The organism is Nocardiopsis flavescens (assembly GCF_900141985.1).
Lineage (GTDB): Bacteria > Actinomycetota > Actinomycetes > Streptosporangiales > Streptosporangiaceae > Nocardiopsis > Nocardiopsis flavescens.
Map to the genome: position 1 here is coordinate 114,614 of NZ_FQZK01000003.1, position 56,095 is coordinate 170,708.

The following is a 56,095-nucleotide window of genomic DNA, read 5'->3' on the forward strand; positions in this document are numbered from 1 at the left end:
CCGCCCGCAGCCTGAGCGGGGAAAGCGAGGGCCCCGCCCCGGTCGAGGCGGGGGCGCGGGTCAGCCGGGCGGTCCGTCGGCCGTGAGGTCGGAGAGGCGCAGGGCGAGTTCCTGGGCGCGTACGAGGGAGGCCAACTGCTCGTCGTGGAGGCCGTGGGCGGCGCCGGAGCCGACGACGCGGTCGGCGATCGCGTCGAACTCGCGGGCCGAGGCGGCGTCGTCGCGCTCGTCCTCGAAGGCGCGCACGCGTCGGGCGTACTCCTCCAGGAGCCCGATCCGCCGCTCCAGGTGGCCGCGCTCCCCGGCCAGGGCCGCGCGGGCCCGTTCGGCGGCCGCGCGGGAGCGCTCCCCGGCGACCGGGGTGCCGGCGGCGCGCGCCGCCTCGTCGGACAGGCGGGCCAGGCCGCGGGCGACGGTCCACTCGGTCTCGGCCAGGACCACCCGGTTGCGCACGGTGTCCAGCAGCAGCCCCTCGCGGTGCGGCTCCGAGCACAGGACGGCGTCCACCGCGCGCCGGGCGCGCTCCAGCAGCTCCCGGTACTCCCCCTCCACGTGCTCGGGCAGGACGTAGCGGCCGGACAGGGACTCCAGGGCCCGGCGGGGGTCGCGGCGCGCCCGCGCCCCCTCGGCCAGGCGCACGGAGAACGTATAGGCGGCGACCAGCGCAAGGGTGGAAAGGACGAGCACGGGCAGGGACGCGTCCGTCGAGGGCAGCCGGAAGGCCGCGAACAGGAACACCGCCGCGTAGGCGGCGTGCAGGGTGTTCCAGCGCCTCTCCCTCAGCCCCCGCCCCGTCGCCGGGCCGGCGAGGGCGACCAGCAGCGCCCGCCTCTGCGCGTCCGGCAGCTGCGGGTCCAGGGTGGCGCGCCCCTCCCCCGGGGCGAGCAGGCGGGCGCGCACGTCGTGGCCCAGCGGGGTGAGGCCGAGGAACCCCTGGGAGGTGCGCTCCGCCAGTCCGAGGCCGATGAGCGCCGCGTTGCCCGGCGCCCCCAGGTACACCGGCGACCACACGTGCGGGGCGTCCGGCAGCGGTGCCGCGCCCAGCAGGGCGTCGGCCTGTCCGGGGCCCAGGCGGATCGTACGGCCGTCGTCGAGTGTGACGTCCAAGCGGTTCCTCGGGGGGAAGGGGGTACCGCCACCTTTATATCGGACGCGCTCCGGGCGGCCGGTCCCCGTCGCCGGGCCGGGCGGTGGATAGACTCCCGCTCACGTCACCCCCAGACCCCCGGGAGCCCCCATGAAGGCGCGCGGCATCCGCAGGCTCCGCCCCCTGGAGGCCGGTGACCCGGAGGAGGTCGGCGGCCACCGCATCGTGGGCCGGGTCGGGGCGGGCGGTATGGGCACCGTCTACGCCGCGGCCTCCCCCGGTTCGGGCGGCTACCTGGCGGTCAAGGTGATCCACGCCGAGCAGGCCTCGGACCCGCGGTTCCGGGACCGCTTCGCCCTGGAGGCCCGGCTGCTGGCGCGGGTGAACAGCCCCGCGGTGGCCCGTTTCGTGCGGGCCGACGTGCAGGCCGAGCTGCCGTGGATGATCACCGAGTACGTGCCCGGCCCGACCCTGCGCCACCACGTGGAGCGGTTCGGCCGGCTGAAGAAGGGGATGCTGCTCGGGGTCGCGGCCGGTACGGCCGAGGCGCTGCGCGCCGTCCACGCCGCCGGGGTGGTGCACCGCGACCTCAAGCCGGGCAACGTGGTGCTGTCGGCCAAGGGGCCCAAGCTGGTGGACTTCGGGATCGCGCACCCCGTGGAGGACCCCGACCCCACCAAGTGGATCCGGCTGCGGCGGATGCGCCGCGCCTACCGCGATCTCAAGCTGCCCTCGCCGGAGTCGCTGCCCGACGAGCGGATCACCGCGTGGGTGGACAAGCTGGGCACGCCCGGATGGATCAGCCCCGAGCAGTACTCGCGCCGGCCGACCACCCAGCGCTCGGACGTGTTCCTGTGGGGGGCGACGGTGGCGTTCGCCGCCCTGGGCCACGACCCGTTCGGCCGGGCCGCCGCCAAGGAGATGGCCCGGCGGGTGCTGTTCGAGGAGCCCGACCTGGAGTACCTGCCTCCGGGGCTGAAGGCGCTGGTGGAGGCGGCCGTGGCCAAGGAGCCCGGGGAGCGGCCCGACGCGTCCGGGCTGCTGGCGCGGGTGCTGGAGCTGGACGGGGCGCCGGGACTGCGCGAGCTGATGGAGCGGTGCTGGACCGGGGTGGCGGTGCGCCCGCCGGAGCCGCCCCGGAGGAGGCCGCGCCTCCTCGGCGGGGAGAGGGGTCAGAGCAGGCCGTAGTGGGCGCGGGCCTGGCGGCCGAACATGACGGTGACCATGTACACCGCGAAGCCCAGCGGGACCGCGGCCTCCCAGACGCCCGAGACCAGGTTCCAGGCCAGCAGCGCGCCCGCGGCGCCGTGGAAGAGCACCACGCCCCAGAACACGCCGACGGTGCGGCGCCGGATGCGTGCGGCCAGCAGGGTGGACAGCACCCCGTAGACACCGGTGACCAGGGCCAGGACGAGGATCACTGACCGCATGGCCTCCACGCCCAGCTCCATCCGCACGCCCTGCTCGGCGAGCATCTCCGCCTGGACGGCCAGCGCCTCCTCCATCTGCGCCTGGGGGATGACCAGGCCCTGGACGAAGAGCAGCGCCATGGCGATGCCGCAGGCGCCGCCGATGAACATCAGGATGCGCACGACCGCCACCCTGCGGGGCAGGGGCGCGTCCGGGCGCAGCGCCGCGAAGCTCGCCTCGAAGTCGGGCAGGTCCCCGGGCGGCCGGACGCCGTCGGGCTCATAGGGGTCCTGGCCAGAGGGAGCCACGGCCGTCCTCCAAGGGGTTCAGGGGTCACCGACCCCCTCATGGTAGGGCCCGGAGGAAAGGACGAAGCCTGCGGCGGGTGATTCGGATGGGTCGAAAAATCATCATTGGTACGGCAGATTCCACAAATCGTAACCCTGGGGCCCCTGACCACCGGTGGGGATGACCTCTAGGGTTGCGTCTCTGGGCCGCCCTCCACCCCGAGCGGAGCACACGGCCGTCCCCCGATCCCCCTCGAAGGAGCACGGAACCCATGTCCAGATTCGTGCGCGCCTCGGCCGCGCTGGTGCTGACGGGCGCTCTCACGGTGCCCCTCGCCCCCGCGGCGGGTGCCGCCGGCGTCCCGCTGGAGCCCGTCTCCGGCGACACCGGGTTCACGCTGACGATCCTGCACTCCAACGACCCGGAGTCCCAGCTGCTGGCCGCCTCCGGGCAGGACGACTTCGGCGGAGCCGCCCGGTTCGCCGCCCTGATGGACCGGCTGCGCGACGCGGAGGAGTCCGGCGCGCCCTACGAGGGCGAGTCCGAGAACCGCGGGGTGGTGACCGTCAACTCCGGCGACATGTACCTGCCGGGCCCGGAGTTCGCCGCCTCCCGCGAGGACGGCGCGCCGTTCTACGACGCGGTCGCCGCCCGGTACGCGGGCTACGACGCGATCTCGATGGGCAACCACGAGTTCGACTTCGGCCCCGACGTGTACGCGGAGTTCATCGGGCAGCTGCCCGGCGTGCCGGTGGTCGCTGCCAACGTGGACGTCTCCGGCGAGCCGGCGCTGGCCGAGCTGGAGGAGGCCGGCCGGATCGCGCCCAGCACGGTCGTGGAGACGGGCGGGCAGCGCGTCGGCATCGTCGGCGCCCTCTACCCGCCGCTGGCCACCATCACCAGTCCGCGCGACGTGGTGGTCGAGGACCTGATCGCCCCGGTCCAGGCCGAGGTGGACCGCCTGGACGCCGACGGCGTCGACAAGGTCGTCCTGATCTCGCACCTCCAGAACATCACCTACGAGGAGCGGGTCGCCCGGGAGCTGACCGGGATCGACGCGATCGTCGCGGGCGGCGGCCACGAGGTCATGGCCGGAGCCGGCGACGCCCTGGTCCCCGGCGACGAGGTCACCGTCCACCCGGGCACCGGCGAGCCGCTCTCCTACCCTCTGACGGCGGTCAACCCCGACGGCGAGACCGTGCCGATCGTGACGGCGGGCTCCAACTACAAGTACGTGGGGCGCCTGGTCCTGAACTTCGACGCCGACGGCAACGTCACGTCGGTGTCGGAGCGCTCCGGCACCGTCCGGGTGTCGGGCACCGGGGACGACGCGGTGGCCCCGCACGCCGAGGTCGAGGCGCAGGTCACCAAGCCGGTCTCCGACTACGTGGCCGAGCTGGCCGAGACCGTGGTCGCCGAGAGCGAGGTGGACCTCAACGGCGTCCAGAACCCGGGCGTGCGCACCCAGGAGACCAACCTGGGCAACCTGGTGGCGGACGGGCTGCTGGACACCGGCGTGCGCAACGCCTCCCGGTACGGGGTGCCCGAGCCGCAGATCGGCATCCAGAACGGCGGCGGCATCCGCAACGCCTCGGTGATCCCGGCGGGCCCGCTGAGCGTGCTGGACACCTACTCGGTCGCCCCGTTCGCCAACCAGGTGGCCGTGGTGCCCGACCTCCCGCGCTCCCAGGTCAAGGAGCTGCTGGAGCAGGGCGTGGCCGCGGCCCCGGCCGCCAACGGCGGCTTCATGCAGGTGGCGGGCGTGAACTTCGCCTACGACCCGGAGCGCACCGCCCAGGTCGCCGCGGAGGACGGCACCGTCACCACCCCGGGCGAGCGCGTCCGCAACGCGATCCTGCACGACGGCACGGTCATCGTGCGGGACGGCGAGGTCGTGGACGGCGACCCGATCACGGTGGTGACCAACGACTTCTCGGCGCGGGGCGGCGACCTCTACCCCTTCCGCGGGGCCGACTTCACCGTGGTGGGCTCCACCTACCAGGCGGCCCTGGAGCTGCTGGTCTCCGACACCCTGGACGGCCGGATCACCGAGGCCGCCTACCCCGAGGGCGGCTCCGGCCGCATCGTCGTGGGCGAGGAGGCGACCGTACCCGAGCCGGGCACCGGACCGGGCCCGTCGCCGTCGCCGTCCCCGACGGGCGGGCCGACCGACGGTCCCACGGACGGGCCCACCGACGACCCCTCCGACCCCGGGACCCAGGGCCCGAAGCCGGGCGACGACGGCAAGGGCGGCTCGCTGCCCCGGACCGGTACCGCGCTCCTGGGCCTGGTCGCGGCCGCCGTGGTCGCGGTGGGCGCGGGCGGTACCGCGATGTACCTGAGCCGCAGGCGCAGGGCCGCGGCCGACGGCGCGCCGGACGCCTGACCGACACGTCGGGGCCCCGCCTCCGGGCGGGGCCCCTCGTGCTCCTGCCGGCGCGTCAGCAGCGGGGCAGGCCCTCGACGGGCTTCCAGGGCTCGGAGACGCGCAGGGCGGTGGCGCTGACGAAGACGTCGCGGTTGCCGGTGTCGTCGTCGGTGAGCACCCACCAGGTGGAGAGGCCGCCTTCGCCGTCGGAGTGGGCGGTGCCCTGGGTCTGGCAGAAGAAGTAGTGCCGTCCGGCCCACAGCCAGCCGGTGGTGGCGTAGCGGGTGTCCTGCGACCAGTAGGAGCGGGCGTCGCGCCAGGTCGTGTAGTAGTGGCGGACGGAGAGGGCGCGCACGTCGTGCCCGTCGGAGGTGTCCGCCGGGGCCGCGGCGGCCGCGCCCGGCGCCGCCAGTGCCAGGGGCAGGGCCAGGGCGGCCGCGGCGGCGGTCGCGCGCAGAGTGCCTGCTCGGGTCATCGGAACGCTCCTCGACTCCCCCCGGGCACCGGTGCGACCGCACCCCGGGACGGGATGAAACTGCTGGAATGGGATGGGGTCGGCGATCACCCTCGATCACCGCCCACCCGCACATTGTCACTCAGAGTGAACAATTCGTCCCGTTACGACACGGCCGCGGCGGCGGTCAGGCGCAGTCCGCGACCCCGCGGCTGAAGTCGGCGATCTCGTCGCGCTCGGCCTGGTCGGTGCCGGCCTCCTCGAACCAGACGAGCACGAAGTGGCAGGCCTCCTGGACGTCGACCGCGTCCGCCTCACCCTCCTCCAGGTCCTGCTGGAGCAGGACGGCGGCCAGCGCCGCCGCACCGGCGTTGGGGAAGGCGATGACCCGGACGAGCGGGGTGTCGGTCGCCGAGGTGCACTGGAAGGGCGCCGGCTCCTCCCCGTCCTCCGGGGTGCACATGTCCGGGGTCAGGTTGCTCCGGCTCTCGATGTCGTACTCGTCCCGCAGCTCGGCCACCAGGTCGTCGGCGGTGAGCAGGTCCTCGGGGGCGGCCGTGGGCTCCTCGGGCGGCCCGGACGTCGGCGCCGGCTCCGGCTCGGGGGCGGTATCCGTGGGCTCGGGCTCGGGCGGCTCCGCCGGGGGCGAGGGGGAGGGGCTCGGCTCCGGTGCCGCCCACGAGGACACCAGCCGGTCGCCCACCACCAGCCCGCCCCCCAGGAACGTGCCGCCGGCCAGGACGGTGATGACCACGAGGACGGCCAGCAGCCCCGCGCCGTAACCGCCGCCGGGCGGCGGTCCGGGCGGGGGCGGCGGCCCCGCGGGCGGTCCGGGCGGCGGCCCGCCCCGGTGCGGGGGCCCGGCGGGCGGCGGCTGGACGGGCCGCCCCTGCTCCGGCGGGAGGTTCCACTGCTGTCGTCCGGGCTCCGGGTGGGGGTTCACGTGCGCTCTCTCCTCGTCATCGGCGTCGAGCGGTCGACGGCGAAGCCCGGGGTCTCGTCACTCCGATACCCGAATCACCGTGATACTGCCACCTTTCCTCACGGATCATCCCATTGGCGGCACAGAAACGGCCATCCGGGTCCGGTGGTCGGCGACCCGCCGACGCCCGGCGCCCGACGGCCGTTCCCCACTTCACCAAGAACCGGGTTTTCACCAAGCGAAGGCAAAGAAAGTCCAAGAATTAAACAGCTGAACCATTTGTCCGGTATGTGGAATCCGTATTTTCGGCCAACCTTGGGCCATCCGGCGCGCATAATAGGGAAATGCACGACCCCCGACCTACGATCGACAGCATGACCTGCGTTTTGCTGGCCGAAGACGATGTCTCGATCTCCGAGCCTCTCGCGCGCGCACTCCGCCGCGAGGGCTACACGGTGGATGTGACCGTCAACGGCACTGAGACACTCGACCGTGCCCGTGCGGGGGACATCGACCTGATGGTCCTGGACCTGGGCCTGCCCGAAATGGACGGCCTGGAGGTGGCACGTCGGCTCCGGGCCGAGGGCCACGGAACGCCGATCCTCATCCTGACCGCCCGCGCCGACGAGGTCGACACCGTCGTCGGCCTCGACGCGGGGGCCGACGACTACGTCACCAAGCCCTTCCGGCTGGCCGAACTGCTCGCCCGGGTGCGGGCCCTGCTGCGGCGGGGCGGGGCGGAGGTGCCCGTCGTCCACGGCGTGCGCATCGACAACGACTCCCGCCGGGCCTGGCTGGGCGAGCGCGAGCTCCAGCTGACCACCAAGGAGTTCGACCTGCTGCGCGTGCTGGTGCGCGACGCGGGCAAGGTCGTCACCCGCGAGCAGATCATGCGCGAGGTGTGGGACACCAACTGGTGGGGCTCGACCAAGACCCTCGACATGCACATCTCCTGGCTGCGGCGCAAGCTCGGGGACGACGCCAACCAGCCGTCGTACATCACGACCGTCCGGGGAGTGGGCTTCCGCTTCGAGCGGGACTGACCGGACCGCGTGTCCGGTGCGCCCCGCCCGGGCCGGCCGTCTCCCGGTCGGACGAACATGAGGTGACATGCGCAGGCGGATGGTTTTCTCCACCCTGGTGGTGACCGTCATCGCCGTCATGCTGCTCGGACTGCCCCTGGGTGCGCTCACCTACAAGCTGGTGCACGACGAGAGCAATCGCGCCCTCCAGGGCGAGGCGGAGCTGATCGGCGCCGAGAGCGACACCATGCTGGAGATCCACGACGAGATCGACCCCGCCGAGTTCGACCGGGACCACCCGGAGCGGTTCATCCGGATCACGACGGCGGACGGGGCGAGCACGGTGACGGCCGGGCGACCGGGGCTGGAGCCGAACGCGCCCGGTGGCCCGCCCCTGCTGCGGGCCACGGCCACCACCGGGCGGGGCACCGTGGTCGAGGTGTGGATGAGCAGCGAGGAGGTGCAGCAGAGCGTCGTGCGCGCCTGGCTGGGCATCGCCTCGCTGTCCCTGCTGGCGATCGGCGTGGCGGTGGGGCTGTCGATGTTCCAGGCCCGCAGGCTGACCCTGCCGCTGGTCGACCTGGCGGCCACCGCCGAGCGCCTGGGCTCGGGGGTGACCACGCCGTGGGGACACCGCTACGGCATCCCGGAGGCCGACCGGGTCGCCGAGGTGCTGGACCGCAGCGCCGAGCGCATCGCGGGGCTGATCGCCACCGAGCGCCACTTCGCCACCGACGCCTCCCACCAGCTGCGCACCCCGCTGACGGCGCTGACGATGCGGCTGGAGGAGATCGTCGCCGAGGCCCACGACCCGGAGGTCGTCCGGGAGGAGGGCGCGGCGGCCCTGGCCCAGACCGAGCGGCTGGTGGAGACCGTGGAGAGCCTGCTGGGCAGGGCCCGCAAGAGCCAGAACCCGGAGGTGGAGGCCGTCCCGGTGGACCCGGTCCTCAACCACCTCCAGGCGGAGTGGGCCCCCGTGTTCCAGCAGGAGAGGCGCAAGCTCCTGGTCACCGGCTCACCGGGGCTGACCGCGATGACCGTGCCCACCGACCTCGCCCAGATCCTCGCGACCCTGGTGGAGAACGCCTACAAGCACGGGGCCGGCACCGTGACGATCCGGCGCATCGACACCGGCCAGTCCGTGCGCATCGAGGTCAGCGACGAGGGCGAGGGCGTCCCCGAGCACCTCAGCGGGCGGATCTTCGACCGCGAGGTCAGCGGGGACGGCGGCACCGGCCTGGGGCTGGCCCTGGCCCGGCACATCGCCGAGTCCGAGGGCGCCAGGATCGAGCTGGTGCAGGCCCGCCCGACCACCTTCGCGCTGTTCCTGCCCGCGGGGGCGGGCGGCCTGTCCAAGATGACCGGTCCGGTCTGACCGCCGCGGTCCGGCCCGGACGCCGGTGCGGGCCCGCCGCCCGGGCCCGCACCCGCTCTCAGGCCCCGGCCGGCACCGGCACCTTGCCCCGCACCACCAGGTCGGTCCACAGCGAGCGGACCCGGCCCAGGCTGTAGGCCCCGACCACCTCGGCGCGGGCGCGCCCGGCCTCCGAGGCGAAGCGCCCCTCGCTCACCGTCGCGTGGATCGCCTCGGCCATCGCCACCGCGTCGTCGTGGATCCAGTGCGGGTCGTAGATGGTGTCGGCCCCGGGCCAGGGCAGCAGCGCGGGCACGCCGCCCGAGGCGGCGCACTCGGCCGGCGCCAGGTGGAACGACTCGTCGTCGCTGGTGGAGAGCATGAACCCGACCCGCCGCAGCCAGGTGGCCACGTCCGGCCCGAACGGGTCGAACACCACCGCCCCGGCCAGGTCGCCGTCCCGCTGGATCCGCCGGTAGACGCGCTCGAAGTAGGCGCGCTCCTCCGGGCGGTTCCAGATCCACCAGTAGTCCCAGGGCTGCTTGGTCTTGACCGACATCGTGTAGCGCGGGTCCATGCGGCGCAGCTCCGCGAGCACGTCCAGGCCGCGGTCGAGCCGCTTGCGCGAGGGCGCGATGCCCACCATGCCCAGGGAGTACTCCGCCCCGGGGAGCTTGGGCCTGGCCAGCTGCTCGTCGTCCACCCAGTTGGGGACCACCACGACCTTGTCGGCGGGCCAGCCGGTGATCTCGCGGGTGAGGTCCGCGTAGTGCGGGCTGACGCACACGACCGCGTCGACCTTGTCGATGTCGAGCTTGCGCGGCCACTCCGCGTACAGCTCGAACCGGTGCAGCCGGACGATGAGCCGCTGGTCGGGCCGCTTCCACTTGGCGTAGAACAGGGCGTTGGGCCCGCACCACTCGCAGATGACCACGTCGGCCCACCCGGCCAGCTCCCGCGACCGGTACTGGTCGTGGGTGCCCAGGCCCTCCCACTCGTCCATACGCACGTCCAAGCCGGGCAGCGAGGACAGGTACTCGGCGAGCCGGGTGAAGAACTTCATGTCGTGACCGGCCACGACCACCTTGAGGGGGCGCTCGGCGTCCACCCCGGCGGGGGCGGGCGGCAGCGCCTCGGCGAGGTACCCGCGCAGGCGCCCGGCCGCGCGTTCGAGCGTGTGGTCCTCGGCCGCGGCCCGGCAGCGGGCGGCGGCCTCGGCGTACACGGAGCGGTCGTGGTAGGCGCGGGCGACCACCTCGGCCACCGAGTCCAGGTCGGCCCCGGCGAACAGCGGGTAGTCGGCGCCCAGCTTGGCCTCGTGCATGGGGGTGCGGTTGAGGACCACCGGCAGGCCCAGCGCGCCCAGCTCCAGGACCTTGGTGGACAGCTCCAGGCTGGCGTCCATCGACGGGTCCCGCCAGGACAGGCCGAAGTCGCACTCGGCGGAGGCGCGCAGGGCGTCCGCGCGCGCCATGCCGCCCCGCCAGTCCACACCCGGGGTGCCGTCCAGCGCCTTGCGCATGCGCTTGGACCAGTCGGCGGGGTCGGCGTGGACCTTGTCCCCGATCATCACCAGCTCGGCGTCCACGCCGCGGCGCTCCAGGGCGGCCGGGAGCCCGGTCATCTCCAGGGTGTTCCAGGCCGGGGCGAACTTGCCGGTGTAGGCCAGGCGGGCGCGGGCGTGCACCTGCCCGTCGGCGCGGGCGTCCCCGGGGACCACCACCACCGGCGGGAACAGCACGGAGCGGCCGCAGGCGGCGGGCACCGACGACTCCAGGAAGGCCCGCAGCTCCTCGGTCTGGCAGAGCAGGAACCGGGAGGCCAGGGCGATCTCGGTGAGCTCGGCGACGGCGGTGGCGGTGAACCCGTCCACCGCGTGCGGGAAGTCGGTGAGGTAGGTCCACAGCCGCCCGGCCAGGGTCTCCTCCTGGGCGGCCAGCCCGGCGAGCCGCCTGCCCCGCACGACCACGAGGTCGAACGGGGTCCGCTCGTGCCGGGAGACCAGCAGGGAGACGGCCTGCTCCGGTGTGAGGCCCCGCGGTCCGGCGTCCGGGACCAGCTTGTCCTCGTAGGGACGCAGCAGGCGGATGCCGGGGACGTCCGCGAGCGGCGCGACGAGCCGGTCGGTGCGCACCGGGGCCTTCAGCAGCAGGGTGACCTCGCATCCGGCGGCGGCCAGGGCCTGTGCCATCGACTGCGCCCAGATCGCTGAACCGTCGATGATGTTCAGGTCCACGTCCCCGTACAAGAGTGCGCGCGGAGGAGGTGTGCTCACGTTCTTCCCTTCGGATGCTTGCGGGTGGCCCGTACCGGGCGGTCATGGCGGCCGGGAGTCATCCGACGGCCCCGGTGGGGGCGTCCGCCGCGGTGTGGGCGGGCCCCTGGGCGTTGCCGTCGGTCCCGGTGCCGTGATCGGGCCCCAGGGCCAGGAGGCGGGTGCCTCGGCGGTTCCACTCCGCCGGGTTCCAGCCCCGCCGCACCAGGACGGTGCGGGCCAGCTCCGGAATCAGGGAGCTGACGAAAACGTACTGCTCGCCGGCCGGGCGGTCGAAGAGGCCGCGCCCGGCCGCCGCGGCGGCCGGGGCCGCGACGGTGCCGACGGCGTCGGCGTCGGAGCACTCCACGGCGCACACCAGGTCGGCCAGGCGGTCCGGCCCCATGCCGCCGGACCACAGGTGGGCCCAGGGCGCGGTGGCGCGGTCGGCCAGGACGGCCCAGCGGTCGGGGTTCAGCCCGCCGACGAGGCCGGCGCCGCCGTCGCCCCGGGTCAGCTCCTCGGGGGTGTCCGGGGTGCTGAACCGGGCGGCGCGGACGGTGACGCCCTCGGCGCGCAGGCGCTGGACGCCGGGCAGGCGGGCCGCGGTGTCGGGGACCACGACCTCGGCCGGGCGCAGGCGCGAGGCCAGCAGGGAGTCGGCCAGGTCCTCGGCGTCGGCCTCCCCCGCCGGGTCGGCCAGGACCGCGACGGCGCGGCCGCGCAGCGGCAGCTCGGGACCGGGCGTGCCGGGCGGGAAGTCCAGGCCGGAGAGGATCTCGGCGAGCCGGACCGGGGTGGCGTCGGCGAGGAAAACCTCGCGGAGCATGGTCCGCTGCTCGCCCGCGGTGGGCGCGGCGGCGCGCAGCCGGGGCACGGTGACGGCCAGGCCCTCGGTCTCCCCGGTCTCCTCGGCGACCCGGTCGTACGGGACGGCCCGGGTGCCGCAGGCCTGGGCGCGGCGGCTCAGCGCCTCGGTGCGCGGGCCGTGGGCGGGGACCACGGCGACGCGCGCGGCGCGCAGGGCCTCGGCCAGGCCGGGGGCGTCGGCGTCGACCGTTCCGGCGCCCAGGCCCGGGAGGAGCTCGGGGACCGGCCCGGCCGGGGTGTCGCGGACGAACACGGCCTCGGGGCCCTCGGCCAGGTCGGCGGCGACCGGGTTGAACAGGTGCAGGGGCACGCCCGCGTCACCGCGGTGGACACGGGTGAAGCCCAGGGCGCGCAGGCCGGGGGCGGTGGGAGCGTCGTCCAGGAGCACGGCGGGGATGCCCCGCGCGGCCGCGGACTCCAGCACCCAGTGCAGGGCCCGGGTGCGGTCGGCCGCGGCGGGGTCGCCGACGTGCGCCCACGGCGAGCCGGGGGCCGCGGCGGAGGCGGAGACCAGGACGAGGTCGACATCGACGCCGTCCATGACGATCTGGGCGTCGTGGGGCCGCAGCGGGACCGAGCGGATGTAGGGGTCCAGCGCGCACTGGACCTGCGGTCCCAGGACGGTGGCGGCGATGAGCAGGTCGGAGGCGCCGCCCGCGGCGCCGGCCAGCAGGCGGGCCTCCTGGCGATCGGCGTCGAAGGAGCGGACCGGCTCGGCGCCGGGGCGCCGCGGCTGCTGGGAGTGGCGGGTGGAACCGCTGCGCCGCCAGAGGCGGTAGAGGTCGCGCGGGAGACGGACCAGGGAACGGCCGGGCTTCTTGGCCGCGGCGGTGAGCGCGCGGCCCACCTGGAGCGACGTGGAGTCCTCCAGGGCCGCCAGGCGGGCGCGGGCCTCCTGGAGCTGGGCCTCGCGTTCGGCCAGGGCCTGCCTGAGCTGTTCGGTCTGGCTCTGTTCACGCCGTTTCACGGTCTGCCACCTTGCGTTCGGATCGGATCGGCGGAGCCGGGGTCCGCTTGCGGGCGCACCCCGTCGGATCGGGCCCCCCGCGGCGGGTGCCGGGGCGGGTCCGGATGCCCTTGCTGAGCCGTGTCGCGGGCTCGCGGGGCGCGGTCGGTGGTGTGTTCTGGTACGGCACGGCGTCTCACCTGCCCCTCTGTCGGGGAACGGTACCGCCGAAAGAGGGCGAAATGGTGTATTCGCCCATTTCATGCCGTGTCGCCCCTTGTGCGGGACGCCCGCCCGGGTTCCGCCGGGGAGCACCGCCGGAACCGGCCGCGTCGGCCGGCAGGCGGGGCCCGGGGGGTCTCCGGGGAGGGAGGGGAGGGGTCATGGGATCACCTGGTCCACTGGGTGAGGACCGCGGCGATCCGTTCGCCGGCGCGGCCGTCCCACAGGGGCGGGGTCGTGTCGAGGAGGGCCTCGGAGCCCTGGCCGTGCAGGACCTTGGTGACGGCCTGGAGCAGGTCGGCCTCGGTGACCAGGCGGTTGGTGCCGTGGGTGATGGTCACGGGCCGCTCGGTGTTGGGGCGCAGCGTCAGGCAGGGGATGCCCAGGACGGTGGTCTCCTCCTGCACGCCGCCCGAGTCGGTGACGACCGCCTCGGAGCCCCGCACCAGGGCCACGAAGTCGAGGTAGCCCAGGGGTTCGAGCAGGTGGACGCGGGGGTGGTCGCCCAGCCCGGCGCGCTCGAACGCGGCCTTGCCGCGCGGGTGGACCGGCATCACGACGTCGACGAGGTCGGCGATCTCGTGCAGGCGGGCGGCCAGCACGGCCGCCGTGTCGGGGTCGTCGACGTTGGCCGGGCGGTGCAGGGTGGCGGCGACGTACCGCTCGGGCAGGCCGAGCCGGGCGCGCAGGGCCTCGGCGTCGAACCGGTCGAGGTTGGCCAGCAGGGTGTCGATCATGGGGTTGCCGACCAGGTGGACCCGGTCCGGGGAGACGCCCTCGGCGGCCAGGTGGCCGATCGCCTCCGGGGAGGTGGCGAAGCACAGGTCGCTGAGCTGGTCGGTGACCCGGCGGTTGACCTCCTCCGGCATGGTGTTGTCGAAGGACCGCAGGCCCGCCTCCACGTGCACCACGGGGATGTGGAGCTTGGCGGCGACCAGGGCCGCGGCGACCGTGGAGTTCACGTCGCCGTACACGACGACCGCGCCGGGGCGCCGGGCGGTGAACTCCTGCTCCAGGCCGACCATGAGCGCCGCGGTCTGGGCCGCGTGCGAGCCCGACCCCACGCCCAGGTCGACGTCGGGGGTGGGCAGGCCCAGGTCGCGGAAGAACACCGCGGACATGCGGTCGTCGTAGTGCTGCCCGGTGTGCACCACCGCCTGGTGGGCGCCGCGCTCGCGCAGGGCGGAGACGACGGGGGCGGCCTTGACGAAGTTGGGCCGGGCACCGACGACGTGAACGATCGCGGTGTCCCGACTGCCCAGGGGGGCGCTCGCTGCCACGGCTCTCTGGTCTCCTTCTGTTCGTCGTCGGCCCCACCGGTTCCGGTGGGACCGTGGCGGCCCGGGGGGACGTTCCTCGCCGGGACGTCCCGTCCGTGTCGCCGTGGTGTCACCGCCCGGCCACATCCACATGGTTGGGTGACTGACCGTGCATGACATCCCTGTTTCCGAAGTGCCCCGTCCCCGGACCCGCAGGCTGCGGGCGGCGACGTTCACCGCCTCGACGGCCTGGCGCCACCTGCGCTCCGATCCCGCCCGCACGCCGCTGCTCGCGCTGCGGCTGATGCCGGGGCCGGTCCGGCGCGCCGCGCGCGGCGCGGCCGTCCGGGTGGGCGGGTCCGCCGGCGCCTACGCCCTGTGGGACGAGGGCCGCCGTGCCGAGGCCCGCGAGGCGGTCCTCGCCGCGGCGTCCGGCGCCGGACCCCGCACGCTGGGGCGCCTGGTGGCGGCCTGCCTGGCCGCCGGGGACGCCGGGACGGCGCGCGAACTGATCGAACGCCTTCCCCCGGGCCCGGTCCGCGACCGGGCCGTCCACCGGACGGACCTGGCCACGGGGCGGGCCGTCGCAGCGTCCCCGTCCCCGTCGCCCGTCCACCACGGGATCACGTTAACCCGCGATGCCCCAACGCGGCCCGAAGACACGGTGAACGCTCGGCGACCGGAAGCCGAGGCGGGTGAACGGCTCGCATCGCCCCCCGGTGGGGCGGTGGACGGATCGGGTGTGCGCGTCCTGCATCTGGTCACCAACGCGCTGCCGCACACCAACGCGGGATACACCCAGCGCACCCACCGGATCGCCGTCGCCCAGCGCGAGGCGGGCATGGACGTGCACGTGGTGAGCCGGGTCGGCCACCCCGTGGACAAGGGGAGCGGGGACGCGCGCACGCTGGTGCGCGTGGACGGGATCCCCTACCACCGGCTGCTGCCGTGGACGGCCCCGGCCAACCCCGAGGAGGAGCTGGCGGCGGGGCTGAGGCTCGCGTCCGAGCTGGTGGAACGGCTGCGCCCGAACGTGCTGCACGCGGCCAGCAACCACCGCAACGCCCGGCTGGCGCTCGCCCTGGGGCACCGGTTCGGCCTGCCCGTGGTGTACGAGGTGCGGGGGTTCCTGGAGGAGTCGTGGCTCTCGCGCGACCCGTCGCGGAGCGTGGACGACGCCTTCTACCGCTCGGAGCGGGCACGGGAGACGGAGTGCATGCTCGCCGCCGACCTGGTCGTGACCCTGGGCGAGGCCATGCGCGCCGACATCGAGGCGCGCGGCGTCCCGTCCGAGCGGCTGCTGGTGGTGCCCAACGCGGTGGACGAGTCGTTCCTGGAGCCGCTGCCCGCGGGGACCGCGGTGCGCGAGGAGTGGGGCATCGGCCCCGGGGAGTTCGTGGTCGGCACCACCACCAGCTGCTACGGCTACGAGGGGCTGGACACGCTGCTGGAGGCCGTGGCCCGCATGCGCGGGGCCGGCGAGGCCGCGCACGCCCTGGTCGTCGGCGACGGCCCCGAACTGGCGTCGCTGCGCGCCCGCGCCGCGGAGCTGGGGCTGGCGGGCGCGGCCCACTTCCCCGGCCGGGTCCCCGCGGGCCGGGTCCGCGAGCACCACGCCGCGATGGACGTGTTCGCCGTGCCACGGCGCGACGACCGCGTGTGCCGGGTGGTGACCCCGCTCAAACCCGTGGAGGCCATGGCCGGAAGGTTGCCGGTTGTGGCCAGTGATCTTCCGGCATTGCGAGAGATCGTGGAACCTGGAGTGACCGGAGAGTTAATTCCTCCGGGCGAATCGGCAGGTCTCGCAGATGTCCTGACAAAACTCGCCTACAGTCGTGAAAGGCGAGAGGCCTACGGTCTCGCAGGTCGCAGCCTTATCGGCGCGAACCGCACATGGACCGGGGCCGTTTACCGCTACGACCACGCGTACCGGGCCCTTATCCGGAAAATGTCCGAACCAGGCCAGATCCCGTGATCGCGGACAACAGCTATCTACACTCGAGCGTCCCGAACAGTGACGTTCCCGGCTGTCCTCGATGAAGTGCGCCCGTTCACGAAACGAATGCGAGTGTGACCACGAAGTGGATGCCGCAAACTCCAACCCAGCACCTGCACCCGAGCAGTCCCCCGCGGCGACCGGCGATCTCGTCATCATCGGTCTCGGCTACGTCGGCCTGCCCTTGGCCGCCGAGGCCAGCGCCGCAGGCCTGAAGGTCACCGGCCTCGACGTGAACGAGCGCGTCGTCCAGGGCCTCAACGGCGGGGCGTCGCACGTGGACGACCTGTCCGAAGCGGACGTGCGCGCCATGCTGGAGCGCGGGTTCACGGCGAGCACCGACCCGTCGGTCCTGGCCACCGCCCGCACCATCGTCATCTGCGTTCCCACGCCGCTGTCGCCCGAGGGCGGCCCCGACCTGGGCGCGGTCACCGCCGCCGCCGGGTCGATCGCCGCGCACCTGAGCCCCGGCACCCTGGTGATCCTGGAGTCGACCACCTACCCGGGCACCACCGACGAGGTCGTGCGGCCCCTCCTGGAGGAGTCCGGCCTGGTCGCCGGCGCCGACTTCCACCTGGCGTTCTCGCCCGAGCGGATCGACCCGGGCAACCCGACCTTCGGCGTGGCCAACACCCCCAAGGTCGTGGGCGGCCTGACGCCCGAGTGCGGCGAGGCGGCGGCCGAGTTCTACGGCCGGTTCGTGAACTCCGTCGTGCGGGCGCGGGGCACCCGCGAGGCCGAGATGGCCAAGCTGCTGGAGAACACCTACCGGCACGTCAACATCGCCCTGGTCAACGAGATGGCCATCTTCTGCCAGGAGCTGGGCGTCGACCTGTGGGACTCGATCGCGGCGGCGGCCACCAAGCCGTTCGGCTTCCAGGCGTTCTACCCCGGTCCGGGCGTGGGCGGCCACTGCATTCCGATCGACCCGAACTACCTGTCGTACAAGGTCAAGACCCTGGGGTACCCGTTCCGGTTCGTGGAGCTGGCCCAGGAGATCAACGGCCGGATGCCGTCCTACGTCATCCAGCGCGCGCAGGAGCTGCTCAACGAGTCCGGGCTGGCCCTGTCGCGGTCCAAGGTCCTGGTCCTGGGCGTGACCTACAAGGCCGACATCGCCGACCAGCGCGAGTCCCCGGCCCGCCCGGTGGCGCGCAAGCTGCTCGCCAAGGGCGCCACCCTCACCTACCACGACCCGCACGTCGAGTCCTGGCAGGTGGACGGCGAGGACATCGAGCGCTCCACCGACCTGGACCGGGCGCTGGCCGAGGCCGACCTGACGATCCTGCTCACCGACCACTCCGAGTACCGGCCCAAGCGGCTGGAGGAGTACGCGCGGCTGCTGCTGGACACCCGCGGCGTGCTGCGCCGCACCCCGCGGGGCGAGGACCCCGCGGTGGTGCCCGCCCAGGGCCGCCGGTACACCCAGCGCGAGGGGATCCAGGTCCTCTAGAGCAGCGGCAACGGGCTCCACGACCGGGGGCGCGCCGTCCCGGACACCTTGTGTCCGACGGCGCGCCCTCGTGTGTTCATCCGGAGTCGCACCAAGGTTCACCGGTTGAACCCCCGGCGTCCACCCCGCCGACCTTTGCGTGTTTCCGCAGGTGAATACCGTGTCGCACAGCCGGTACCGCTGCCCAAAAGCGGATCATCTTCTCAAGATGCGCCATACCGGCGACCCAGGTAGGTGATGTGATGCACGCGCTTGTGGCCACGGTGGTCCACCACCCGGAGGACGCCCGGATCCTGCACCGGCAGATCCGCGCCCTGCTGGACGCAGGGCACACGGTGACCTATGTCGCACCCTTCCGCGAGTGCGGCGTGACGCCCTGGAGCGAGCTGCGCTCGGTCGACGTACCGCGCGCCTCGGGCCGGGAGCGGCTGTCCGCCCTGCGCGCGGCGCGGGCCGTGCTCGCCGAGCAGGCGCCCCGGGCCGACCTGCTGCTCTTCCACGACCCCGAACTCCTGATGGCGCTGCCCTCCGAGCGCCCGGTGACCGTGTGGGACGTGCACGAGGACACCGCGGCCTCCATCCTCACCAAGCCGTGGGTGCCCCGGCCGGCCCGCCGCCCGCTGGGGATGCTGGTGCGGTCCCTGGAGCGCCGGGCCGAGCGGCGGATGAGGCTGCTGCTCGCCGAGGAGGGGTACCGCTCCCGCTTCCGGCGCGAGCACCCCGTGGTCCCCAACACCACCGAGGTCCCCGAGGCCCCGGCCCGCCCGCCGGGCGACGACCGGGTCGTGTACCTGGGGCACGTGTCGCTGGCCCGGGGCGCCCGGGAGATGGTCGAGCTGGGGCGGCTGCTGCGCCCGCACGGCGTCCGGCTGGAGATCATCGGCGGCGCCGACACGGGGGTGCGGCCGATGCTGCGCGAGGCCCAGCAGGAGGACGCGCTGACCTGGTACGGGTTCGTGCCCAACGACCGGGCGCTGCGGATGTGCGCGGGGGCGATGGCGGGCGTCAGCCTGCTGCACGACACCCCCAACTACCGGCACTCGATGCCGACCAAGGTCGTGGAGTACATGGCGCACGGGCTGCCGGTGGTCACGTCGCCGAGCCCGGTGGCGGCCCGGCTGGTGACCGAGCGGCCCGAGGGCCCCGCCGGCCTGGTGGTCCCGTTCCGGGACCCGTCGGCGACCGCGGAGGCGGTGCTGCGCCTGCGCGCGGACGAGGGCCTGCGGACCCGGCTGGCGCGGACCGGCCACCACATCGCGCAGACCTCCTACCACTGGCCCGTGCAGGCCCGCGCGTTCGTCAAGCAGCTGGAGCAGTGGGTGGACGAGGCGGGGGGTCCGGCGCCGCGGATACCCCGCCAGCGCAGTGACGAGCGCGCTCCGGCGAGTGAGGGCGACCACACTTACCTGGCCTAGGAAATATCTTCCCAGGCAGAGAGGTTGGGTGCGGGTGTACCCGATCCGCGGTGTTCCCGCTGATCACACCCGCGACCGACCGAGGACGGCCATGTCCCAGCTGCTACTCGACAAGAACGCCCAGGACCTCCTGTTCCGGGCCGCCCGTACCGCGAACGCGTTCACGGACGAGCCGGTGACGGAGGAGCAGCTCGCGGAGGTCTACGAGCTGGTGAAGTACGGGCCCACCGCGATGAACCTCCAGTCGCTGCGCGTCACCGCGGTCCGGTCGGCCGCGGCCCGCGAGCGCCTGGTCCCGCACATGTCGGGCTCCAACGGGCCCAAGACCGCGACGGCCCCGCTGACGCTCGTCCTGTCGGCGGACACCGAATTCCACCTGCACTTCCCGACGACCTTCCCGGTCCTGCCGGGTGCCCGCGAGAACTTCGCGGGGATGCCCGTGGAGGCCCGGGAGGACACGGCGGTCAAGAACGCCTTCCTACAGATCGCCTACCTCATCGTGGGCGTGCGCGCGGCGGGCCTGGCCGCCGGTCCGATGACCGGATTCGACGCCGAGGGCGTGCGCGCGGAGTTCTTCGGGGAGGACTCGCCGCTGCGCCCGCTCGTGGTGATGAACATCGGCCGTCCCGGCCCGGACGCCTGGTTCGACCGCCTGCCCCGCCTGGAGCGGGAGGCCGTCGTCACCGAGATCTGATCCCGCGGCCCCCGGCCGGTCCGCCACCCGGCCGGGGGCGGCGCGAGGGGCCCCCGCCCGCGCGGGGGCCCCTCGGCGTTCTCAGCGGTGCCCGGGGCCGTCCCCGGCCGGCCCCTCCGAGGCGACGAACACCAGCAGGCAGACGTCGTCGTCGCTGTCCTGCTGCGTGATCATCGCGTCGAGCAGCCCGTCGGCCGCCGCGTCCGGCCCGCCCTCCCCCGCCGGGAGGCCGGAGAAGCACTTCACCAGGCGGCCGATGCCGTCGTCGATGGACTCGCCCCGGCGCTCCACGAGGCCGTCGCTGTACAGCAGCAGCGCGGCACCCGGCGGCAGCGAGACGGTGGTGTCGGTGTGGGCGGGGTCGATCGGCAGCCCCAGCATTCCGCCGGGGAGCAGGTCGACGGTCCGCACCGTGCCGTCCGCGTCGCGCCACAGCGGCGGCGGGTGGCCCGCCCCCGCGAGCGTGACCTCCGGGTGCCCCGGCCGGAAGCGCACGATGACGGCCGTGGCGAAGAGGTCGGGCTCCAGGTGGCCGAGCAGGCGGTGCAGGCGCGCGAGCAGGGCCGCGGGGCGGTGCTCCTCCAGGGCGTAGGCGCGCAGGGCCGTACGGAGCTGCCCCATCATGACCGCGGCCTGGATTCCGTGCCCGGTCACGTCTCCGACGACCCCGATGAACTCGCCGTTCCCCAGGGGGAAGACGTCGTACCAGTCCCCGCCCACGTTCATGCCCCGGGCGGCGGGCAGGTAGCGGGCGGTCAGCTCCATGCCGGGGGTCCGCGGCAGCCGGGTGAGCATCGCCCGCTGGAGGGTGGCGGCCACGTCTCGCTCGTGCTCGAAGCGGCGGGCGTTGTCCACGGCCACGGCGATCCGCCGGGCCAGTTCGGTCAGGAGCAGCTCGTCGTCGCCGAGGGCCCGCGGGCGGTACAGCTCCAGGACGCCCAGCACCGAGGACCCCGAGACCAGGGGCAGGCACGACCGGCCGTCCCCGTGGACGGGCCCGCTCGCGGCGACGGCGGCCCGCACGGCGGACGGCGGGGTGTCGTCCCCGTCGGCGGCGCCGTCGGCCCGCCCCAGCCCGCCGCCTTCGAGGAGGGCCCACACCCGGACCCCGTCGGCGAAGTCCGGCACCATGAGCTCGCGAACGAGGGCGAAGAGCTCCCGCTGGTCGAGGGTGGCCATGAGGTGCGCGCTCGCCGCGGACAGGAAGGTGAGGCGGCTGCGCGCGGTCTCCGCCTCGTCCCGGGCGGCCCGCGCCGCGGCCAGGGCCCGCCGCTGCTCGTCGCCGGCCTGGGCGAGTTCGGCGTGCAGGGCGAGCACGCCCTGGTTGGTCTCCTCCAGCTCGGTCTGGTGCCATTTCAGCTCTCGGGCCCGCTCCGCCGCCAGCGAGGCCATGCGGCCGGCGCGCGAGGACACGCGCAGCAGCTCCTCCGCGAGCGTGCGGGTGTCCACGTCGGGCCTGTGGAGTGCGAGGGCGTCCGGGTCCACGGGGGCGGGAAGCTCCAGCTCGCCGATCCAGCGGTCGGCCCCGGAGCCGTCCCGGACCGTGGCCCGGACGACGGTCCCGGCCGCGTCGGGCTCCACGACCAGCTTGGCGGCGCCGGACCCGGCCTCGGCCAGGACCCGGTCGGTGACGGCGTCGAGGAAGCCGAGGCCGGCCTCGTCCGCGACGCCCGCGGCGTCGAGCAGGTGGGCCGCGGCGGTGCGTGCCAGCGCCGCGTCCACCGTCCCGCGCACGGGTATCTCGATGCGGCTGCGTCTCATCGGGGTGCTCCGTCCGGTCGGGCGGTGTGGGTGACCACGGCGACCGCGGTGTCGTCGCGCAGGGGGCGGGCGGCGCTGCCCGCGTCGCGGAACACGACGGAGGCGGTGACCGCCGCGTCGCGTGCGCCGAGCCGTTCGATCCCGTCCGGGGACCAGCGGCTCGGCAGTCCGTCGGTGTGCAGCACCAGCATGTCGCCCGGCTCCCACCCGTGGCGCTCGGGCAGGAGCGTGCGCAGGGCGAAGGCCCCGACGATCCCGGGTTGGGACGCCAGGGACCGCCAGCTCCCCCCGCGGTACAGCCGGGCGCCGATGTTCCCGACCCCGCAGAAGGTGAGCAGCCGGCGGGACTCGTCGATGTCCGCGACGGCCACGGCCGCCCCGCGGCTGCGGCGCAGGACCTCGTGCATGCCGCGCAGGAGCGCCTCGGGGGTGTCCCCGCCCCGGCCCAGCACGAAGCGGGACGCCAGCTCGGACGCCTGGGAGGCGGCGGCGCCGTGGCCGAGCCCGTCCGCCATCATCACGGTCCGCCTGCCCCGGTCGTTGCGGAAGGCGAGGGCGTCCCCGGACAGGCGGGCACCGTCCAGGGGCGCGTGCAGCCCGCCCACCGGGGCGGGACCGGCGAACAGCTCCCGGTGCTCCGGGCGGGCGAAGCGGGCCACCGCCACCGTGCCCCGGCCGGGGGTGCTCTGGAGGTCGAAGAAGTCGGCGGCGCGCCGGCAGGCGCCGAGCCCGGCGCCCAGGGAGTCGGCGGAGGAGGTGAAGCCGTCGCCCAGGGCGCGCGGCACGTCCGCGATCCCCGGTCCGTGGTCCAGCGCCACGATCTGGAGTGCCCGGGCGGAGCCCCAGGGCTCGCCCACCGCCTCCGCCACGAACCGGCCGCCCCCGGCGTAGCGGCACATGTTGGTGGCCAGCTCGGAGGCGGCGAGGACCGCGGCGTCGGTGCGGACCGGCCCCAGCCCGAGGCCGAGCGCGGCCTCCGAGACGACCCGGGCGGCGTCGCGGATCCGGGTCGTGTCGGTGACGAGGACCTCCCAGACCTGGGTCATCAGGCCCCGAAACCCGCGGGCCGGGACACGGCCCACGAGGCGATGGTGACCCTGGCCCCGCCGCCCGGCGCCTGCTCGATCCCGAACTCCTGCACCAGGCGCTTGGCCCCGCCGAGCCCCATACCGAGCCCGTTCGCCGTGGAGAAGCCGTCCTGGAGTGCGCGCTCGACGTCGGGGATGCCCGGGCCCGAGTCGGTGAAGCTCACCCTCAGCCCGGGGCCGCTCGGACCCTCCAGCCGCACGACCTCCACCTCTCCCCCGCCTCCGTGCAGCAGGGTGTTGCGGGCCAGCTCGCTGGCGGCCGTGACGATCTTGGTCTGCTGGACCAGGCCGAACCCCAGCTCGCGGGCGAGCGCGCGCACCTGGTGGCGCACCGCCGTCAGGTCGCCGTCCCCGCGGATCGGCAGGCGGACGGCCTCCGCGCGTTCCGGCACGGACGTCATGCTCCCCACTCCTCCCGCCCACCGGTGCGGGCGATGGAGACCCCGAATCCCGCGGCGGCCTCCGTGACCGTGCGGGCGGTGTCCAGCCCCGGCAGGGTGAGTCCGAGTTCGACCAGGGTGATGGCCACCGCCGGGCGCATGCCGACCAGGACGGTCCTGGCGGCCAGCAGCCGGGACGAGGCGGCCACCTCGGCCAGAACCCGGGCCAGGAAGGAGTCCACCATCTCCAGGGCGCTGATGTCGATGATGAGGCCGCGCGACCCGGTGCTCGCGACCGCGTTCGTCACGTCCTCCTGGAGGGCGACGGCGGCGTCGTCGGGCAGTTCTCCCTGGATGCTGACCAGGAGCAGGCCGCCGAGGTCCAGGACCGGGATGGAAGAGGGATTCGTCATGTCTCCTGTCACCCTTCTCACCCGAGGGGGCGGGGGTCCCGGTCCCGCCGTCCGCGCTGGTCCATCGCCCACTCCAGGGCGTCGGCGAGGGTGGCCCGGGTCGTCACGTGGCCCAGGTCCAGCCCCAGCTGGACGATGGTCTGGGCGATGGCGGGGCGGATGCCCGAGATCACGCACTCGGCGCCCATGAGGCGGGCGGAGGCCACGGTCTTCATCAGGTGCTGGGCCACCAGGGAGTCCACGGTGGGGACCCCGGTGATGTCCAGGATGGCGACGGTGGCGTTGTGCTCGACGATCGCCTCAAGCAGGTTCTCCATGACGACCTGGCTGCGCGCGCTGTCGAGCATCCCGATCAGGGGGACCGCGACGAGGCGGTCCCAGAGCTTGATCACCGGGGTCGTCATCTCCAGGAGCTGCTGGCGCTGGCGCAGCACGACCTCCTGGTTCTCCTGGAGCATCGTCTCCACGACGACCACGCGCAGCGTCCCGAAGAGCGTGGCGAGCGGGAGCCGCAGGTCGTCCCCGCCCCGCTCGTCCTGCCCGGCCTGGTCGAGCGGGAGCATGTCCAGGACCGCGTCGCGCAGGGCCCCGAACTCGCGGTCGACCTGGGCGAGGGAGAGCCCCGAGCGCGACCGGGACCCCGACATGGCGATCAGCTGCCGGCGGACCGGGAGGAAGCCCGCGGCCTCCAGGTCGTCCAGGCGCCCGCCGGCCGCCACGTCGGCGAGGCTGGCGACCACGGCGTGGGAGGCCTCCACCGCCTCGTCCCGGGTGACGGTGAACACAGCCTGGAACAGCGGCAGGTCGGCCCACCGCTGGGCGATCTGCTCCGAGCGCCGGCGCAGGAACGCCGACAGCGCGTCGGGCGACGACAGGCCGGAGTCGGGCGGTCCGTCGGTCATGGGTCTCCTCTTGCTCAGGGGCTCTGCGCCCCCTCGTGGAATCCGTTCGATTGTCGCCCGACAAGTATCCCCCGGTTCGGGGGCCGCGGGCACGGGGAGGGGGGAACCGTGGCCGAGGGGAGATACGGCGCGCGGTCAGGACCCCTCACGGGCGCCCCCTCCAGTCCAGGCAGACGACCAGGGCGTCGTCCTCCGCCTGCCGCCCTCCCTGGTACTCGACGAGGTGGCGCAGCACCTCCTCCGGGACCGAGGCCCCCGGGAGCAGCCGGGTGCCGAGGATGGCGCGGGCCAGGGCGCGGTCGCCGAAGGCCTCCCGGCCGTTCGTGTTGAGCGTGTCGAAGACCCCGTCGCTGGCGAACACGAGGCGGTCCCCCGGCTCGACCTGGAAGTGCTGGGCGACGTACACGGTGTCCTCGGCCATGCCGAGCGGCAACTGGGCCTCGAAGGGCATGTGGGTCACCCGGTCGTCGCGCAGGAGGTAGAGCCGCGGCGACCCGGCGTCCACCACGTCGACCCTCCCGGTGCCGGGGTCGAACCCCAGCAGGAGGGAGTCCACGTGGCGCTCGCCGCGGTGGCGGTCGTAGACCGCCTTGTCCGCGAGGGCCGCCTGGTCGGCCAGGGAGACGCCGCCGCGCCGCGCGTTGCGCAGGGCGTTGACGGCCAGATTCGTGAGCAGCGAGGCCTCGATGCCCTCGCCCATGCCGTTGGTGATGCCGAGTTCCAGGCGGTCGGGCATCACCGCCCAGTCGAAGTTGTCGCCGCGGACGTCGTAGGCGGGTTCGAGCTGGGCGCCGATGGTGTACTCGGGGCACTCGTAGCCGCGCCCCGGGAGCAGGTCCCACTGCATCTCCGCCGCCAGGGTGAGCCGCTCGCGGCGGCGGACCGAGCGGTAGAGGTCGGTGTCGCGCGCGGCGACGAGCAGTTCGTGCCCCAGGGCCTCGGCGGCGTCGACGAGGTCGGCCAGGATGCCGCGCACGCGCGTCCCGGGGCCGGTCGTGACCGTGAGCACCCCCAGGCGGTCGCCGCGCGCGGAGACGGGCAGGTGCACGGCGCAGCTCCCGTCCTGCGCGGTCTCCTCCACGAACGCCTCCTGGGATCCGAAGACGCGGCCCGGGACGGTGTTGAAGGCGGAGTGGCCGTGCCCCTCCCACCCGGGCCGGTCTCCGACCGGGCACAGGGTCTTGAGCCCGTAGTCCGCGAGGTAGAGCTCGGCGGACACGACGTCGTGCTCCTGCGCGAGCACGGTGCGCACGGCCTCCATGAGCCGGTGCGGTTCGGCCCTCCGGAGCGCGCGCGCCATGTCCTGCGTTCTGTTCACTGTGGTCGACCTGCGTTTTCTGTACTGCGCCCGGAGGTCGGTGCGGTGCCGCCGACGGGCGCGGTGGGGGACGTTCCGTTATGGTCGTAGAGATACCCGATGCCCGTTCACAAGTGGGCAGGGCTCACCGAGGCGATTGTTGCGAGAGTGGAAAGTGAGTTCTGAAGCGCAGGGGGAAGACGCGGTGGAGACCGCCGCTGCGGCCTCGGCCGCCGCCGAACTGATGGAAGTCCTCTGGGGACGGGGCCGCGAAGTGGACTCCTCGCCCGTGTCCGCGTCACAGCTCAAGGTCCTCTTCGTTCTGGACGGCGAGGACGGTGTCAACCTGCGTACCTTGACCGAGCGCCTGGGTTCCACCCCTCCGTCCGTGAGCAGACTGTGCGACCGCCTGGAGGCGGTGGGCTTCGTGAAGAGGACGGCGAGCCCGAGCAGCCGCCGGGAACTGCGCCTGTGGCTGAGCGAGAGCGGGCGTGCCTTCCTCCGGGATCTGCGGTCCCGCAGGGAGGCGGAGTTCCAGGCGGTGATCGCCCGCATGCCCCCGCGAAAGCGGGCGATGCTCATGGAAGGGCTCATGTCCTTCCGCGAGGCGGCGCACCGTTCCGACCGGGAGTCCGAGGACTCCGGGCGACCCGACGTCCGGACCGCCTGACACGGGGCCGGCCGGCGGGACCGAAGGGAAGGACTCCGCTCCCCCGCGCCACCGGGGAGCACCGCGGCCGGGGCCGCGTCCCGATCCATACAATGCCCACAAGCTCAACTATTGTCAAGCGACAACAATTGTCTTTGTGTCGGTTTTGCGCCCGAAGGGCCCCGGTCCGCTTGGTTCGTGGCTCTTCGACGGGTTCGACGGGGCGCGGAGCCGCCCGGCGGGGCGGGCCCGGACAGGCCGGCCCCCGCGGGTGCACCGGGCCTGCGGGCCCGGGGCGGGGCGCGGCGGACACGGGGGGCGACGGCACCCGGGCAGGGAAACGGACCGGACCCGCGGCCGGAACAGGGCGGCGGACCGGCGAACCCGGGGGCGACGACGCCCGGGACCGGGGGCCGGACGAGAAGGCGGACCGGACCCGCGGCCGGAACAGGGGGCGGCCCGGCGGACACGGGGGCGGACGGCGCCCGGGACCGGGACGCCCGAACGAGGACACGGGCCGGGCACGCAGCGGGAACAGGGCGGACCGGGGTGCCCCGAGCAAGGCTCCGGAAGGCGTGGAGGGGCGCTGCGTCCGCGGACGCAGCGCCCCTCCACGGGTGGTGTACGGGTCAGATGACGGGGGGCCGGCCGGCGCGGGTCATGCGCCAGGCGGTGGACCACCGGATCGGGGTGCGCGGCCCGGGGTCCTCGCGCCAGCCCTCGCGGAACCCGGCGAACCAGGACTTCAGGGAGGCGCGGTCGCGCTCGCGGAGCAGGGTCATGGCCACCCACGTGCCGAGGTAGGCGAAGGCCAGCACCCAGGGCAGGTTGCGGCGGGCGAGCCAGACCCGGTTGCGGGCGTTGAGCCGGTAGAAGTTCTCGTGCCGGGTCGGGGCGACCGCCGGGTGGTACATGACCGCGTCGGCGTCGTACTCGATGGTGTACCCGGCGTCCATGATCCGCCAGGCGAGGTCGGTCTCCTCGTGGGCGTAGAAGAAGTCGCCCGGCAGGCCGCCGCCCGCCTCGAACGCGGTGCGGCGGATCGCGCACGCGCCGCCCAGGAAGGTGGTGACCACACTGGAGCGGCGGGAGTCCCCCACCCGCAGCCGCGGCACGTGCCGCCGCTGGTCCGGGCCGCCGTCCGGGTCGGCGATGCGGAAGGACAGCGCGCCCAGGGACGGCTCCTCGGCGAAGCGCTCGCGCACGTGGCGCGCCAGGTCGGTGGAGCGGTACCACCCGTCGTCGTCCAGGAAGAGGACCACGTCCCCGCTGGTGGCGCGCACCCCGTGGTTGCGGCCCTCGGGGATGCCCACGTTCTCCGGCAGGCGGACGGTGGCCACGCCCTCGGGCAGCTCGGGCAGGTCGGCGCCGTTGCCCACGACGACGATCTCGACGTCGGCGCCCTCCTGCTCGAACACGCTGGTGATGGCGCGGCGCAGCTCGGCGGGGCGGTTGCCCATGGTGAGCAGAACGCAGGAGAGGGTGGGCTTGCTGGCACCGGACACCTGGGGACGGCTCCGTTCGGCTCTTGGCCCTGGGGAGACCTCCGCCGCGGTGCCCTCGGGCCGGGGCGGGATCACGGGTGTGGTCATGTTGGGGACCGTATCAGTGGACGAGAGGCTTCTTGCAGGTTGACGAAGACCGACATTCGCAGGAACAGGCTAACGAAAGCATAAAAGCCCGGTGTCAGGGGCCGCGAACGGGGTAAAGTCCGCGGCCCCCGATGTGACGCGAACGTCATCTCCGTGTCATTCGAGGCGGCGCGAGGCCACGACGCTCACGAAGTGCGCGGCGCTCATGAGGACCGCGACCGCGGCGCAGGCCGCGACGAGGACCCGTGTGGCGAGCAGGTCGCCCAGGAAGAGGTCGGCCACGGCGGCGACCACGATGATCAGGGACAGCTCGACGGCCTGGATCAGCCGGTGCACCTTGAGGGCGGACGCCAGCCTCCGGGCCAGGCTCAGCCCGGACGAGCGGGGGCGCATCGCCTCGTCGGTCACCTTCTCGGGCAGCCCCGCCTTGGCGCGGGCGACCACGACGTTGTCGGTCTCGGCCTTGATGAGGGCCACGCCGATCGCGCCGACCATGCCCAGGATCACCCAGCCGCCCGGCTCCCACGCGCCCTGGGCGCGCACGCCCAGGCCGATGAGGAGGGCGATCTCGGACACGTAGTGCCCGATCCGGTCCAGGTAGATCCCGGTGACGCTGGTGCGTCCGGTGTACCGGGCGACCTCGCCGTCGGAGCAGTCCAGCAGCAGGTACACCTGGATCATCAGCGCCGCCGCGACCGCGGGCAGCGGTCCGCCGAACGCGACGACCACGCCGGAGAGCACGCCGAACGCCATCATCAGGTAGGTGATGGGGTTCGGCGGCACGCCGAGCCGGACGAAGAGCGTGCTGACGTAGGGCGAGACGTCCCTCATGTAGAGGCGGCCCGCCCAGTGCTCCTCGTTGGTGCGCTCCTTGATCCCCGCGGGCTGGCCGCCCGCGCGGACCTCAGCGACCGACGGTCTTGACATAGTCGGCGACGCTCCGTCCGATCTCGTTCTCGGACAGGCCGAGGTGCTCCAGGATGGTGAACCGGCCCGGCCGGGTCTCCGGGGCGTGCACCACGGCACGCGCGAACGCCTCGTCGTCGAGGCCGGCGTCGGAGGGGACCACGGGGAGGCCGTGGCGCAGCAGGCAGTCCCGGATCTCGCCCATGCGCGACTCGGACCAGCCCAGGTGGCGGACCCGCAGGAAGGACGCGTACAGCGCGCCCAGCCCGGCGAGCTCGCCGTGGTTGCCACTGCCGGGTTCGAGCTGGGTGACGGCGTGCAGGATCTCGTGGCAGGCGCCGCTGGCGGGCCGGCTGGACCCGGCCACCGACATGGCCATCCCGGACAGGACGAGGCCCTCGGCCAGGACCGTCAGGAACGCCTCGGAGTCGATCGAGTCGGGCCGGTGCAGGACCGCCTCGGCCGCGACCCGGGCGAAGGTGACGGCCATGCCGTCGACCGGTTCGCCGTTGACCCGGCCGGCCAGTTCCCAGTCCTCGATGGCGGAGATGTTGCTGACCACGTCGCCGATGCCCGAGCGGACCAGGCGGGAGGGGGCGGCGCGGACGTAGTCCACGTCGATGACCACCGCGATGGGCATGGTGACCCCGATGGAGGGCTTGCCGCCCTCGTGCTCCAGGGAGCTGACCGGGGAGGCGATGCCGTCGTGGGCCAGGTTGGTGGCGACGGCGACCATGGGGATGCCCGCCATGGTGGCGGCGAACTTGGTGACGTCGATGGTCTTGCCGCCGCCGATGCCGGCGACCGCCTCGTAGGCCCCCGAGCGGAGCTTGCGGCCCAGCTCGTTGGCGGCGTCGACGGTGCCCTCCTCGACCCGGAACACCTCGCAGTGCGGGAGGTCGAGGTCGGCGGCGATCTGCTCGCCCTGGCCGGGGCCGACCGCGACGGCGATGCGGCCCTCCGTGGCGATGCGCCGGTCGGCGAGCACCGAGCCGAGCGAGGCGATGGCCCCGCGCCGGACGTCGATCGCCACCGGGGAGGGGAGCATGCGGGCTAGTAGAGGCACGCGATCTCCCGAGCCTTGGCCAGGTCGTCGTGGTTGTCGACCTCGACCCAGTCGACCGTGCCGATGGGGGCGACGGAGACCTTCTCGCCGCGGCGGACGAGCTCCTGGTAGCCGTCCTCGTAGTAGAGCTGCGGGTCGCGCTCCCAGGTGGCCTTGAGGGCGTCGGCGAGGCGGGCGTCCAGGGAGCCCTCGATCAGCGTCGCGCCGATGTACTCGCCCGCGGCGGTGGCGGGGTCCATGAGCTTGGTGATGGTGGCGAGGTGGCCGTCCTCGTCGAGGGTCACCTTCATCTCCTCGTCGGCGAGGCTTTTCACGCTGTCCACCGCGAGGAGGAGCTCCGGCCCCCTGGCGGCGAGTAGCGTTTCCTCGACACTCACCGGGTGGACGGTGTCGCCGTTCACGAGGAGGACGCCCTCGGAGAAGAATTCGCGCGCGGTCCAGAGGGAGTAGGCGTTGTTCCACTCCTCGGCCTTGTCGTTGTGGCTGAGGGTGAGCTTCACGCCGTGGCGCTCCTCCAGCGCCTCCTTGCGGGTCTCGACGGCCTCCGCGCGGTAGCCCACGACGACGACCACGTCGGTGAGCCCGGCCGCGGCCAGGTTGCGCAGCGAGATGTCCATGATGGTCGTCTCACCGTCGACGGGCACCAGGGCCTTGGGCAGGGTGTCGGTGTAGGGGCGCAGACGCCGCCCCGCGCCTGCGGCGAGAACCATTCCGAGCATGCGGGCGTGTTCCTCCTTAGTGGGGAGGTTCAGGCCTCCCCGTTCGTTCCGGCGACCGGTGCAGGGTCGCCTTCCTGGCCGTACCCGCCCCGGGGGTGTCCGGGCCCGCCCTCCCCCGAGGGGGTGCGGGCCGCGATTACGTCGGCCACCGGCGTGGCACTCCACGTGCGCACCGCCTCGGCGACGAGCAGCACCGCCAGGTATCCGGCGAGTATGCCGTAGACCGGGGTGAGCACGTGCAGCGCACTCCCCGCCGCGACGACGAGCATGCGGCCGTCCCAGCCGAGGGCGGACGCCCGCGCCCGCCGCGACCTCGTCACTCCGACCGGGGGGCGGACGGCGTCGTCGCGGTGGTGGCAGGCGACCGTCATCAAGAGTACGAACACCAGGGGACCGGGTACACCGGTCGCGAGCCCCACGACCGTCAGGTACGTGTACTCCGTGGCGCGCAGGACGGGCGGCACGAATCGGTCGTACCGTCCGCCGTGGGGGTGGCGCGAGGCCGTTCCGGACAGTAGTAGGGCAGCGACCGGTGCGAACAGGGTAATACCTGCCGGCTGTCCTCGGTCCGCGGCCAGGAGGACGAGGACGACCAGGGCCGCCGCGGCGGCCGTCGGGAGCGGCGGGGCCGCCCCGGGGGCGAGGCGCCCCAGGATGCGGCACAGGGGGCCGTCGTCACGGAGGCCGCGCAGGTCCGGGGCGGGTCCGGGGGCGCCCTGCGCCCGGTTCACCGCCGGCCCCCGTGGGCCGTGGCCGGGTCGACGAGCGCGGTGGTGATGGCGACCGCGCATCCGACGATCAGCGTGACGAAGGAGATCCTGGGGTCCCAGAGGGTGGCCGTGACGGCGATCGCCAGGAAGCGCACCGGCTGGGGGAAGACGAGCAGCCGCCGGGCCAGGTCCGCCGCGGGCGCCCGGCGGAGCGCCGGGGGAGCCTGGACACGGGGCCGCCCGGACCCGCCGGCCCGCGGTCCGGGGCACGGCTCCTCCCCCGGCGCGGTGCGGGCCCCCGCCCGCGCGGACCGCAGCCGGGACGGCGCCGCCGCGGTGTCGCGGTCGTGCCCGCCGGTGGCCGGGGGCGGGACGGGCCCGGCCGCGGCGGGCGCCGGCGGACCGCCGCGCGGCGCGGGGACCGGGCCCCGGCGCCGTGCCGGCCGCGGGGGCGCGGGCGACGCCTCGCGGGCGACCAGGAGGGCGTCGCGCAGCGCCAGGGCCACCAGGGCACCGGCCGCCCAGCCCCAGGCGCCGGCGATCCCGGCCAGCACGGCGCCCACGGCCAGGCCCAGGTAGACGATGTACTCGCGCAGCTGGGAGAGCATCGCGACCAGCCACAGGGTGAGGGCGTCGCGGCGTCCGGCGCGCATGCGGTCCCGGACGGAGTCGCAGAACAGCACCGCGACGAGGAGTGCGGAGCCGGCGAGCCCGCCGACCGTGTCGGGCCGGGTGAACCAGACGGCGGCGCCGACGGAGACCATCACGGCGATCCGGCTCATCCCCGCCCGGGTGACGTGCCTGTGTTCGAGGAAGCGCGCGGTCGACCGCGCCACGGTGCCGTTGGCCATGGACGTGCCCTCTCGGATTCTCGGTGAGAGCAACCGTCGCCCACGCTCTGTGGTCAATCAATCACTGACACGCCAATGGTGTCCGTTTGGCCTGTTCAGGGCAGCGTGTCGGCATTTCGGTCGGGTCAGATACCAAAGTGCGCACCGCCGGAATCATCCGGCGATGCGCACGGCGCTTCGAGCGCGCGCAAGGCCCTCCCCCGCGGGCGGGGGTGCGGGTGCGGGGCGGCCTCAGGCGGCCTGGCCGCCGTCCTTGCCCTCCCCGGGCTTCTCCCCGGCCTCCTCGGCGCGCTTGCGCTCGGCCTCCTCGGCCCGCTTCTTCTTGGCCTCCTCGGCCTTCTTGCGCTTGGCGATCTCGGCCTTGGTGTCCTCGTTGTAGGCCGCCAGCGCGGCCTCGATGTCGGTGTCCATCGCCAGGGACCCGCCCTTGATGTACAGGCCGCGGTTGCAGAACCGGCGCAGGTCGCTCTCGTTGTGCGAGACCAGCACCATGGTCCGGTGGTTGGCCAGCATGCGCTCGATGGCCTCGTAGCACTTGCGCTTGAAGGCCTTGTCGCCGACCGCCAGCACCTCGTCGACCAGCATGATCGGGTGCTCCAGCTGGGAGATCAGGGCGAAGCCCAGCCGCACCTTCATACCGCTGGAGTAGTGGCGCACCGGGGTGTCCACGAACTTCGGCTTGATCTCGGCGAAGTCGATGATCTCCTCGAAGCGCTCGTCGATCTGCTTCTCGGACATCCCGTGCAGGGAGCCCACCAGGTACACGTTCTCGCGGCCGGTGAGGTTGTCGTTGAAGCCGGCCCGCAGCTCCAGCAGCGGCGCGACCTTGCCGCGGACCTGCACGTCGCCCTCGTCGGGGATGAGCACCCCCGCGATCATCTTGAGCAGGGTCGACTTGCCCGTGCCGTTCTTGCCGACGATGCCCACGCAGTCGCCGCGGGCGACCTCGAAGGACACGTCGCGCAGCGGCCAGAACTCGTCGCCCTCGGCGTTGGGGTCGCGCTTGGTGCCGTGGATGAACATCTCGCGCAGGCTGCGCTTGCGACGGCGGTTGACCGCGAACCTGACCCCGAGGCCCTTCGCCTCGATGACCGGGCCGTTCGCCAGGTCGGCGCCGTAGTCGGTCTGCGCCATCACAACTCCTTCAGGACGGACATCTCCAGGCGGCGGAACGTCCAGTATCCGATGACCAGCATCAGCACGGAACCGACCACCGCCGAGATGATCGCGATCGGTCCCGGGGTCAGCTCCTCGAACCCGGAGAACCACACCGCGCGGTGCATCTCGAAGATACCCAGCAGCGGGTTCAACTGGTAGGCGGTCTTGAGCCACTCGGGCACCCGGTCCGAGCCCATCACCATGGCCGCCGGGTACAGGATCGCCGATCCGTAGAACAGGATGCGGGAGGCGATGCGCACGAGTCGCTCGACGTCGCGCACCAGCACGTTGATCGAGGACAGCAGCAGCGTCAGCCCCAGGCCGATCGTGAACTGGAGCAGGATGGCGAGCGGCAGCCAGACCAGCACGCCCTCCCAGGAGGGGCGCCCGCCCAGGAAGATCACGAAGAGGATCAGGATCGGCCAGGTCAGCAGGTACTCGATGAGCTTGGTCCCCACCGTGGCCGTGGGGAAGATCTCCCGGGGCACCTTCATCGTGGTGATCAGCTTGGAGTGCGTGATCATCGCGCGCGGGGCCTCGCTGAGGATCGCCCCGAAGGTGTTCCACGGCAGGATGCCGGCCACCAGGAAGAGGAGGAAGCCGCCCTGTTCCATCGCACCCGCGGGCATCCCGCGGTCGGCTCCCAGGATCAGGCCGAACACGACGAAGTAGACCAGGGTCAGAGCCAGCGGCTCCAACATCGTCCAGGCATACCCGAGAATCGACTGCTGGTACTTGACCTTCAGGTCGCGTCGGACCAGGAGGCCGACGACCTTCCGGTGCTCCCAGACGGCCAGCGCCCTTGACGCCACCGCCACCTCCAAGGATCGAAAGAATTGCCGTCCGGTCCGCGCTCGCGCCACCGGACGGTGTGGGGTCTCGTGCCTGCGCGCACCGGCCGACGCGCGCGGCCCGCGACCCCGGTCGGACGACGACCGGGAAGACGGGGGAACGTGTCCGGGCGACCGGGGGATTGTCACGGACCGCGCCCGACTCGACGGCCGCGGTGGGTCGCGGTCGGACCGGGCACAGAGAACAGGCGTGCATAGATTACCGCTGCGGCGGACGGGGCGCGCCCACCAAGCTGCCGCGCATCCGTGTCCGGACCGTGACCACGCGCCGGGCGGGCCGGTCGGCTAGCCTCGGCTCGTGGGAGGCGGGGAGACGTGTGCGACACCCCGGCCGCCCTGGCCACGGGTGTCGCCACCGGGGATCGGAACCGTAGCGTCGGCGCGGTTTCACCCCCCGTTCCGTGTGCGTGCTCCCGCGGTTTCCCTTCGATCGGGAAGCCGACCACGAGGAAAGGGGAACGGTGGACGAGGTGGACGGCGCCGGGCGCCCGCGGGTGATCGCGGCGGTCCTGGCCGGAGGGGTCGGGGCGCGCATGGGGGCGGGCGCCCCCAAGCAGTTCCTGCCGCTGGCCGGGCGGACGATCCTGGAGCACGCGGTCTCCGCGTTCGAGGAGTGCCCCGACGTGGACGAGATCGTCGTGCTCGTGGTGGACGGGTACGTGCCGCGCGCGGCGGAGCTGCTGGCCGGCGCCGGGTTCGCCAAGGTGACCCGGGTCCTGGCGGGCGGCGCGACCCGCACCGCCACCTCCGTGGCGGCCCTGGCCGCGGTGTCCGCCGCCTCCGACGACGACATCGTGCTGCTGCACGACGCGGCCCGGCCACTGGTCTCCCCCGCGACGGTCTCCGCCTGCGTGTCCGCGCTGGCCGGCGCGAACGCCGCGGGCGTGGCGGTGCCCAGCGCCGACACGGTGGTGCGCGTGGCCGCGGGTCCCGCGGGCGAGGCGATCGCCGAGGTCCCCGCACGCTCCTCGCTGCGCCGCATGCAGACGCCGCAGGGCTTCCGGCTGGGCACGGTGCGCCGCGCCTACGCCCTGGCGACCGCGGACCCGGGCCTGGTCGCCACCGACGACTGCGGGGTGGTGCTGCGCTACCTGCCCGGAGAAGAGGTCCGGATCGTGCCCGGCGAGGAGACGAACATCAAGGTGACCAACCCCGGCGACGTGGAGGTGGCCGAGGCGCTGCTGCGCCGGTCCCGGGACCGCGCCGCGGCGGGCGGGGCGGCGCTGTGAGCGGGGTCTTCGGCGGGACCACCGAGGTCATCGGCCACCGCGGCGCGGGCCGCGGCGTGGTGGGCCGGGCGCGCGAGAACACGCCGGAGTCGTTCGCGGCGGCGGTGGAGGCCGGGGCCGACTGGGTCGAGATCGACGTGCGCCGCACCGCCGACGACGCGCTGGTGCTCTACCACAACGCCGCCCTGGACGACGGGCGCGCGGTGGTGGACCTGACCGCGGCCGAGTGCGCGCGGGCCGGGCTGGCGGGCCTGGAGGAGGGGCTGGCCGCCGTCCCCGACGGTGTCGGCCTGGACGTGGACGTCAAGACGGTGATGGAGGACGCGGTGGACGCCCCCGCGCGGCGGACGGCGTCCCTGCTGATGCCGTACCTGCGGCGTGAGGCCGCACGCCGCCGGGTGTTCGTGTGCTCGTTCGACCCCGGTGTGCTGCTGTCCGTGCACGAGGGGGCCCCGGGGGTGCCCACCGCGTGGATGCCGTTCGTGCGCAACCCGCTGGACCAGGCGGTCGCGGGCGCGGTCGGGCTGGGCTGCCCGATCGTGGCGGTCGACGTGCGCTCGTTCGGGCTGACCGCGGACGGCCCCCTGCCCGGGCGCAGGCCGGTGGAGTACACCGTGGACCTGGCCCACCGCGCCGGCCTGGAGGTGGCCTCCTGGTGCCCGGACCCGCGGGAGGCAGCGGTGTTCGCGGCCGCGGGCATGGACGCGGTCGTGGTGGACGACGTGCCGGGCGCGGTGGCCGCGCTGCGGGGCCCGGGCCCCGGCGGCACCGGCTGAGACCGCGCCGGGCGCTCCGCGCGCCCCCGGTCCGGGGCGCGGGGGCCGACCGGCGCCCGCCTCAGGAGGCCTCGGCGCCCCGGGAGGCCCGCGCGGTGCGCGAGTCCGCCCCCAGGCCGGGCGGGCTGGTGAGGAAGCCCGCGCCCCACGACATGTGCATGGCGGCCAGGGCGACCGGGATGAGCGGCAGGGAGGCGGCGGGCAGGCCGCGGCCCAGGGGCAGCGAGGCCGCCGCGACCAGGGCGAGGTAGGCGCCGGGCACCAGCCACAGCGGCCACCACAGGAGGCCGCCGAGCAGGCCCAGCACCACGCCGGCCAGGGCGACCGGCGGGGCGAGGTAGCGCAGGTTGATGGTGCCCCTGTGCTGGCGGGCGACCACGCGCCGCCAGCGGCCGTAGTGGAAGTACTGCTTGGCCAGGAGCTTCACGTTGCGCCGGGGGCGGTAGGAGACGCGCATGCGCGGCTGGAACCACACGGTGCCGCCGCTCTCGCGGATGCGGTGGTTCATCTCCCAGTCCTGGGCGCGCAGGAAGGCCTCGTCGTAGCCGCCCACGCGCTCCAGCGCCGAGCGCCGGAAGACGCCCAGGTAGACGGTGTCGGCCGGGCCGCCCTCGCCCCCGGTGTGGAAGCGGGCGTTGCCCACGCCGACCTTGGAGGTCATGGCGGCGGCGACCGCCTTCTCCCAGGGGGTGGTGCCCTCTGCGGCCATGATGCCGCCGACGTTGTCGGCCCCGGTCTCCTCCAGGGTCTCCACGGCGACGCGCAGGTAGTCGGAGGGCATCATCGCGTGTCCGTCGATGCGGGCGACGATGTCGTGGGAGGAGGCGCCGATGGCGGCGTTCAGGCCCGAGGGGGTCCGGCCGGTGGGGTTGTCCACCACCTTGACCCGGGGGTCCGCCGCGGCGAGGCCGTCGGCGACCTCGCGGGTGCGGTCCGCGGACGGTCCCACGCCCAGCACGACCTCCAGTTCGCCCGGGTACTCCTGGGCGAGGACGTGCTCCACCGCGGCGGCGAGGTGGCGCTCTTCGTTGAGGACGGGCATGACGACGGAGACCGGCGGCCAGGACACGGGCACTTCCCCAGTTCGAGAGGTGTCGGACGGCGAAGCGGATGTACGGGGCATCAACGCTCGCGCGCGTCCACGGTACTGCAACGGATACGGGGGCCGCGCCCGTCGGCCCGCTCGGTCTGCGGGCACGGCCGGAGGGGTCAGCCCTGGTTCTTGACCGGGAGGCCGTCGGAGTCCTTGAAGGCGCCGACGAGGACCATGATGAAGTCGATGAGGGCCCACACGCCCACGCCGCCGCAGGTGAGGAGCATCAGGATGCCCGTGCCGACCTTGCCGACGTAGAAGCGGTGGACGCCGAACCCTCCCAGGAAGAAGGAGAGCAGGACGGTGACGAGCCAGTTCTTGGGGGAGACGGCGGAGGGGTACGACATCGGATTCTCCGGAACATGAGGGCAGGCGGACATGAAGGCGTCCATGCCTGGGAAGGGAACCGGTGGCGGGATCCGGGCGCCGTTGCCACGGCTGCCGGGTACCGGTGAGATGCGCGACAAATTACCACAGGGCAGGGCTTCGGGCCCGCCGTGGAGCACTCGCCCCTTTCCTCTCTCGGCTCTCAGGTGAGAGCAAGCCGAGAACAACACGCCGAGGATCGACATCTCACACGATGCGGGGGATCGGGTGACAACCTAAGAGTTGAGGACACCGTTGACCGGGGTGGGACGGGGACACCGATGAACGACGACAACGGGGGACGGGATCGACCGGGCGGCGGCGAGTTCCGGCGCGAGCGGTCCAAGCCGGTCCCGCCCGAGGGTCGGCGCTCCCCCCGGTCCGGCCGCATCACCGTGCCCTCCGGCACCGTCCGCCGCCGCCGTGCGGGCCTGGTCGTGATGGGCGTCCTGTCCGTCCTGGTCCTGCTGGCCTCGGGCACCTCCTGGGCGATCACCGGGTGGATGTCAGGCGCCCTCAACCGCTTCGACGTCTTCGGCGACCTCGCCGAGGGCGACCGCCCGGAGGAGACCGGCGGGCTGACGTTCCTGGTCATCGGCTCCGACAGCCGCGAGGCACTGGCCGAGGAGGACCGTAGCGCACTGAGCGTGGGCTCCACTCCCGGCCAGCGCTCCGACTCGATGATGCTGGTGCGCCTCAACCACGAGCGCGACCGGGTCACCGTGGTGGGCCTGCCCCGCGACCTGTGGGTGGACATCCCCGGCGAGGGCGAGGACAAGATCAACGCGGCGTACGCCTACGGCGGCCCGCAGATGGCGGTGCGCACCGTGGAATCGGTCACCGACGTGCGCATCGACCACTACGTGGAGGTCGACTTCTCCGGCTTCGTCGGCGTGGTCGACGCGCTCGGCGGCATCGAGGTGTGCCTGCCCGAGGCGATCACCGACCCCAAGGCCCACCTGGACATGGAGGCGGGCACCCACCGGGTGGACGGCACCGAGGCGCTGGCCTTCGCCCGCACCCGGGCCACCCCGCGCGGCGACCTGGACCGCATCGACCGCCAGCAGCAGGTACTGTCGGCCATGCTGGACCAGGCGCTCAGCAGCGAGACCCTGTCCGACCCCGGCAAGCTCACCGCCTTCCTGGACAGCGCCCTGTCGTCGGTGACCGTCGACGAGGGGCTGGACACCTCCACCATCAACCAGCTCGCCTACCAGATGCGCGACCTGGACATGGGCTCGGTGGCCTTCACCCAGGTGCCCATAGCCGACATGGACTTCTGGACCCCGCGCGGCGACGTCGCCCTGCTGTGGGACGAGCCCGCCGCGCGCGACCTGTTCGCCGACATCAACGCCGACCGGCCGATCACCGAGCCCTCCGCCGCCCCCTCGCCCGAGGAGGAGAAGGAGCCCGCCCCCGCCGACATCCGGGTGCGGGTGTTCAACGGGACCGGCACCCCGGGGCTGGGCGCGACCCTGGACGGCGCCCTGTCCGGAGCCGGGTTCCAGGTGTCCGGCGCGGCCACCGACTGGAGCAGCCGGGACGTGGCCGTCACCCAGGTCAGGCACGGCGCCGCCGACGCCGCGGCGGCCGAGTACACGGCCGGTCTCGTGCCGGGTGCCGAGACGGTGGAGGACACCACCCTGGACGGCGAGATCCAGATCGTGATCGGCTTCAACTACACGACGTTCGACGCCCCGGAGGTCGAGGCCCCCGCGCCGGAGGAGTCTCCCTCGGCCGGGGACTCCCCGCTGTCCACCTCGACCGCCCGGGACAACATCTGCGGGTGACCCCCGCGAAGGAAGGTGTTCCCGTGCTGCGCCACCTGCTCGGCCTGCTGGTCGGCATCGCCCTCGCCCCCGTGCTGTGGATCGCCGTGTCCTGGTCGGCGGGCGAGCTCCCCGGGCTCCTGGAGGGCGGTGCGGAGGTGGCCCCGGTCTCCGCCGCGGTGCTGCTGGTCCTCGTCGGGTTCGCCTGCGCGTACCTGGCGGCGGCCCGGATCTCCCCGCTGACCGCGGGGGCGGCGGGGCTGCCGCTGGCCGCGCTGGCGCTGTGGCCCGCGGTCCACCCGGCGTCGCTGTCCACGGCGCTGTCCTGGCTGAACCCGGAGAGCTTCGTGTTCCCGGGCGGCCCGGGGGTGTCCGTGGCGCTGCCCCTGGGCGCGCTGCTGGTGTTCTCCGCGGCCGTGCCGGGCCGCTGGCGCTCCCCCGCGCCGACCGGGCCCGCCATGGTGGCCGCGCCCTGGGAGCGGGTCGACCGGTCGGACGGGGGGCCGGACGGGCCCGTCGGCGACACGGTGCCCGAGGCCCCCGGCCGCGGTCCCGCCACCGAGGTCTGGGACCCGCGGCAGGACGATCCGGACAAGACCACCACCCCGTTCTCCCGGGGCGAGGACGGGTGGACACCGCTGGGCCGGGAGGCCCGGCGCCGGGATTGAGGGGCTTCGGGGGGCCGTGTCCCCTACGGGGCGCACACCGGTAACCTGAGCGCCTGATGTGTTCACGCCCTGTTCGGGTGTGCGCCACGTCTCGAAGCGTAAGGTGATGCTCCGCGTGCGGGTCTCCCCCGGCGCCGATTCATGTCCGCCTTTCCGCCCTCCCCCCGGGTGCTCACCGCCCTGAGCGGGAACAACCATGGGATACGGGCGCGGACGAAAGCGAGGAAGGACTCAACCAGTGGTCGAAGCGGACCGTATGCGCGTCTCCGTCATCGGTACCGGTTACCTGGGCGCCACCACTGCGGCCTGTCTGGCCGAACTGGGGTTCGAGGTGCTGGGCCTGGACGTCGACGAGGCCAAGATCGAGATGCTCCGCTCCGGTCGGGTGCCCTTCTTCGAGCCCGGGCTGGCCCCGCTGGTGGCCTCGGGCCTGGAGTCGGGGAGGCTGCGTTTCACGACCTCGTTCGCCGAGGCCGCCGAATTCGCGGACCTGCACCTGATCTGCGTGGGCACTCCGCAGAAGGACGAGTCGGGTGCCGCCGACCTGAGCTACGTGAACTCCGCGGTGGACCGGCTGGCCCCGCACCTGACGCGCCCCTCCGTGGTGGTGGGCCGCTCGACCGTGCCGGTGGGCACGGCGGCGACCCTGGCCGCCCGGCTGGCGGCGCTGGCGCCCGCCGGCGCGGAGGCGGAGCTGGGCTGGAGCCCGGAGTTCCTGCGCGAGGGCTTCGGGGTGGAGGACACCCTGCGCCCCAACCGGATCGTGCTGGGCACCGACTCCCCCCGGGTCGAGAAGGCCGTGCGCGCCCTGTGGCACCGGCAGGTCGACGAGGGCATCCCGTTCCTGGTGACGGACCTGCAGACCGCCGAGCTGGTCAAGGTGGCGGCCAACGCCTTCCTGGCCACGAAGATCTCCTTCATCAACGCGATGGCGGAGGTGTCGGAGGTGGCCGGCGCGGACGTCATCCAGCTGGCCGAGGCGCTGTCCTTCGACGACCGCATCGGCGGCAAGTTCCTGGGGCCGGGCCTGGGCTTCGGCGGCGGCTGCCTGCCCAAGGACATCCGGGCGTTCATGGCCCGCGCCGACGAGCTGGGCGTGGAGCCCGCGCTGTCGTTCCTGCGCGAGGTGGACGCCATCAACCAGCGGCGCCGGGCGCGCACCATCGACATCGCCCGCCAGCTGATCGGCGGCGGGTTCGCGGGCAGCCGGGTGGCGGTGCTGGGCGCGGCGTTCAAGCCCAACTCCGACGACATCCGCGACTCCCCGGCGCTGGACGTGGCCGCCACGATCGCCTCGCTGGGCGCGCAGGTGACGGTGTACGACCCGGCGGCGCTGGAGCGGGCCCGCGAGGCGCACCCGGAGCTGAACTACGCCGACTCCATGCGCGGCGCCGTCGCCGACGCCGACGTGGTGCTGCTGCTCACCGAGTGGGCGGAGTTCCGCGAGGCCGACCCGGAGGAGCTGGGCGGCCTGGTGGCGCGCAGGCGGATCGTGGACGGGCGCAACGCCCTGGACCCTACCTTCTGGCGGGCCTCCGGCTGGACCTACCGGGCGCTGGGCCGCCAGTAGGGCCCCGCCCGTACCGGTGGCCGGGACCCCTCAGGGTCCCGGCCACCGGTCTTTCCGGGTGTCGGCGTTCCCCGGCCGCCCCGGGCACCGCCCGGCCGTGCTTGACTACTTTCCGTATCTATTCGGCGACACGCGGCAGCGGTGCCGTGTGTCGGTGACGAACGGAGTCCGACCGGTGAAGTTCCGTACGGCCGCGGGGGCCGCGGCCCTGGCCCTGCTGGCGGTGGCCGCCCCCGCCCACGCCGACCCCCTGCCCGCCCCCGCCGCGGCCCCGGCCGACTGCCCGGCGCTCACCCCGCCGCCCACCGCCGAGGACCTGGAGCGGTACCTGTGCGGCGACCCGCGGCTGGGCCCGGCGGAGCTTCCCGGACAGGGGCCGGTGGCGGGGCTGCTGGAGGGCTACGACCGGCTGGGCGGGCTGACCCCGGCCGGTTTCCTCGACCGCTGGTGGGGGCCGCAGGGCTGGGAGTACCCCGACCACATGGGCTTCGAAGTCGTGGACGGAGAGCCGGTCACCGAGACCACCGTCCTCCCCGAGGGGTGGATGCTGGACCGCTTCGGATCCCCCTGGGGCACGTTCCTGGCCCCCGCCGGCGCCCCGTACACGCAGCGGGCCCTGCCGCCGGACTCGCTGAACACGTGGCCGGACGGGCCGGAGAACAACTACACCTGTTTCGAGGTGACGGAGGAGCTGCCCGCGCTGACCGGACCGATCGCCCCGCACTTCGAGCAGCCGGGCGGCGGCGAGCAGGTGCTGGTCCCGGCCGGGGGCCTGCCCGAGCCGGTCGCGGACGAGTACGCCCGTGTGAACGAGCTCCTCGACCTGGGCTACCTGGAGGCGCGCCCGGTCGGGGAGTGCGCGGCGTTCCCCGGTTACACGCTCTCCTGAGCCCGTTCCCCGAGGGCCGGCTCCCCGGTCCCCGGGGGCAGGCGGCGCAGGGAGACGGCGACCGCCACCGCCATCGCGGCCATGACGGCGGCCCCGGCGAGGGCCGCCGTGGTGAACCCGGCGGTCTGGGCGGCGAAGGCTGCGTCCAGCAGGGCCGCGGGGTCGGCCGCCCCGGGAGCTTCGGCCAGGGCCCCGGCGACGGTCTCGGCGGCCGGTCCGGCCACCCCCTCCCGCTCCATGGCCTCCCGGTACACGGTGGCGGCAGCGGTGCCCAGGAGCGCGATGCCCAGGGCGGCTCCGAACTCGGTGCTGGTCTCGGAGATCCCCGCTGCGGCCCCCGCGCGCTCGGGCGGGGCCGTGGCCAGCACCAGGGTGTTGGCCGCCGTGGCGACCACACCGATGCCGAAGGTGAGCAGGGTGTAGGCGCCGATGAGCACGGCGAGGCGGGTGTCGGGCTCCAGGGTCGCCACGATCCCGAACCCGGCCGCGCCCACGGCCAGCCCGCCCGCCATCAGCAGGCCGGGGCGCGCCCGGTGGGCGGTCATCCCGGCCAGGGTCGCCCCGGCCAGGGTGCCGGCGAAGGCGGGCAGGGAGTACAGGGCGGCCTCCAGCGGGCTCAGGCCGTGCACCGCCTGGAGGAACGTGAAGGTGAGCAGGCCCAGCCCGGCCGCGGCGAACGAAACCGCCGTGTTGCCGCCCACGGCCGCGGCGAAGGCCGGCCGCGCGAACAGGCCCACGTCGATCAGCGGGTGGGCGGTGCGGCGCTGGCGGACCACGAACACCGTCAGGAAGAGCGCCCCGGCGAGCAGGCAGATCCCGGCCCAGGGGTCGGCGCCGTACTCGGCGAACCGCTTGACCGCGTTCACCAGGCCCAGCACGGCGACCAGCGAGAGGGCCGCGCCGAGGAGGTCGAACCCGCCGGGACGGGGATCACGGGACTCGGGGACCAGGAACGGTGCGCCGACCAGCAGCAGCGCCATGAACGGCAGGTTGATCAGGAACACGGAGTTCCAGGGGAGGAACTCCAGCAGCGCCCCGCCCAGGATGGGGCCCAGGACACTGCCCCCGGTGAAGGCGACCGTCCAGGCGCCGACCGCGGCGGCCCGCCGGCGGGGGTCGTCGAACATCGCCCGGATGAGGGAGAGCGTGGAGGGGGCGAGGGTCGCCCCGGCGACGCCGAGCAGGACGCGGCCCGCGATGAACCAGGCGGCGTCGGGCGCCAGGGCGAGCAGGGCGGAGGCGGCGCCGAAGAGCGCGGCCCCGGTCAGCAGGAGCCTGCGGCGGCCGATCCGGTCGCCGAGTCCGCCCATGGTGACCAGGAGCCCGGCGAGGACGAAGCCGTAGACGTCCATCATCCACAGCCACTGGGTGGCGGTGGGGGCGAGGTCCTCGGTGATGGCGGGCGCGGCCACGAACAGGATCGACAGGTCCATGGACACGAGCAGGGCCGGGATGAGCAGGAAGACCAGTCCGGCCCAGGCGCGCGCGGCTCCGGGAGGGTGGTGTGTCGTCGTCATGCCATGATCGTACGTACGTCAAAATCCGGCGTCAATATGTACGTACGTACAAAACTGATAGGGTGCGCCCATGAGCCAACGTGAGGACCTGCTCGCCGGAGCACGGCGCTGCCTGGTCGAGAAGGGTTACGCCAAGACCACCGCGCGCGACATCGCCGCCGCCTCCGGGGCCCATCTGGCCTCCATCGGGTACCACTTCGGGTCCAAGGACGCGCTGATGAGCGCCGCGGTCCTGGAGGCGAGCGGCGAGTGGGGGGACGTGTTCGAGCGGGCGGTCCGCGCCTCCCGCGCCGAGGCCCCCCAGGACCGGATCCGCGTCCTGCTCACCTCGCTGCTGGAGACCCTGCCCGAGCAGCGGGAGCTGCTGGTCGCCAGCGTCCAGGCCTTCGGGCAGGCGCAGTTCGACGAGCCCATGCGCACCGCCCTGGCCGCCGGCATCGACGAGGGCCGCCGGGAGCTGGCGGCCCTCATCCTGGACGTCCCCTCGGACGGGCTGGACCCGGCCACGGTCGCCGGGGTGGGCTCCATGGTCTACAACCTCGTGACCGGCTACGTGCTCCAGTACCTCATGGAGCCCGACTCCCTGCCCACGGCCGAACAGGCGCTGGAGGGCCTGCGGGCCCTCACCCGGGGCCGCTGACCCCCGGCGCCCGCGCGGGCGCCGGGGGTCAGCGCGGCTACAGGCCGAACCCGGTCGGGCGGGAGCCCTCGGCGGCCTCGCGGCGCAGCCGCTCGCCCTTGGCGTGCGCCTGCTCGCGCAGCTCCACCTGGAACTCCGCCATCCTCCCGGCCAGGCCGGGGTCGTGCATCGCCAGCATCCGCACCGCCAGCAGGCCCGCGTTGCGGGCCGCGCCCACGGCCACCGTCGCCACCGGCACCCCGGCGGGCATCTGGACGATGGAGAGCAGCGAGTCCATCCCGTCCAGGTACTTCAGGGGCACCGGGACGCCGATGACCGGCAGCGTCGTCACCGAGGCCAGCATGCCCGGCAGGTGGGCGGCGCCGCCCGCCCCGGCGATGATCGCCTTGAGCCCCCGGCCCGCCGCGTCGGCGCCGTAGGACACCATCTCGTGCGGCATCCGGTGCGCCGACACCACGTCGGCCTCGAAGGGGACGCCGAACTCGCGCAGGGCCTCGGCGGCCTCGCGCATCACCGGCCAGTCGGAGTCCGAGCCCATCACGATGCCCACCACGGGGTCCTTGCTCACTGGTCGTCTCCTCGCAGGTAGTCGGCGGCGGCCCGGGCCCGCTCCAGCAGGTCCCGGTGGTCGTCGCCCGTCACGGTCACATGCCCTATCTTGCGGCCCGGACGCACGTCCTTGCCGTAGAAGTGGATCTTGACCTCGGGGTCGACGGCCATCACGTGCAGGTAGCGGCGGTAGACCTCGGGGTCCTCGCCGCCCAGCAGGTTGGCCATCACCGTGAAGGGCGCGTCGGTGCGCGGCGAGCCCAGCGGCAGGTCCAGCACGGCGCGCAGGTGCTGCTCGAACTGCGAGGTGCGGGCGCCCTCGATGGTCCAGTGCCCGGAGTTGTGCGGGCGCATCGCCAGCTCGTTGACCAGCACCCCGTCGGCGGTCTCGAAGAGCTCGACGGCGAGCATCCCCGTGACGCCCAGGGCGTGGGCGATCTCGATGGCCAGCTGCTGGGCGCGGGTGGCCTTGTCCTCGGACAGGCCCGGGGCGGGGGCGATCACCTCGTGGCAGATCCCGTCGCGCTGCACGGTCTCCACGACCGGGTAGACGGCGACCTGGCCGTGCGGGGAGCGGGCCACCTGGACCGCGAGCTCGCGCTCGAAGGCGACCTTCTCCTCCACCAGCAGCGGGACGTCCTCGGCGGCGGCGCGCGCCACCACCGCGGCGGCGGCGTCTGCGTCGTCCACCACCCACACGCCCTTGCCGTCGTAGCCGCCGCGAGCGGCCTTGAGGACCACCGGCCACCCGGTGCCGGCGGCGAACGCGGTGACGTGCTCGGGGGAGGCGACGGCGCGCCAGCGCGGAGCCGGGGCGCCCAGCTCGGTGAGGCGGGTGCGCATGCGCAGCTTGTCCTGGGCGAAGCGCAGCGGGTCCCGGCCCGGGCGCAGCAGCCCGCCGGCCTCCTCGACCGCGCGCAGCACCGGCTCGGGGACGTGCTCGTGGTCGAAGGTCACGACGTCGTTGGCCTTGGCGAAGGCCAGCACGTCCTGGAGCCCGCGGTCGTCGCCGAGGGTGACGTTCCCGCAGACCAGGGCCGCGCTGTCGGCGGGCCCCGCGGCCAGGACCCCGAAGTCCACCCCGAGGGCGATCGCGGCCTGGTGGGTCATGCGGGAGAGTTGCCCCCCTCCCACCATTCCCACTCGGGGGACGGTGCGGTTACGCTCGCTCACAGTTCCTCAACTCATCTGCTCGAACCGCGGTGACGGGACGGCTCCGCGCACGACGGAGCCTGGCCGGAACGGCTCGGAACCCGCGGCCGGGGTCGCTCCTGATCCCCGGTCAGAAGTCTAGGGCGTGCCGACGGCCCCGCCCGAGCCGCCCCGTCACCGCCGGTCGTCCCCCTCCGGAGGCCCCGTGCGCGCGTTCCTCACCCGGCATCCGCGGCTCGCCGCGCTCATCGCACAGCTGGGCAAGTTCGGCTCCGTCGGCGCCGTCGCCTACGTGGTGCAGCTGGCCGCCACCAACCTGCTGTGGGAGGCCGCGGGGATGGACGCGCTGCCCGGCCAGGTCCTGGGGACGCTGGTGTCGATCGCGGTGGCGTTCGTGGGGAACCGGTTCTGGACCTTCGCCGACCGGGCCCGGACGGGCTACGGGCGCGAGACGCTGCTGTTCCTGGCGATGAACGGGGTGGGGCTGCTCATCCAGCTCGGCTGCCAGGCGTTCTCGGTGTACGTGCTGGGGTTCGACGACCCGGTGTCGCGCAACATCGCGGGCAACGTGGTGGGGGTGGCGCTGGGCACGCTGTTCCGGTTCTTCTCCTACCGGACGTGGGTGTTCCCCGAGCGGCCCGCCGCGGAGCCGGGACGGCCCACCGCGGAGGAGGAGCCGCCGGCGCGCCGCCCCTGAGGGCCCGCCGCGGGGCCGAGGCGGGCGCCGGGGGCGGTCAGGCCGCGGAGACGCGGTGCACGCCCGCGCGGCGCGCGGCGCGGCGGACCAGCAGCGCGTACAGCCCGGTCTGGGCGACGGTGAGCGCCAGTACCAGGGGGGTACCGGCGCCCGGGGCCAGCCCCGCCCCCACGACGACCCCGGTGCCGATGGCGGTGATGCCCCCGGCCAGGACGGTGAGGGTGAACTGCACCAGGGCGGAGACCACGTGCAGGCCGATCGCGGCCTCCAGCCCCCCGGTGCGCCAGGTCAGCCAGGACAGCGCCAGCCCCAGCACCGCGAGGGCGGCGGTGGTCCACGGCATGCCCGGGTGGGTGGAGGCGTAGATCGCCGGGAACAGGGTGCCCCCGGCCAGGACGGCGGGCCAGGGCGAGCGCAGCACCCGGGCGACCGCGCCGGAGCCGCCCGCCTCGTCCGGGCGGGCTCCGAGCGCGCCCACCAGCTGCATGACCAGGCCGCGCAGGGTGAGCTCCTCGGCCAGCGACTGGAACGGCACCAGCAGGGCGATGACGAACAGGGCGGCGAGCAGGACCCGGCCGCCCCCGGCCGCCTCGGCGGAGACCGGTTCCAGGCCGAACCGGCCGGCCAGGGGGACGTAGGCGGCCGTCGCCAGCGCCACCGGGACCACCGCCAGGGCCGCGCAGCGCAGCAGCCAGCGCGAGCGGGCGCGTCCCTCCACGGATATCAGGGAGCCCACACGGCGCCACTGCACCACCCGCACCAGGAAGACCGTGATGGGGATGAACAGCGCCGCCGTGATCAGTCCGAAGGCGAGGCCGGCGATCTCGCCGACCCGCACCGACTCCGGGGCCAGGCCGCTGCCGCCCAGCACCGCGACCAGGGTGACGGCCAGGGCCATCGCCACCCACAGGAAGAACACCAGCACCCCGAGCACCGCCAGTGTCAGCAGCGGCGTCCACCACCGGTACCAGGAGGTCCGCCCCAGCCTGTGATACGACTCACCCCCGGGCACCACCGCGGGGGCGAAGGGGTGCTGCTCCCGGGTCCGCACCGGGCTCGGCGGCGGCCAGGCCCAGACCCCGCGGTCGGCGTTCACCGCGGGATGCCCCTCGGGCGGGGTCAGCCGCCCTCCCCCGGGCGGCCCGGCCCAGGTCTGCTCCTGGGCATGCGTCCGCGACGCCTGTCCCTCCGGCCCCTCCGGGGCGGCGGGCCAGGACGAACCCGGCGGTGGCGGAACATTTCCCATCGTGCGCTGAGATTACTATCCGGCCGTGTATTGCCTGCGTTAAGTCCGTGCCGTTATCGGCCGGTCACGGTGCGGATCCGGGCAGGTGGACGGCGCGTGCGCATGCGGGCCGGGCATGGAATACCGGGGTGACCGCACCTCGTTGGAATGAATGGTCCGTTGTGGGATACCGCGGACCGAGCACCCCGTCCCGCTGACCTACGATTGGGCTCATGTCCTCCACACCAACCACCGATCAGGTGCACAAGGCCCTGGCCACGGTGCAAGACCCGGAGATCCGCCGTCCCATCACCGACCTCGGAATGGTCAAGAGCGTCGACATCGGCGACGACGGTTCCGTGCACGTCGGCATCTACCTGACGGTGGCCGGTTGTCCCATGCGCGGCCGTATCGAGAAGGACGTGACCGAAGCGGTGACCACGGTCGCCGGGGTCACCTCCGTACGCGTCGAACTCGACGTGATGAGCGACGAGCAGCGCAAGGAGCTGCAGACCAAGCTGCGCGGCGGCCAGGCGGAGAAGGAGATCCCCTTCGCCAAGCCGAACTCGCTGACCAAGGTCTTCGCGGTCGCGTCCGGCAAGGGCGGCGTCGGCAAGTCGTCCGTCACCGTCAACCTCGCGGCGGCCATGGCCGCCCAGGGGCACAAGGTCGGCGTCGTCGACGCCGACATCTACGGGCACTCGGTGCCCCGCATGCTCGGCGCGTCGGACTTCCCGACCAAGGTCGAGGACATGATCATCCCGCCGACCGCGCACGACATCAAGGTCATCTCGGTCGGCATGTTCACCCAGGGCAACACCCCGGTGGTGTGGCGCGGGCCGATGCTGCACCGCGCCCTCCAGCAGTTCCTCTCCGACGTGTACTGGGGAGACCTCGACGTCCTGCTCATGGACCTGCCCCCGGGCACCGGCGACATCGCCATCTCGGTGGCGCAGCTGCTGCCGACCGCCGAGCTGCTGGTGGTGACCACCCCGCAGCAGGCCGCCGCGGAGGTCGCCGAGCGCGCCGGCTCCATCACCGCCCAGACCCACCAGCGGGTGGCGGGCGTCATCGAGAACATGTCGTACTACGAGCACGCGGGCGAGAGGGTCCACCTCTTCGGCGAGGGCGGCGGCCAGACCGTCGCCGACGCCCTGGGCCGCACCCTGGGCACGGACATCCCGCTGCTGGGGCAGATCCCGCTCGACACCCGCCTGCGCGAGGGGAGCGACGCGGGCCGGCCGCTGATCCTGACCGACCCCGGGGCCGAGGCGGCCAGGATCATCGAGTCGATCGCCGAGACCCTGGTGGGCCGCCCGCGCGGCCTGGCGGGGATGCAGCTCGGCATCTCCCCCATGCGGCGGTAGCCGCACCCGCCCGGCCCCGCTCGGGGCCGGACCCGGCGCCGGGGTCCTCCCCCGCGCCCCCATCCTCGCGAGGACGCGGAAAGGCCCCCGGGACCGCCCCCGGGGGCCTTCTCCGTGCGCGGGTTCAGTCGTCGGTGGAGTCGAGGGTGATCGTGGCGGCCTCCCGGGTGCCGCCGCGCTCGTACTCGACCTCGACCTCGTCGCCCGGGGAGCGGTCGCGGATCATCGCCAGCAGCTCCTGGCCGGAGTTGACCGGGCGGCCGTCGAAGGTGGTGATGACGTCCCCCGAGCGCAGTCCGGCCCGGTCCGCGGCGCCGCCGGACTCGACGGAGTCGACGACCGCGCCCGGCAGCGGGCGCTCGACGTCGATCTCGGCGCCGAGGTCGGCGTAGGTCGCCTCGCCGTCGTCGATGAGCCGCTGCACGACCCGGTCGGCCTCCACCGAGGGGATGGCGAAGCCCAGGCCGATGTTGCCCGCGCTCTCCCCCGCGTAGCCCATGGTCACGATCATCGAGTTGACGCCGATGACGCGGCCCCGGGTGTCCACCAGCGGGCCGCCCGAGTTGCCGGGGTTGATGGCGGCGTCGGTCTGGAGCGCGTAGAAGCGGCTGGCGTCGGGGCCCTCCCCCGAGGTCACCGGCCGGTTGACGGCGCTGATGATGCCCTGGGTGACGGTGCCCGAGTACCCCAGCGGCGCGCCGATGGCGATGACCTCGTCGCCCACGATGACCTGCTCGGAGTCGCCGAACTCCAGGGGCTCCACGGCCACGGGGTCCTCCAGGGCGAGGACGGCCAGGTCGGAGCTGGGGTCGGCGCCGACGACGGTGGCCGGGGAGAGGCTGCCGTCGCTGTACTCGACGAGGATGCCGTCGCTCTCCAGCTCGGCGGAGACGTGGTCGTTGGTGACGACGTGGTCGCCCTCGATGATGAACCCGGAGCCGCCGCCCATGACGCTGCGGTCGGCGCTGCGGATGGACACCACGCTGGGGCTGACCCGCTGGGCGACGCCCGCGATGGTGTCGGGGTCGCGCTGGGGCGCCTCGGGCGGGGGCTCGTTCATGGTCGGGCCCTCCACCTGGGGCGCCGCGTCCTGGGAGCCGCCTCCCGCGAGGAGGCCGCCCGCCGCACCGCCCGCGCCGCCCGCGATGAGGGCGACGACGAGCATCCCGCTGAGCGCCATCCAGGCGGGGACGCCGCGCTTCTCGCGGCGCGGCCCGCCCGCCGCGGCGTAGGCCGGGGCCCCCGCGTATCCGGCCGCGTAACGGCCGGACGGGTCGCCGGGGCCCGCGGTACCGGGGTCGCCCGCGCCGAACGCGGCCTGCTGGCCGGTGGGAGCGTACCCGGGGCCGACGGGGGGTGCCCCGGGGCCGCCGGGGCCCGCGGCACCCGGGTCGCCCGCGCCGAACGCGGCCTGCTGGCCGGTGGGAGCGTACCCGGGGCCCGGGAACCCGCCGGGGGCTCCGGCGTCGGCCGGGCCCGTGGGCGTGTACCCGGGCGCGGGCCGGCCCGGGTCGCCCTGGGGGGCCGGGCGGCCGGACGGGGTCGGTTCGGAGGCGCCGAAGGAGGGGCGGCCCTGGGGATCGGGGTGCATGGGTTCTCCACTGCCGGGAGGCGAAGCGCGGGGGCGGTGAGCGGGGAGCGGCCGGTCCGACGTCGGTTCGGGCGCACCGCGGCCGGGCGGCGCACCGCCCGGCGGGGTCGCACGCCCCGGGCCGCTCCCCTGTTCCGAACGGCCGTTTTCCTCAGTCAAGACCTGCTCCGTGTGTCGCTGTGGGTTTCGGTGGGACGCCCCGGGCCCCTACAGGAGCCCCAGGCGCGACATGCCCCGCTGGACTCGGGACCAGAAACCGGAGTCCTCAGGTCCCGGCAGGGCGGTCACCGCCGAGGCGGTCAGGTCCGAGGGCGCGTCGGCGAGCACCGTGTAGACGAACCCGTCCGCCTGCCACATGCCGTGGTACCTGCCGCCGTCGCCGCCGAAGATCGTGTCATGTTGTGGTGTGACGCCCGTTCCCCCGGTTCCGGTTCCGACCGATCCGTCCGGGACCGCGGTCCGGGTGTCCTCGTCCAGCTTCCCACGCTGGGAGAAGACCGACACCTGCGACAATCCATCCGAATAGACCGCGTGGACGACCTTCCGTCCGGCGTGCAGGGTGGCCCGCGCGTCGACCAGGCCGAGGTTCCAGGCGAGGTGCTCGGGCAGGACCCAGCCCCGCGCGCGCAGCTCCCCGCGTTCGGCCGGGGTGAGGACGTCGCCCCACGGGGAGTCCCCGGCGACCTCCTCCGGCCAGTACCCGTCGCCGGGTTCCAGGCCGGTCAGCCGGAAGCCGAGCACGTGGCGGCCGTCGGGGCCGTAGACCGAGCTCCCCACCAGCACGCCGGTGTCGGCGTCCACCCAGAACCGCCCGGCGACCGTGCCGTTGGCGCGGACTGCCTCCACCGTGCGCGCCGGGCGGCCGTCCACCTCGTCGAGCCCCGCGTCGCCCACCGCGTAGACGCGCTCCAGGGTGGTGAGCAGCCTCTCGTCGAGCTCCTTGAACGGGCTGTCGGTCACCACGAAGGGGTGGGCGCCCGCGGTCATCGGGACGAGGGCGACGCCGTCCCCCGGCCGGTTGACCACCCGGGTCGGGTCGGTGCCCTCCCCCGCCTCACCGGTCAGCTCCCGGACGGCGGAGTAGGCGGTGCCGCCCGACGCCTCGGCCGAGCGGCGCAGCACCGCCATGCCGTCGTCGGGGCCGGCCGCGGGCACGGCGTCGGAGCACGGGTGGGCGGCACCGGTCAGCAGCAGGCACAGGAGTGCCAGGGCCGCGGCTGCGGCCGGTACCGGGTGCGCGGAGTGTCCCCGCGCGCTCACCGCGTCGGCAGATCCGGTCCGGGCCCGGAGGGGGCCGGGGACGGAAGGGTGTCCACCGCCGGGATGAACCGGCTGGTCACCGCGTGCTCGACCGCGAAGTCCGACAGTCGGGGCTCCACCACCGGGGTGTCCCCGGTCTCGCCCCCGGCGACGAACGCGCCGCCCAGCAGGGCCGTGACGACGGCGACGCCCGCGACCGCGTAGCGGCCTCCGGGGAGGGCGGGGAACAGCTGGGAGAACCGCTCGCCGCGGCGGCGGGCGCGCCGCTCGGGGGCGACCACGGTCTCCTCGGCCATCATCGGGGCCATCGGCGGGGTGGGCCCCGCGTCCGGGAAGCCGCCGAGGGGGCGGGAGGAGCCCAGGGGCGGACGGGCGCCGAAGCCCGCGCCTCCGGGCGGCGGCTCAGAAGGGCCCCGGTCCGGACCCCCCGGGCCGTCGCCCCGGGACAGCCCCACCAGGCGCCCCATGAAGTCGAGGTCGGGCTCGGGCTCGCCCAGTCCGTGCAGGCGCCGCTTGAGCCGGCGCATCATGTCCGCCTCGAACCGGCAGCTCTCGCACTTGGCCAGGTGGATGAGGGCGCTCTCGTGCTCGACCGGGCCCAGTTCCCCGTCGACGAGCGCGGAGAGCCGCTCCCCCAGGTGTTCTCTGCTCACTCCGCCTCCCCGTTGTTCTCCGCGGCGGCCAGGGACCGCCGGTGCTCCAGGGCGCGGCGCAGCTGGGCGCGGCCCCGGTGGATACGGCTGCGCACGGTGCCGAGCTTGACGCCGAGCGTCGCGGCGATCTCCTCGTAGGAGAGCCCCTCGATGTCGCAGAGGACCACGGGGGCGCGGAACTCCGCGGGCAGCGCGTCCAGGGCGGCCTGGACGTCGGCGTCGAAGTGCCGGTCGTCGTAGCGCTGGGCGGGCGAGGGCTCGCGGCCCTCCAGGCGCTCGTCGGCGTTCTCGGCCAGCCCCTCGAAGCGGATGCGGGCCTTGCGCCGGGCCATGTCGAGGAAGAGGTTGGTGGTGATGCGGTGCAGCCATCCCTCGAAGGTGCCGGGGGTGTAGTTGGCGAGGGAGCGGAAGACACGGATGAAGACCTCCTGCGTGAGGTCCTCGGCGTCGTGCTTGTTGCCGGTGAGCCGGTAGGCCAGTCGGTACACCCGTGGGGAATGGGTGCGGACGACCTCGTCCCAGCTCGGCGGTTCCCATGCCTCGAACTCCGCGGCAGGGCCGGATTCTGGCACCGCTTCTCCCTTCATCCCGTCGATGCGCCCGGACAGTGCGCTCGGGGGGAGTACTGCTTCGTGGCGATCAACGTACGTTCCTCCCGGTTCAACGCCGGCGGGCGCCGATTAAGTTCCCGCCGCCACGCTCGGTCCGCCGACCGGATCGCGTTAGGCTTTGTCCGGGCCGTGACCCGATCGCGATCATCCTTCCACGGTGGGTGACCCCGTGCCGGTCGGACGCCCCGACCACAGTTCTCACAGATCATCGCAGCGGGAGGGCGTCATCACCGGCGTGGAAGAGACAGCGGCCCGGCTCACCTGGGTCCGCACCGAGCAGTCGCGGTTCGAGCAGGAGGCCCTGCGGGACGAGTCGCTCGCCGACGCCTACGACGCGGCGGCGGGGTCCCCGGCCCCGCCGGTGGATCCGGCGGCGGGGGCGGCACTGCGCTTCCTCGCCGCCTCGATAGGCGCGCGGTCGGTGGTGGAGATCGGCACGGGGTACGGCGCGTCCGGGCTGTGGCTGCTGCGCGGCATGGCCCGCGACGGCATCCTCACCACCATGGACTCCGACGCGGTCCACCTGGACCACACCCGGGCGCTGTTCGCCCGCGCGGGGTTCGGGGCGGGCCGGGCCCGGCTGATCCGCGGCACGGCGGCCGAGGTGCTGCCCCGGCTCACCGACGGCGGCTACGACCTGGTGTTCGTGGACGCAGAGCGGCGCTCCTACCCGGAGTTCCTGGACGAGGCGCTGCGCCTGCTGCGCCCGGGCGGCATGGTGGTGCTGCACGGCGTCCTGGCCGGCCCGGGCGGGCCGGACGGCCCGCTGCGCGCCCCGGACCCGGCCGAGACGGCGGCGCGCGAGGTCATCGGGCGCATCCGCGAGGACGAGGCGTTCATCTCGCTGCTGATGCCGCTGGGCGAGGGCCTGCTCGCCGCCATCCGCCGCTGAGCCCGCGAGCGCGAGGGGCCCGCCGCGTCAGGATGCGGCGGGACCTCGCGCCGGGCCGGTCAGGACGCGGCGAGCCAGCGCAGCAGGGTGCGGGTGGCGAACGCGGTGCCGCCCCGGGTGAGGATGCCGCTCTCCTTCATGGACCGGCCCGGACCGGCGATGTCCAGGTGGGCCCAGGGCACTCCCCCGGTGAACTCGCGCAGGAACAGGGCCGCGTCGGTGGCGCCCGCCGGGCCGAACTCCTTGCGGGTCCCGATGTTGGCCAGGTCGGCCACGCGCGACTCGGTGGTGGGGAGGTACTCCTCGGTGAGGGGCATGCGCCACAGCGGCTCCCCCGCGGCCCTGCCGGCCTCGGTGATCCGCTCGGCGAGGGCGTCGTCGGTGCTGTACAGGGCCGCGGTGCCGGTGCCCAGGGCGAGCTTGGCGGCGCCGGTGAGCGTGGCGACGTCCACCAGGGTGTCGGGGGCCAGCCGCTCGACCGCGTACCCGAGGGCGTCCGCCAACACGAGGCGGCCCTCGGCGTCGGAGTTGAGCACCTCGACGGTGGTGCCGGAGTAGGTGGTGAGGACGTCGCCGATGCGGGTGGCGTCGCCGGAGAAGGCGTTCTCGGCCAGGGCCAGCAGGCCGGTGACCCGGACCGGGGCGGACACGGCCGACAGTGCCGACAGCACGGCCAGCACGACCGCCGAGCCGCTCATGTCGGTCTTCATCAGCGACATGTTGTCGTTGGGCTTGAGCGAGAGGCCGCCGGTGTCGAAGGTGATGCCCTTGCCCACCAGCACCACGTGCGGGGCGCCGGGGTCCTGCGGGGTGTAGGAGACCTGGACCAGGCGGGGCGGCCGGGAGGAGCCCTGGCCGACCGCGAGGATGGCGCCGAACCCCTCGTTCTCCAGGTCCTTCTCGTCCCAGACCCGGACGTCGAGCCCGGCGCCGGCCGCGACCTCGCGGGCGCGCTCGGCCATCCAGGCGGGGTCCTTCGTCCCGGAGGGGGTGTTGATGAGGTCCCGGGCCAGGGCGGTGGCCCCGGCCAGGACGGCGCCCCGGGCGAGGCCGTCGGCGGGGGCGTCCCCCACGGCGTCGATCACGGGGGCCGGGCGCTGGGCGGCGTCCGGCTCCCCGGTCTTCATCGTGAAGGTGTAGGAGGCCAGCAGCGCCCCCTCGGCGAAGGCCGCGGCGGCGTCGCCGCCGGCCAGCGCCGCGGGCCAGGCGAACGCCACGCGGTCG

At 74.2% G+C, this 56,095-nt stretch carries 52 protein-coding genes (2 of these 52 cut by a window edge); 20 read left to right on the forward strand and 32 right to left on the reverse strand.

What is annotated here, in order from left to right; genetic code table 11:
• A protein-coding gene (locus tag BUE45_RS07185) for a type II toxin-antitoxin system HicB family antitoxin (RefSeq protein WP_073376712.1) crosses the window boundary here: on the forward strand, positions 1 to 15 show its 3' end. It extends 342 nt beyond the left edge of the window; the window shows 15 of its 357 coding nt (coding positions 343-357); the start codon falls outside the window, past its left edge; its stop codon occupies positions 13 to 15.
• 45 nt (positions 16 to 60) lie between these two features.
• On the opposite strand, the gene BUE45_RS07190 is transcribed toward BUE45_RS07185, so the two are convergent.
• Entirely contained in the window at positions 61 to 1,107 is a 1,047-nt protein-coding gene (locus BUE45_RS07190) for a hypothetical protein (RefSeq protein WP_073376714.1), read from the reverse strand.
• Positions 1,108 to 1,237: 130 nt separating this feature from the next.
• Between BUE45_RS07190 and BUE45_RS07195 the strand changes: the two genes are divergently transcribed.
• Entirely contained in the window at positions 1,238 to 2,275 is a 1,038-nt protein-coding gene (locus BUE45_RS07195) for a serine/threonine-protein kinase (RefSeq protein WP_073376716.1), read from the forward strand.
• Here the strand turns inward: BUE45_RS07195 and BUE45_RS07200 are convergent.
• Positions 2,260 to 2,805 (reverse strand): hypothetical protein, encoded by a 546-nt coding sequence (locus tag BUE45_RS07200; protein WP_073376717.1) that lies wholly within the window; start codon positions 2,803 to 2,805, stop codon positions 2,260 to 2,262. The two genes, BUE45_RS07195 and BUE45_RS07200, sit on opposite strands and share 16 nt — an antisense overlap.
• 251 nt (positions 2,806 to 3,056) lie before the next feature.
• Here BUE45_RS07200 and BUE45_RS07205 point away from each other — a divergent pair, with 251 nt between their 5' ends.
• Positions 3,057 to 5,171, forward strand: a complete 2,115-nt coding sequence (locus BUE45_RS07205; protein WP_073376719.1) for a bifunctional metallophosphatase/5'-nucleotidase — start codon at positions 3,057 to 3,059, stop codon at positions 5,169 to 5,171.
• A gap of 55 nt (positions 5,172 to 5,226) precedes the next feature.
• On the opposite strand, the gene BUE45_RS07210 is transcribed toward BUE45_RS07205, so the two are convergent.
• Together BUE45_RS07210 and BUE45_RS32430 are read right to left on the reverse strand one after the other, a co-directional pair.
• The gene (locus tag BUE45_RS07210) at positions 5,227 to 5,628 is read right to left on the reverse strand and encodes a hypothetical protein (protein WP_073376721.1); all 402 of its coding nucleotides are present in this window, start codon (positions 5,626 to 5,628) and stop codon (positions 5,227 to 5,229) included.
• Positions 5,629 to 5,794: 166 nt separating this feature from the next.
• Positions 5,795 to 6,550 carry a hypothetical protein gene (locus tag BUE45_RS32430; protein WP_073376723.1) on the reverse strand — a complete coding sequence of 252 codons (756 nt, stop codon included), beginning with the start codon at positions 6,548 to 6,550 and terminating at the stop codon, positions 5,795 to 5,797.
• Between the two features lie 353 nt (positions 6,551 to 6,903).
• Between BUE45_RS32430 and BUE45_RS07220 the strand changes: the two genes are divergently transcribed.
• Entirely contained in the window at positions 6,904 to 7,572 is a 669-nt protein-coding gene (locus tag BUE45_RS07220; RefSeq protein ID WP_073376725.1) for a response regulator transcription factor, read from the forward strand.
• A 67-nt stretch (positions 7,573 to 7,639) separates the two neighbouring features.
• Positions 7,640 to 8,926, forward strand: a complete 1,287-nt coding sequence (locus BUE45_RS07225) for an ATP-binding protein (RefSeq protein WP_073376727.1) — start codon at positions 7,640 to 7,642, stop codon at positions 8,924 to 8,926.
• Positions 8,927 to 8,984: 58 nt separating this feature from the next.
• Here the strand turns inward: BUE45_RS07225 and BUE45_RS07230 are convergent, their stop codons facing one another.
• The 3 genes from BUE45_RS07230 to wecB form a co-directional block, all read right to left on the reverse strand.
• On the reverse strand, positions 8,985 to 11,180 hold the full coding sequence (locus BUE45_RS07230; protein ID WP_245832875.1) for a glycosyltransferase: 2,196 nt from the start codon (positions 11,178 to 11,180) through the stop codon (positions 8,985 to 8,987).
• Between the two features lie 58 nt (positions 11,181 to 11,238).
• Positions 11,239 to 12,996, reverse strand: a complete 1,758-nt coding sequence (locus BUE45_RS07235) for a hypothetical protein (protein WP_073376731.1) — start codon at positions 12,994 to 12,996, stop codon at positions 11,239 to 11,241.
• A gap of 368 nt (positions 12,997 to 13,364) precedes the next feature.
• Positions 13,365 to 14,477 carry a non-hydrolyzing UDP-N-acetylglucosamine 2-epimerase gene (wecB, locus tag BUE45_RS07240; RefSeq protein WP_073376733.1) on the reverse strand — a complete coding sequence of 371 codons (1,113 nt, stop codon included), beginning with the start codon at positions 14,475 to 14,477 and terminating at the stop codon, positions 13,365 to 13,367.
• Between the two features lie 283 nt (positions 14,478 to 14,760).
• Between wecB and BUE45_RS07245 the strand changes: the two genes are divergently transcribed.
• The 4 genes from BUE45_RS07245 (at position 14,761) to BUE45_RS07260 (ending at position 20,014) form a co-directional block, all read left to right on the forward strand.
• Positions 14,761 to 16,431, forward strand: a complete 1,671-nt coding sequence (locus BUE45_RS07245) for a glycosyltransferase family 4 protein (protein ID WP_178378488.1) — start codon at positions 14,761 to 14,763, stop codon at positions 16,429 to 16,431.
• 106 nt (positions 16,432 to 16,537) lie between these two features.
• Positions 16,538 to 17,905, forward strand: coding sequence for a nucleotide sugar dehydrogenase (locus BUE45_RS07250; RefSeq protein WP_073376737.1), 1,368 nt, complete (start codon positions 16,538 to 16,540; stop codon positions 17,903 to 17,905).
• Between the two features lie 242 nt (positions 17,906 to 18,147).
• The gene (locus BUE45_RS07255) at positions 18,148 to 19,320 is read left to right on the forward strand and encodes a glycosyltransferase family 4 protein (protein ID WP_073376739.1); all 1,173 of its coding nucleotides are present in this window, start codon (positions 18,148 to 18,150) and stop codon (positions 19,318 to 19,320) included.
• A 91-nt stretch (positions 19,321 to 19,411) separates the two neighbouring features.
• The gene (locus BUE45_RS07260; protein ID WP_073376741.1) at positions 19,412 to 20,014 is read left to right on the forward strand and encodes a malonic semialdehyde reductase; all 603 of its coding nucleotides are present in this window, start codon (positions 19,412 to 19,414) and stop codon (positions 20,012 to 20,014) included.
• Positions 20,015 to 20,095: 81 nt separating this feature from the next.
• On the opposite strand, the gene BUE45_RS07265 is transcribed toward BUE45_RS07260, so the two are convergent.
• From BUE45_RS07265 to BUE45_RS07290, 6 genes are all read right to left on the reverse strand, one after another.
• The gene (locus tag BUE45_RS07265) at positions 20,096 to 21,775 is read right to left on the reverse strand and encodes a PP2C family protein-serine/threonine phosphatase (protein ID WP_073376743.1); all 1,680 of its coding nucleotides are present in this window, start codon (positions 21,773 to 21,775) and stop codon (positions 20,096 to 20,098) included.
• Entirely contained in the window at positions 21,772 to 22,821 is a 1,050-nt protein-coding gene (locus tag BUE45_RS07270) for an ATP-binding SpoIIE family protein phosphatase (protein ID WP_073377408.1), read from the reverse strand. The genes BUE45_RS07265 and BUE45_RS07270 overlap by 4 nt, the downstream gene beginning before the upstream one ends.
• Positions 22,821 to 23,264 carry an anti-sigma regulatory factor gene (locus BUE45_RS07275; protein ID WP_073376746.1) on the reverse strand — a complete coding sequence of 148 codons (444 nt, stop codon included), beginning with the start codon at positions 23,262 to 23,264 and terminating at the stop codon, positions 22,821 to 22,823. Before BUE45_RS07275 ends, BUE45_RS07270 begins: the two co-directional genes overlap by 1 nt.
• On the reverse strand, positions 23,261 to 23,656 hold the full coding sequence (locus BUE45_RS07280; RefSeq protein ID WP_073376748.1) for an STAS domain-containing protein: 396 nt from the start codon (positions 23,654 to 23,656) through the stop codon (positions 23,261 to 23,263). The genes BUE45_RS07275 and BUE45_RS07280 overlap by 4 nt, the downstream gene beginning before the upstream one ends.
• A gap of 17 nt (positions 23,657 to 23,673) precedes the next feature.
• Positions 23,674 to 24,558, reverse strand: coding sequence for an STAS domain-containing protein (locus tag BUE45_RS07285; protein WP_073376751.1), 885 nt, complete (start codon positions 24,556 to 24,558; stop codon positions 23,674 to 23,676).
• Positions 24,559 to 24,703: 145 nt separating this feature from the next.
• Complete coding sequence (locus BUE45_RS07290; RefSeq protein WP_245832877.1) at positions 24,704 to 25,858, reverse strand: PP2C family protein-serine/threonine phosphatase; 1,155 nt, start codon at positions 25,856 to 25,858, stop codon at positions 24,704 to 24,706.
• Positions 25,859 to 26,060: 202 nt separating this feature from the next.
• Here BUE45_RS07290 and BUE45_RS07295 point away from each other — a divergent pair, with 202 nt between their 5' ends.
• Positions 26,061 to 26,525 (forward strand): MarR family winged helix-turn-helix transcriptional regulator, encoded by a 465-nt coding sequence (locus tag BUE45_RS07295; protein WP_245832878.1) that lies wholly within the window; start codon positions 26,061 to 26,063, stop codon positions 26,523 to 26,525.
• 608 nt (positions 26,526 to 27,133) lie between these two features.
• Here the strand turns inward: BUE45_RS07295 and BUE45_RS07300 are convergent.
• The 8 genes from BUE45_RS07300 to BUE45_RS07335 all read right to left on the reverse strand — a co-directional run bounded on the left by BUE45_RS07300 (position 27,134) and on the right by BUE45_RS07335 (position 34,330).
• Positions 27,134 to 27,964 (reverse strand): glycosyltransferase, encoded by an 831-nt coding sequence (locus BUE45_RS07300; RefSeq protein WP_178378489.1) that lies wholly within the window; start codon positions 27,962 to 27,964, stop codon positions 27,134 to 27,136.
• Between the two features lie 288 nt (positions 27,965 to 28,252).
• A complete protein-coding gene (locus BUE45_RS07305; RefSeq protein WP_073376755.1) occupies positions 28,253 to 29,023 on the reverse strand; it encodes a CDP-alcohol phosphatidyltransferase family protein in 771 nt (256 codons plus the stop codon).
• Complete coding sequence (locus BUE45_RS07310) at positions 29,001 to 30,050, reverse strand: iron-containing alcohol dehydrogenase family protein (RefSeq protein WP_073376757.1); 1,050 nt, start codon at positions 30,048 to 30,050, stop codon at positions 29,001 to 29,003. Before BUE45_RS07310 ends, BUE45_RS07305 begins: the two co-directional genes overlap by 23 nt.
• A 5-nt stretch (positions 30,051 to 30,055) precedes the next feature.
• Positions 30,056 to 30,787, reverse strand: a complete 732-nt coding sequence (locus tag BUE45_RS07315) for a phosphocholine cytidylyltransferase family protein (RefSeq protein ID WP_073376759.1) — start codon at positions 30,785 to 30,787, stop codon at positions 30,056 to 30,058.
• Between the two features lie 29 nt (positions 30,788 to 30,816).
• Positions 30,817 to 31,518, reverse strand: a complete 702-nt coding sequence (locus BUE45_RS07320; RefSeq protein ID WP_073376761.1) for a DUF5941 domain-containing protein — start codon at positions 31,516 to 31,518, stop codon at positions 30,817 to 30,819.
• A complete protein-coding gene (locus BUE45_RS07325; RefSeq protein WP_073376763.1) occupies positions 31,515 to 32,348 on the reverse strand; it encodes a hypothetical protein in 834 nt (277 codons plus the stop codon). The genes BUE45_RS07320 and BUE45_RS07325 overlap by 4 nt, the downstream gene beginning before the upstream one ends.
• A 231-nt stretch (positions 32,349 to 32,579) precedes the next feature.
• The gene (locus BUE45_RS07330) at positions 32,580 to 33,482 is read right to left on the reverse strand and encodes an ABC transporter ATP-binding protein (RefSeq protein ID WP_073376765.1); all 903 of its coding nucleotides are present in this window, start codon (positions 33,480 to 33,482) and stop codon (positions 32,580 to 32,582) included.
• Complete coding sequence (locus BUE45_RS07335) at positions 33,482 to 34,330, reverse strand: ABC transporter permease (protein ID WP_073376767.1); 849 nt, start codon at positions 34,328 to 34,330, stop codon at positions 33,482 to 33,484. Before BUE45_RS07335 ends, BUE45_RS07330 begins: the two co-directional genes overlap by 1 nt.
• 488 nt (positions 34,331 to 34,818) lie before the next feature.
• Here BUE45_RS07335 and ispD point away from each other — a divergent pair, with 488 nt between their 5' ends.
• Together ispD and BUE45_RS07345 are read left to right on the forward strand one after the other, a co-directional pair.
• Positions 34,819 to 35,586 carry a 2-C-methyl-D-erythritol 4-phosphate cytidylyltransferase gene (gene ispD, locus BUE45_RS07340; RefSeq protein WP_281256327.1) on the forward strand — a complete coding sequence of 256 codons (768 nt, stop codon included), beginning with the start codon at positions 34,819 to 34,821 and terminating at the stop codon, positions 35,584 to 35,586.
• Positions 35,583 to 36,362, forward strand: a complete 780-nt coding sequence (locus BUE45_RS07345; RefSeq protein ID WP_073376769.1) for a glycerophosphodiester phosphodiesterase — start codon at positions 35,583 to 35,585, stop codon at positions 36,360 to 36,362. The genes ispD and BUE45_RS07345 overlap by 4 nt, the downstream gene beginning before the upstream one ends.
• A gap of 61 nt (positions 36,363 to 36,423) precedes the next feature.
• Here BUE45_RS07345 and BUE45_RS07350 read toward each other — a convergent pair whose 3' ends face one another.
• On the reverse strand, positions 36,424 to 37,431 hold the full coding sequence (locus BUE45_RS07350; RefSeq protein WP_073376771.1) for a glycosyltransferase family 2 protein: 1,008 nt from the start codon (positions 37,429 to 37,431) through the stop codon (positions 36,424 to 36,426).
• Between the two features lie 140 nt (positions 37,432 to 37,571).
• Entirely contained in the window at positions 37,572 to 37,802 is a 231-nt protein-coding gene (locus BUE45_RS07355) for a TM2 domain-containing protein (protein WP_073376773.1), read from the reverse strand.
• 300 nt (positions 37,803 to 38,102) lie between these two features.
• Here BUE45_RS07355 and BUE45_RS07360 point away from each other — a divergent pair, with 300 nt between their 5' ends.
• The 4 genes from BUE45_RS07360 to BUE45_RS07375 all read left to right on the forward strand — a co-directional run bounded on the left by BUE45_RS07360 (position 38,103) and on the right by BUE45_RS07375 (position 42,717).
• A complete protein-coding gene (locus BUE45_RS07360) occupies positions 38,103 to 39,611 on the forward strand; it encodes an LCP family protein (RefSeq protein WP_073376775.1) in 1,509 nt (502 codons plus the stop codon).
• 23 nt (positions 39,612 to 39,634) lie between these two features.
• Positions 39,635 to 40,258 carry a hypothetical protein gene (locus BUE45_RS07365; protein WP_073376777.1) on the forward strand — a complete coding sequence of 208 codons (624 nt, stop codon included), beginning with the start codon at positions 39,635 to 39,637 and terminating at the stop codon, positions 40,256 to 40,258.
• A gap of 238 nt (positions 40,259 to 40,496) precedes the next feature.
• Positions 40,497 to 41,828 carry a UDP-glucose dehydrogenase family protein gene (locus tag BUE45_RS07370; protein WP_073376779.1) on the forward strand — a complete coding sequence of 444 codons (1,332 nt, stop codon included), beginning with the start codon at positions 40,497 to 40,499 and terminating at the stop codon, positions 41,826 to 41,828.
• A gap of 175 nt (positions 41,829 to 42,003) precedes the next feature.
• Entirely contained in the window at positions 42,004 to 42,717 is a 714-nt protein-coding gene (locus tag BUE45_RS07375; protein ID WP_073376781.1) for a TNT domain-containing protein, read from the forward strand.
• On the opposite strand, the gene BUE45_RS07380 is transcribed toward BUE45_RS07375, so the two are convergent.
• Positions 42,702 to 44,234 carry an MFS transporter gene (locus BUE45_RS07380; protein ID WP_073376783.1) on the reverse strand — a complete coding sequence of 511 codons (1,533 nt, stop codon included), beginning with the start codon at positions 44,232 to 44,234 and terminating at the stop codon, positions 42,702 to 42,704. The two genes, BUE45_RS07375 and BUE45_RS07380, sit on opposite strands and share 16 nt — an antisense overlap.
• Before the next feature lie 70 nt (positions 44,235 to 44,304).
• Here BUE45_RS07380 and BUE45_RS07385 point away from each other — a divergent pair, with 70 nt between their 5' ends.
• The gene (locus tag BUE45_RS07385) at positions 44,305 to 44,874 is read left to right on the forward strand and encodes a TetR/AcrR family transcriptional regulator (RefSeq protein ID WP_073376785.1); all 570 of its coding nucleotides are present in this window, start codon (positions 44,305 to 44,307) and stop codon (positions 44,872 to 44,874) included.
• Positions 44,875 to 44,911: 37 nt separating this feature from the next.
• Here BUE45_RS07385 and purE read toward each other — a convergent pair whose 3' ends face one another.
• Together purE and BUE45_RS07395 are read right to left on the reverse strand one after the other, a co-directional pair.
• Positions 44,912 to 45,412, reverse strand: a complete 501-nt coding sequence (purE, locus tag BUE45_RS07390; RefSeq protein ID WP_073377424.1) for a 5-(carboxyamino)imidazole ribonucleotide mutase — start codon at positions 45,410 to 45,412, stop codon at positions 44,912 to 44,914.
• A gap of 26 nt (positions 45,413 to 45,438) precedes the next feature.
• Complete coding sequence (locus BUE45_RS07395) at positions 45,439 to 46,596, reverse strand: 5-(carboxyamino)imidazole ribonucleotide synthase (RefSeq protein ID WP_073376787.1); 1,158 nt, start codon at positions 46,594 to 46,596, stop codon at positions 45,439 to 45,441.
• A gap of 184 nt (positions 46,597 to 46,780) precedes the next feature.
• Here BUE45_RS07395 and BUE45_RS07400 point away from each other — a divergent pair, with 184 nt between their 5' ends.
• Positions 46,781 to 47,272 carry a GtrA family protein gene (locus tag BUE45_RS07400; RefSeq protein WP_073376789.1) on the forward strand — a complete coding sequence of 164 codons (492 nt, stop codon included), beginning with the start codon at positions 46,781 to 46,783 and terminating at the stop codon, positions 47,270 to 47,272.
• A gap of 37 nt (positions 47,273 to 47,309) precedes the next feature.
• On the opposite strand, the gene BUE45_RS07405 is transcribed toward BUE45_RS07400, so the two are convergent.
• Complete coding sequence (locus tag BUE45_RS07405; protein WP_245832880.1) at positions 47,310 to 48,368, reverse strand: CPBP family glutamic-type intramembrane protease; 1,059 nt, start codon at positions 48,366 to 48,368, stop codon at positions 47,310 to 47,312.
• Positions 48,369 to 48,730: 362 nt separating this feature from the next.
• Between BUE45_RS07405 and BUE45_RS07410 the strand changes: the two genes are divergently transcribed.
• Complete coding sequence (locus BUE45_RS07410; RefSeq protein WP_073376791.1) at positions 48,731 to 49,864, forward strand: Mrp/NBP35 family ATP-binding protein; 1,134 nt, start codon at positions 48,731 to 48,733, stop codon at positions 49,862 to 49,864.
• 124 nt (positions 49,865 to 49,988) lie between these two features.
• Here BUE45_RS07410 and BUE45_RS07415 read toward each other — a convergent pair whose 3' ends face one another.
• From BUE45_RS07415 to sigE, 4 genes are all read right to left on the reverse strand, one after another.
• Entirely contained in the window at positions 49,989 to 51,455 is a 1,467-nt protein-coding gene (locus BUE45_RS07415) for a S1C family serine protease (RefSeq protein WP_084737013.1), read from the reverse strand.
• Positions 51,456 to 51,662: 207 nt separating this feature from the next.
• The gene (locus BUE45_RS07420; protein WP_073376793.1) at positions 51,663 to 52,715 is read right to left on the reverse strand and encodes a LolA-like protein; all 1,053 of its coding nucleotides are present in this window, start codon (positions 52,713 to 52,715) and stop codon (positions 51,663 to 51,665) included.
• Positions 52,712 to 53,368, reverse strand: a complete 657-nt coding sequence (locus BUE45_RS07425; protein WP_073376796.1) for an anti-sigma factor family protein — start codon at positions 53,366 to 53,368, stop codon at positions 52,712 to 52,714. The genes BUE45_RS07420 and BUE45_RS07425 overlap by 4 nt, the downstream gene beginning before the upstream one ends.
• Positions 53,365 to 53,955 carry an RNA polymerase sigma factor SigE gene (gene sigE, locus BUE45_RS07430; protein WP_073376798.1) on the reverse strand — a complete coding sequence of 197 codons (591 nt, stop codon included), beginning with the start codon at positions 53,953 to 53,955 and terminating at the stop codon, positions 53,365 to 53,367. Before sigE ends, BUE45_RS07425 begins: the two co-directional genes overlap by 4 nt.
• Positions 53,956 to 54,280: 325 nt before the next feature.
• On the opposite strand from sigE, the gene BUE45_RS07435 reads away from it, so the two are divergent.
• Entirely contained in the window at positions 54,281 to 54,871 is a 591-nt protein-coding gene (locus BUE45_RS07435; RefSeq protein WP_073377436.1) for an O-methyltransferase, read from the forward strand.
• A gap of 59 nt (positions 54,872 to 54,930) precedes the next feature.
• On the opposite strand, the gene BUE45_RS07440 is transcribed toward BUE45_RS07435, so the two are convergent.
• Positions 54,931 to 56,095, reverse strand: partial view of a leucyl aminopeptidase gene (locus BUE45_RS07440; RefSeq protein ID WP_073376800.1) — the 3' portion only. 326 nt of this gene lie beyond the right edge of the window; only the last 1,165 of its 1,491 coding nucleotides appear in the window; its start codon lies off the right edge, out of view; its stop codon occupies positions 54,931 to 54,933.

What these genes read in the sequence shown, in the direction of transcription:
- BUE45_RS07325 (WP_073376763.1), bottom strand. Translation starts at nt 32,348, where the DNA reads ATGGCCAACGGCACCGTGGCGCGGTCGACCGCGCGCTTCCTCGAACAC.
- BUE45_RS07290 (WP_245832877.1), bottom strand. Translation starts at nt 25,858, where the DNA reads ATGGCGCGCGCGCTCCGGAGGGCCGAACCGCACCGGCTCATGGAGGCC.
- BUE45_RS07385 (WP_073376785.1), top strand. Translation starts at nt 44,305, where the DNA reads ATGAGCCAACGTGAGGACCTGCTCGCCGGAGCACGGCGCTGCCTGGTC.
- BUE45_RS07265 (WP_073376743.1), bottom strand. Translation starts at nt 21,775, where the DNA reads ATGAGACGCAGCCGCATCGAGATACCCGTGCGCGGGACGGTGGACGCG.
- sigE (WP_073376798.1), bottom strand. Translation starts at nt 53,955, where the DNA reads ATGAAGGGAGAAGCGGTGCCAGAATCCGGCCCTGCCGCGGAGTTCGAG.
- BUE45_RS07285 (WP_073376751.1), bottom strand. Translation starts at nt 24,558, where the DNA reads ATGACCGACGGACCGCCCGACTCCGGCCTGTCGTCGCCCGACGCGCTG.
- BUE45_RS07220 (WP_073376725.1), top strand. Translation starts at nt 6,904, where the DNA reads ATGACCTGCGTTTTGCTGGCCGAAGACGATGTCTCGATCTCCGAGCCT.
- BUE45_RS07205 (WP_073376719.1), top strand. Translation starts at nt 3,057, where the DNA reads ATGTCCAGATTCGTGCGCGCCTCGGCCGCGCTGGTGCTGACGGGCGCT.
- BUE45_RS07210 (WP_073376721.1), bottom strand. Translation starts at nt 5,628, where the DNA reads ATGACCCGAGCAGGCACTCTGCGCGCGACCGCCGCCGCGGCCGCCCTG.
- BUE45_RS07245 (WP_178378488.1), top strand. Translation starts at nt 14,761, where the DNA reads ATGCCGGGGCCGGTCCGGCGCGCCGCGCGCGGCGCGGCCGTCCGGGTG.
- BUE45_RS07415 (WP_084737013.1), bottom strand. Translation starts at nt 51,455, where the DNA reads ATGCACCCCGATCCCCAGGGCCGCCCCTCCTTCGGCGCCTCCGAACCG.
- BUE45_RS07355 (WP_073376773.1), bottom strand. Translation starts at nt 37,802, where the DNA reads ATGTCGTACCCCTCCGCCGTCTCCCCCAAGAACTGGCTCGTCACCGTC.
- BUE45_RS07300 (WP_178378489.1), bottom strand. Translation starts at nt 27,964, where the DNA reads ATGGGCAACCGCCCCGCCGAGCTGCGCCGCGCCATCACCAGCGTGTTC.
- BUE45_RS07330 (WP_073376765.1), bottom strand. Translation starts at nt 33,482, where the DNA reads ATGGCGCAGACCGACTACGGCGCCGACCTGGCGAACGGCCCGGTCATC.
- BUE45_RS07410 (WP_073376791.1), top strand. Translation starts at nt 48,731, where the DNA reads ATGTCCTCCACACCAACCACCGATCAGGTGCACAAGGCCCTGGCCACG.
- BUE45_RS07260 (WP_073376741.1), top strand. Translation starts at nt 19,412, where the DNA reads ATGTCCCAGCTGCTACTCGACAAGAACGCCCAGGACCTCCTGTTCCGG.
- BUE45_RS07315 (WP_073376759.1), bottom strand. Translation starts at nt 30,787, where the DNA reads ATGCTCGGAATGGTTCTCGCCGCAGGCGCGGGGCGGCGTCTGCGCCCC.
- BUE45_RS07305 (WP_073376755.1), bottom strand. Translation starts at nt 29,023, where the DNA reads ATGTCAAGACCGTCGGTCGCTGAGGTCCGCGCGGGCGGCCAGCCCGCG.
- BUE45_RS07360 (WP_073376775.1), top strand. Translation starts at nt 38,103, where the DNA reads ATGAACGACGACAACGGGGGACGGGATCGACCGGGCGGCGGCGAGTTC.
- BUE45_RS07225 (WP_073376727.1), top strand. Translation starts at nt 7,640, where the DNA reads ATGCGCAGGCGGATGGTTTTCTCCACCCTGGTGGTGACCGTCATCGCC.
- BUE45_RS07195 (WP_073376716.1), top strand. Translation starts at nt 1,238, where the DNA reads ATGAAGGCGCGCGGCATCCGCAGGCTCCGCCCCCTGGAGGCCGGTGAC.
- BUE45_RS07255 (WP_073376739.1), top strand. Translation starts at nt 18,148, where the DNA reads ATGCACGCGCTTGTGGCCACGGTGGTCCACCACCCGGAGGACGCCCGG.
- BUE45_RS07270 (WP_073377408.1), bottom strand. Translation starts at nt 22,821, where the DNA reads ATGACCCAGGTCTGGGAGGTCCTCGTCACCGACACGACCCGGATCCGC.
- purE (WP_073377424.1), bottom strand. Translation starts at nt 45,412, where the DNA reads ATGGGCTCGGACTCCGACTGGCCGGTGATGCGCGAGGCCGCCGAGGCC.
- BUE45_RS07380 (WP_073376783.1), bottom strand. Translation starts at nt 44,234, where the DNA reads ATGACGACGACACACCACCCTCCCGGAGCCGCGCGCGCCTGGGCCGGA.
- BUE45_RS07280 (WP_073376748.1), bottom strand. Translation starts at nt 23,656, where the DNA reads ATGACGAATCCCTCTTCCATCCCGGTCCTGGACCTCGGCGGCCTGCTC.
- BUE45_RS07310 (WP_073376757.1), bottom strand. Translation starts at nt 30,050, where the DNA reads ATGCTCCCCTCCCCGGTGGCGATCGACGTCCGGCGCGGGGCCATCGCC.
- BUE45_RS07275 (WP_073376746.1), bottom strand. Translation starts at nt 23,264, where the DNA reads ATGACGTCCGTGCCGGAACGCGCGGAGGCCGTCCGCCTGCCGATCCGC.